Origin of the sequence: Pseudomonas sp. HMSC076A11 (assembly GCF_001810205.1) — a bacterium.
Classification (GTDB): domain Bacteria; phylum Pseudomonadota; class Gammaproteobacteria; order Pseudomonadales; family Pseudomonadaceae; genus Pseudomonas; species Pseudomonas aeruginosa.
Genome location: NZ_KV800292.1, coordinates 1 through 52752 on the forward strand (window position 1 = coordinate 1; position 52752 = coordinate 52752).

Sequence of the window (52752 nt, forward strand, 5' to 3'; positions counted from 1 at the left end):
TCAGGCTGCCGCCGTTGAGCACGGCACCGGCGGTATCGCCGCGCTTGAGACCGGAGACCTGGTAGGTCAGCGCCGGATCCAGGTCGCCGTAGACCTTGGTCTTGGCATCGGCGATCACGTTCAGTTGTGCCGGGGTGATGCGCAGGTCGTTGCCGACGTAGCTGAGGGTGTAATTGGCCGTGTTGAGGCCCAGCCCGCCCTGGAGTATCCCGTAGTTGCCGACGTTCTCCCCGGCCACCCGGCCGAGGTTGCCGCTCAGCACGCCAGCGGCGGTATCGCTGTTCTTCAGGCCACTGACCTGGTAGGTAAGGGTCGGATCGGCGTCGCCATAGACCTTGGTCTTGGCGTCGGCGCTGACGATCAATTGCGCCGGCGTGACGGTCAGCTTGCCGTCCTGGCGCACCAGTTGGTAACGCTGGCTGAAATACTCGCTGCCATTGGCGTTACCGGTGATCGCGTACTGCCCGACGTTCGACGCCTGGGTCGCCGTGGTGCTGGCGGTCGCCTGGTAGAGGTCGTTGAACTGGCTGTTGACGTAGGCGTCGATGGCGTTGATGCCGGACATCGTGGCCGTCAGAGTCGGATTCACATCACCGTAGACGCGGGTAGCGTCATTGGCGGTCAGGGTGGCGGTCTGCTGGCGGGAAAGGATGTCGCCGGCAGTGGTGGTGGTCTTGAACATCTCCACCTGGGCGCGCTCGGCGAAGCTGTTGAACGCTCCCTCGCGCATGAACAGGTCCAGGCGGGTATCGACGCGGCTGGTCTTGCCGCCGAGGCCGAAGATCAGTTCCTCGGTCAGGCCGGTGCCGACGTCGTACTGCAGCTCGTCGGTCACGCCGATCACGCCGCCGAAGCCCTTGACGCCCCAACTGGTGCCCCAGTTTCCGGTCCAGGTGGTGACGCTGCCGTTGCCGGCGGCGACGGTGAACCCGCTGGGCGCACCGCCGTTCGGGGTGGCGGTGACGTTGCTGCCGTTGACCTGGTAGCGCAGGTTGGTCACCAGATAGTCCGACGAGTCGTTGGTCGGGAAGCTGGCGGAACCGCTGACCCGCCGATAGGGCAGCGCGGTGAACACCAGGCGGTCGAACTCGCTGTTGCCGTCGGCGGTCAGCGTGTAGTTGCCGGTGGTGCCGACGCTGTTGGCCTCGAGAATCCGCGTACCGACGCTGGAGACGATGTTCTGCGCGGTGCCGGTCATGCTCTGGTTGATGAACGGATCGAACACCGTGCCGCTCGTGGTCACACCGGTGGCGTTGCTCTGCCGGTACTTGAGCGTACCGTTGAAGGTCTGCAGCGCCAGGTTGCCGGCGTAGTTGTCCCAGGAAGCCAGGTCGATGCTACCGGCGCGGCCGGCGAGGTTGGCGGCGATCAATGCGGTACCGGCCTGCTGGCTGATCTTGCCGGCGGTGCTGGTCTGCATCCACAGGGTGCCGCTGCCCAGGTCGACGATGCCGCTGGTCTGCGGCGTGCCGCCGCTGAGGAAGCTGATGTTGCCGCCGGCGCGGATTGCCAGGCTGCCGTTGCGGAACAGGATCGGCGCAGAGATATCCACCGCACCGGCAGGTCCGGTGGCGATCAGCTCCAGGCCGCGACTGGCGCCGCCCAGGTTGCTGGTGATCAGCGGCGCTTCCACCGACAGCCGGTCGCTGGCGCTGAGGGTCACCTTGCCGCCTGCCAGCGCCCCGGTAACCACCGAGGCATTCACCGTCGCGTCGCCGCTGGCGCCGTTGGCGCCCCCCCACCGAACCTGAGGTGCCGCCGGATGCGACGATGCGCAGGGTGGTCGGGTCGAGCAGCCAGGTGCCACCGTTGCCGTAGGGTGCGGCGACGCTGACGTAGGCGCTGTCGGCGATGCTCAGGTTGACCTTGCCGGAGGTCTCCACCAGGCCGCCGTTGCCGCCCTGGGCGCCGCCGCGCGCGAGGATCCGCCCGTCCATGCGGGTATTGCCGTCGGACCAGACCACCGCCAGGCCGCCATTGCCCTTGCCGGTAGCCGAGACGTCGATGCTGGCGCCCTTGGCCAGCGTAGCGTTCTTCGCTCGTGGCAGCTCGCCGCGGCCCTGGAAGTCGCCGCCGATGCGCACGCTGCCGCCCTGTGCGGCGCCGCGGGCGTCGATGCTAGCGGTGCTCGCCAGGGCCACCTGCTGCCCGCTGACCAGCACGTCGCCGCCGCTCTTCGGACCGCTGACGTCGATCTTGCCGGCGACCTGGATGTCCCCGGACTTGCTTACCAGCGCCACGCTGCCCTCGCGCACCTCGGTACCGCGGGCGAGGATCACGCCGGACAGGTTGACCGCGTTGTCGACCACCCGGGAAGCCTGCTCGGCGGTGATCAGCACGCTACCGCCGTCGGCCTGGATCGCGCCGCCGTTGCTGACCAGCGCCTGGGCATCCTGCGGCTTGCGGGTAACCGGGTCGGTCACGGCGATGGACACCAGGCCATCGCCGTAGAGGTCGATGGTCGCGGCGTTGCCGGCGGCCATCGCCACGGTGCCGAGACGGGCGTTGATCACGCCGTTGTTGGCCACGGACGGCGCGACGAAGGCCGCCAGGCCTTTCTCCGCGACGCTGATGCTGCCGTCGTTGACGATCCGCGCGTCGGGGTTTCCGGGCTGGTCGAAGATCAGCTTGCCCTGGCGGAAGTGTTCGTCGCTGATGTTCGCCGTGGTGGTGATCAGGGAGCCCACGTCGACCTTGGCCGAGCCGCTGAATACCACGCCGTTGGAGTTGTAGATGATCACCTGGCCGGGCGCGGAGATGCGCCCGGCGATCACACTTTCCTGGCCTGCGGTGACCCGGTTCAGGGTCGACGAGGTCACGCCGGGCTGGTTGAAGCGCACCGCCTCGTCGGCGGAGACGTCGAAGCCCTTCCAGTTGATGATCGCGCGCTGGGTGCTCTGGTCGATCAGCGTGGTCTTGCCCTGCTGGCTGATCTTGATCTCGTTGGGGTTGAACTGGGCACCGGTAGGTGCCGCCATGGCCGCGTTGATGCTGGCGATGGCGAACATGAGGGTGCTGCTGGCGGCAAGGACGAAACGCCCTTCCCTACCAGCTTTCGAAGAGGTGCGCTTGCCGCGCTGGCTATCCGGACGGACCATGAAAATCTCCCTATCTGCGTGGCGCACGTCAGTTTTCCAGCACTGCATTTCGTCAGTTAAATGACGAAAATCTGAGAAGCAATTCACATTGCGCCTTGTGTGCCAAAAAAATGCCTTTCAGATCAAAAATTGTCCACTTGAAAGGGCGACCGTTCGTCGGAGTGACTCAAAAATGACACTACAGAGGTTAAATATGTAATACCGTCAAAAAACCGACAATACTTTCTGGATAATCACTGTCAAGAAAACCGGAAGACCTCCCTGGCACGCGGGTTTGCTAGGCTAGGCAGCCCCCGTCCGCTGCCGCCAAGGAACCGTCCATGAGCCATGCCCTGCGCGCCGTTTTCCTCGACCATGCCTCCCTCGACCTCGGCGACCTGGACATGCGCCCCCTGCACGCCGCCTTCGACGAGCTGCAACTGCATGCCGCCAGCCAACCGCAGGAAGTCGCCGCGCGGCTGCACGGTGCGCGGGTCGCGATCAGCAACAAGGCGCCGATCGACGCGCAATGCATCGCCGCCTGCCCAGAGCTGGAACTGATCCTGGTCAGCGCTACCGGCACCAACAACATCGATCTCGCTGCCGCTCGCGAGCGCGGTATCGTCGTCGCCAACTGCCATGGCTACGGCACGCCCTCGGTAGCCCAGCACACCCTCGCGCTGCTGCTGGCCCTGGCTACGCGCCTGCCGGACTACCAGCAGGCGGTACGCGGCGGCCGCTGGCAGCAATCCAGCCAGTTCTGCCTGCTGGACTTCCCCATCGTCGAACTGGAAGGCAAGACCCTCGGCCTGCTCGGCCATGGCGAACTGGGCGGGGCGGTGGCGAGGCTGGCGGAGGCGTTCGGCATGCGCGTGCTGCTCGGTCAGTTGCCAGGACGGCCCGCCCGGGCGGACCGCCTGCCGCTTGGCGAACTCCTGCCACGGGTCGACGCCCTGACCCTGCACTGCCCGCTGACCGAGGACACCCGCGGGATGCTCGGCGCCGCCGAACTGGCGCTGATGAAGCCTGGCGCCTTCCTGGTCAATACCGCCCGTGGCGGCCTGGTCGACGAACAGGCGCTGGCCGACGCCCTGCGCGGCGGCCACCTGGGCGGCGCCGCCACCGACGTGCTCAGCGTCGAGCCGCCGAGAAACGGCAATCCGCTGCTGGCCCCCGACATCCCGCGCCTGATCGTCACCCCCCATAACGCCTGGGGCAGTCGCGAGGCGCGGCAGCGCATCGTCGGCCAACTGGCGGAAAACGCAGAGGCATGGAAGGCCGGGCGCGCCCTGCGGGTAGTCAACGCCGGCTGATACGGCGCTGCGGGCACCGCGCACGGATGAACGGCGATCCTCGCCGACAATCCATGCGGGTATGCCAGGCCCAAGCCTGTTAAGATTTCCCATTTTTTCCGGAGCCCGCATGGACCCTCGCAGTGAAGTGCTGCTGCGCCAGCGCCACCTCTTCGCGACCCCGCTGCTGCTGGCCGGCCTGCCCGCCGACGACCTGCTCGCCGAGCTACCGCAGGCCCAGGGCTGGAGCTGGCACGCCGGCGAGCAGGCGCAGTTGGACGCCCGCTTCCCCGGCCGTAGCCGTTTCGACACGCGCGCGCCGACTGGCGCCTGGACTTCGGCCGTTCTGTTCCTGCCCAAGTCCCGCGAACTGACCGACTACCTGCTGGCCAGCCTGGCCGCCCGCCTGCCCGGCGGCGAACTCTTCCTGGTCGGCGAAAAGCGCGGCGGGATCGAGCGCGCGAGCAAGCAGTTGGCCGCCTACGGCAAGCCCCGCAAACTGGATAGCGCGCGGCATTGCCAGCTCTGGCAGGTGCGTATCGAACAGGCGCCGGCCGAGCCCGACCTGCACGCCCTGGCCCAGCGCTACAGCCTGCCGCTGGCCGATGGCGAGCTGCAGGTGGTGAGCCTGCCGGGGGTGTTCAGCCATGGCCGCCTGGATCGCGGCAGCGCGCTGCTGCTGGGGCAACTGCAAGCCCTGCCCGGCGGCCATCTGCTGGACTTCGGCTGCGGTGCCGGGGTACTCGGGGCGGTCCTCAAGCGTCGCTACCCCGCCAGTCGCCTGAGCCTGCTCGACGTCGACGCCTTCGCTGTCGAGAGCAGCCGACTGACCCTCGCCGCCAACGGCCTGGACGGCGAAGTGATCGCCGCCGACGGCATCGACGGCGCGCCGCGCGAACTCGCCGCGATCGTCAGCAATCCGCCCTTCCACCAGGGCGTGCACACCGACTACCAGGCCTCCGAGCGCCTGCTGCAACGCGCCGCCGAGCACCTGGCGCCGGGCGGCGAACTGCGCCTGGTCGCCAACAGCTTCCTGAAGTACCCGCCGTTGATCGAACGCCACCTCGGCCCCTGCCGGACACTCGCCGAAGGCGACGGTTTCCGCATCTACTCCGCCCGTCGCTCCTGATTTCTGCCTGGAACCCTGTGAATGAAGCTTTTCCTCTCCCTGCCCGCACGCCCGCAGCCAGACCCTTCCGTGGCCACCCGCCGGGAGGCCGCCGATGACTGACCTGAACGCCAGCCAGGGCCAGCAATTGCGGCGGGTGCTCAAGCCGCGCCACCTGAACATGATCGCCATCGGCGGCTCCATCGGCACCGGGCTGTTCGTCGCCTCCGGGGCCACCGTGGCCACCGCCGGGCCCGGCGGTGCGCTGCTTTCCTACGCATTGATCGGGCTGATGGTGTACTTCCTCATGACCAGTCTCGGCGAGATGGCCGCCTACATGCCCGTTTCCGGCTCGTTCTGCACCTATGGCAGCCGGTTCGTCGAAGATGGCTTCGGTTTCGCCCTCGGCTGGAACTACTGGTACAACTGGGCGGTGACCATCGCCGCGGAACTGGTGGCGGCGCAACTGGTGATGAGTTTCTGGTTCCCCGAGGTGCCGGGCATCTACTGGAGCGCGATCTTCCTGGGCATCATGTTCGGCCTCAACGTGATTTCCGCGCGCGGCTTCGGCGAGAGCGAATTCTGGTTCGCCCTGATCAAGGTAGTCACGGTGGTGATCTTCATCGGCGTCGGCCTGGCGACCATCTTCGGCATCATGCATGGCGTGGAGTCGCCCGGCTTCAGCAACTTCACCATGGGCGACGCGCCCTTCGTCGGCGGCTTCCAGGCGATGGTCGGGGTGGCGATGATCGCCGGCTTCTCGTTCCAGGGCACCGAGTTGATCGGCATCGCCGCCGGTGAATCGGAAAATCCGCGGAAGAACATCCCGATCGCCATTCGCCAGGTGTTCTGGCGCATCCTGATGTTCTACATCCTGGCGATCTTCGTGATCGGCATGCTGATTCCCTACACCGACCCGAACCTGCTGAAGAACGATGCCAGCGACATCAGCGTGTCGCCCTTCACCCTGCTCTTCGAGCGCGCCGGCTTCGCCGCGGCGGCCGGGGTGATGAACGCGGTGATCCTCTCGGCGATCCTCTCCGCCGGCAACTCCGGCATGTACGCCTCGACCCGGATGCTCTACAACCTCGCCCTCGAGGGCAAGGCACCGCGCCTGTTCTCCCGTGTCTCGCGCAGCGGCGTGCCACGCAATGCGCTGTACGCCACGACCCTGGTCGGCGCCCTGTGCTTCCTCACTTCGGCCTTCGGCGACAGCACCGTCTACACATGGCTGCTGAACACCTCGGGCATGTGCGGCTTCATCGCCTGGCTGGGCATCGCCATCTCCCACTATCGCTTCCGCAAGGGCTACCTGGCCCAGGGCGGCCGCCTGGAAGACCTGCCCTACCGGGCCAAGCTGTTCCCCTTCGGCCCGCTGTTCGCCTTCGCCCTGTGCATGGTCATCACCCTCGGGCAGAACTACCAGGCGCTGGTGGGCGAACGCATCGACTGGATCGGCCTCCTCGCCACCTACATCAGCCTGCCGCTGTTCCTGGCGATCTGGCTGGGATACCGCTGGAAGAAGCGCGCGCGCTTCGTTCGCTACCACGAAATGGACGTCAGCCCGACCAATACCTGATTCACCCTGCCGCCCGGCGATTCCTCGCGGATCGCTGCGGATGCCGGCACGTTTCCTTGCGATCAGGCTCCCTCGCCGCCCTCCCGGACGAAAGTTTCCGTCCCGGGCTTGCCCAAGCCGCCCGGCTTGGGCAGAATGCGCCCCGTCCTAGGGGAGTAGTCTCCCGCGAGCGCCGCACCGGCCTCGCCCGGCACGCGTCAACACACTTGGTCCGCAGACCATGGCGCGCGCGACCCAAGCCTGCCCAGACAGGCCAAGGGTTTGACAAGACCTATGACACGCACGATCTGACCCGGGGCGGGCAGATGGCGCGTGTCATGGTGATTGGTCGACCCGCCCCTTAGGAAGCCTGATGGAATCGCTGTTCGTCCCTACCCTGATCGTTGCCCTCGCGGAAATCGGCGACAAGACCCAGTTGCTGGCACTCCTGCTCGCGGCGCGCTTCCGCAAGCCGTGGCCGATCATCGCCGGCATCGTCGCCGCCACCCTGGCCAACCATTTCGCTGCCGGCGCGGTGGGCGCCTGGGTCGCCAGCTTCTTCTCGGAAGCCACCCTCAGCTGGATCCTCGCCGCCTCCTTCATCGCCGTCGCCCTGTGGACGCTGGTACCGGACAAGCTCGACGACGAAGAGTCCGGACTGAAGAAATACGGCCCCTTCCTCACCACACTGATCGCGTTCTTCCTCGCCGAGATGGGCGACAAGACCCAGGTCGCCACGGTCATGCTGGCCGCCCAGTATCCGCATTTCTGGCTGGTGGTGATCGGCACCACCCTGGGCATGCTGATCGCCAACGTACCGGTGGTACTGATCGGCAACCTGGCCGCCGACAAGCTGCCGCTGACCCTGATCCGCCGCCTGGCCGCGGCCGCCTTCGCCGCACTTGGCCTGTACGCCGCCTGGCACGCCGCGCAATTGACCGGCTGGCTCTGAAGGACTGCGCCGCCGGGCCCGGGATGGCTGGGCGGCCAATGCAAAATGCATGGGAACGGCTACAGTTCAGGCAGGCACCGGATGCCTGCCCCACCACTCGCCCACGAGAGCCGGAGATGCCCTCACACGACCTGAAACGACTCGCCCGCCATCATATCGAGCTGTCCTGGAACAAGGGCCGCATGGCGTTGGTGGAGCAGTTGCACAGCAAGGATTTCCTCTACAAAAGCTCGTTCATCGGCCATCCCCTGGATACTGCCGGCTATATCCGCCTGCTGCAGGACATCCGCACGGCGATGCCGGACCTGGAGGTCGTGGTCGAAGACTGCATCGGCGAGGAACGCAAGGTGTTCACCTGGAGCACGCTGATCGGCACCATCGTCCGGCCGACCCTGGGCTATCCGGCCAGCGACAAGGTGCTGAGCATTTCCGCGATGGGCTTCTGGGTGTTCAACCCGCAGGGCCAGTTGCAGGAGCTGTGCACCATGTTCGACATGGAGAGCTTTCGCGCCCAGCTGGGACTGCAGACCCGACCCTTCGCGGAAAAAGCGCTGCCCTAGCCAACCGTCCTAGGCATTGAAATAGCCGTTGTCGCGGAACCAGTCGATGGCGCGCAGCAGGGTGTCGTCGAGGGCGGTGGTGGAGAAGAAGCCGAGTTCCTCGCGGGCCTTGCGTCCATCGAGGAACTGCCCGCCAGCCATCACCTCGATGGCGGTTTCGTCGAGCAGCGGCAACTGGCCGCTGACCCGGTAGCGCAAGCGGCCCAGGGTGGCCAGCGCGCGAGCCATGGCCATCGACATCGGCTGCGGCGCAGGCTGGCCGAGCAGCTCGGCGATACGCCGGGTCAGGTCGGCCATTTCCAGGTTGTGCCCGGTCAGCAGGTAGCGCTCGCCGATACGCCCGCGCTCAAGGGCCATCAGCAGGCCGCGCCCGGCTTCGGCGGCATCGATGACGTTACGCTGGCCGGCGACGTAGTGGGTCATCTCGCCATTGCCGATGGCGGTGATCACGCGCCCGGTGGTCGGGCCGATGTCCAGTTCGCCGAGTACCATGCCGGGGATCCCGATCACCACCGGCAGGCCGTTGCGCGCCTGCTCCCGGGCCTGCTCGTCGAGCGCCCATTTGCACAGCACGTAGGAACTCTTGCCGCTCGGCAGGCTGTCGTAGAACAACCCCTCGTGGCCCGGTAGTCCCTGGGGATGCCGGGGCATGGCATATGCCGAACCGACGTAGAGGATGCGCGGCACCCTGGCCTGCAGGCAGGCGGCATAGAACGGGTTGGTCTGGCCCAGCGCGCTGGCCACTTCCTCCTGCCAGCGGCGCGGCCGCGAAGGATAGTAGCCGGCGCTGAAGATCACCCCGTCGAGGCCGCGCAGAGCGCGTTCCAGGCCGGCGTGGTCGAGCATCTCGGCGACCCGGCACTCGGGCTCCAGATAGGCGAGACGCTGGATCTGCGAAGAAGGACGGTGGATCAGCACCAGATCGTGACCGGCGGCCCTGATGGCGCGCGCGGCGTGATGTCCCAGCAGGCCGGTGGCTCCGAGTACGGCGTATTTCACATGAGCTCCAGGGCGTGAGAGTGGCTGTTCGTCCACGGGTCCCGCAAGCGGGTCGGCCAGCAGTCTAGGCCGAACACCGGCGAGATACCAAACAGCAGGTTACGGAAATACACAACAGGCGTTTCCGATGGTAAGCCTGTCGGCGCGCCGGCCGCCCCCCGCGGCCGCGCGCCCTGGCCTCACTTGCCGCGCCTGGCCTGCTGGTACAGCGGCATCACCTTGGGAATCGCGGCCTGGAGATTGGCCATCCGCGAACTGTCGGAGGGGTGGGTGCTGGTGAACTCGGGCTGGCTGGCACCGCCGCTGGCCTTGCCCATCTTCTGCCAGAGGGTGATCGCCGCTTCCGGGTTGTAGCCGGCGCGGGCGGCCAGCTCGAGACCGATCAGGTCGGCTTCGTTCTCGTTGGCACGACTGTTGGGCAGGGTCATCAGGTAGTCGACGCCGGTATTGGCCAGTTGCAGGCTTTCCTGGCCGAGGCCGGCCAGGGCGCCGATCTGGCTGGCCACCTGCACGCCGTAGGCCTTGGACATGGCCTCGCGCCCATGCTCGCGCAGGGCGTGGGCGATCTCGTGGCCCATCACCGCGGCGATCTCGTCGTCGGTGAGCTTCAGCTTGTCGATCAGCCCGGTGTAGAAAATGATCTTGCCGCCGGGACCGCAGTTGGCGTTGAGTTCGTCGCTCTTCACCACGTTGACTTCCCAGTTCCAGCTGGTGGCGTCCGGGCGGAAGGCGGCGGTCTGCGGGATCAGCCGCTGGGCGATCGCCTTGACTCGCCGCGCGTCGGCGCTGCTGGTATCGAGCACGCCGGCGCTTTTCGCCTCGCCGAGAGTCTTCTGGTACGACTGGGCGTACATCTGGTCGACTTCCTGGCTGGACAACATGCTGAACATGTATTGCTTGCGGTCGACGCCGACGGCGCCGCCACTGGTGGTGTTCACTGCCTGGCAACCGGCGAGCAGCAGCGCGCCGGCGAGGGTGGCGAATCGGAAGGGATGAGCCATGGTCCTTTGTTCTCCTCTGAAGGCCGAGCGCATGGTAGGCCGCGCCTCGAACGCCGGCAACAGCCGTTGGCGAGGAAATCTCCGACGGCCGATTAAGGATTTGCCGTCCTCCTGCCGATAAGCTCCTCAGAGACAATTCCAACAAGGGTCAGAAGTCCCATCATGAAGCTCAAGTCGATCCAGTTTTCTGTCGCCGCCCTCGCCGGCGCCAGCGTTCTAAGCGTCGTCGTGGTGCTGGTGCTGTACGCCCTGTTCGCCGGCGCGCGAACGCAGGAGCTGGTGCAGCAACGCACCCAGGGCCTGCTGGAGAAGGTCATCAACGAGCGCCTGGTGGCCCTGGCCCGCGCCCAGGTCAGCCAGATCCAGCGCGAGCTGGAGTATCCGCTGACGGTGGTCCACGGCCTGGCCAACAGCACCCGCCTGCTCGGCGAGCCGGGCGCCGACGGCATGCCGCAGCTGAACGCCAGCCGCGACGAAATCTCCGCGCTGCTGCGCAGCACCGTGCAGAACAACCCCAAGCTGCTCGACACCTTCATGGCCTGGGAACCCAATGCCTTCGATACCGATGCCGCCTTCGCCGGGCAACCCGGCAAGGGCTACGGCCCGGACGGCCGCTACCTGCCCTGGTGGTATCGCGGCGCCGACGGCAAGCCGATCGTGGAGGCCATGGCCGACAGCATCGATAGCGAAAAGCTGCTGCCCACCGGGGTGCGCGAGAACGAGTTCTATGCCTGTCCGAAAGAGAACAAGCGTCCCTGCATCATCGACCCGGCCCCTTACGAAATGGGCGGCAAGACCGTGATGATGTCGTCCTTCAACGTGCCGATCATGGTCGGTGACCAGTTCCGCGGCGCAGTCGGTGCCGACCTCTCGCTGGCCTTCATCCAGGACCTGCTCAAGCGCGCCGACCAGCAGCTCTACGATGGCGCCGGGGAAATGGCGCTGATCGCCAGCAACGGCCGCCTGGTGGCCTACACCCGCGACGACAGCAAGCTCGGCGAGCCCGCCGGCAGCGTCCTCGACGGCAACGAAGTGGACAACCTGAAAAACCTCACGGTCGACCAGCCGCTCTACGACATCGACGCCGAGCACGGCCACATCGAGCTGTTCCTGCCTTTCACCATCGCCGACAGCGGCGTGCGCTGGACCCTCATGCTGCAGATTCCCCAGGCGGCGGTATTCGGCGAACTGCAGCAACTCCAGGGCGAGCTGAGCGACCAGCGCCAGCAGGATATCCTCGGCATGAGCCTGGCCGGCCTGGTGGTAGCGGCCCTCGGCCTGCTGGTGGTCTGGCTGGTCGGCTACGGCATCGCCCGGCCGCTGCGCCAATTGGTCGGCATGCTCGACGACATCGCCCAGGGCGAAGGCGACCTCACCCGCCGCCTGAGCAGCGAGCGCGCCGACGAGCTGGGCTCCATCGCCAAGGGCTTCAATACCTTCCTTGGCAAACTGCAGAACATGATCGGCCAGGTGGTGCAATCGGTGCAGAAGGTCAGCGACTCCTCGGAGCACACCGCCGACATCGCCATCCGCACCAACCAGGGCGTGCAGCAGCAACTGGCGGAGATCGAACTGGTGGCCACCGCGGTCCACGAGATGACCGCCACCGCCCAGGACGTAGCGCGCAACGCCACCCACGCCGCCGAGGCAGCCAACCACGCGGACCAGGCCGCGCACCAGGGCAAGCAGATCGTCGAAAGCAGCTCGGCGGCGATCCAGGCCCTGGCCAGCGAGATTGGCCGCGCGGTCGGCGTGGTGCAGAACCTGGCCAAGGACAGCGAAAACATCAACGCGATCCTGGTGGCGATCCGCGGTATCGCCGAGCAGACCAACCTGCTCGCCCTCAACGCCGCCATCGAGGCCGCCCGCGCCGGCGAGCAGGGTCGCGGTTTCGCGGTGGTGGCCGACGAGGTACGCAACCTGGCGCAGAAGACCCAGCAGGCCACCGAAGAAATCCAGAGCATGATCCAGCAGTTGCAGCAGGGCACCCGCGACGTGGTGAAGGTCATGCAGGACAGCCAGGAGCGCACCGACGACAGCGTGCGCCATGCGCGCCAGGCGGCCGAGGCGCTGGAGTCGATCACCCAGGCGGTATCGGTGATCAACGACATGAACACCCAGATCGCCAGCGCCGCCGAGGAGCAGAGCGCGGTGGCCGAGGACATCAACCGCAACGTCGCCAACATCGGCCAGGTCGCCAACCAGGTGGCCGGCGGCGCCGACGAGGCCTCACAGGCCAGCGCCGAGCTGACCCGCCTGGCCGAGCAGCAGCGGCGCCTGGTGAATCAGTTCAGGGTCTAGCGTCAGGCCGGGGTCAGGCACTCCGGCCCGTCGGTTTCAGGCTTGTTGACGAAGCCGGCCAGGGCCACGCTGCGCAGGTTCGGCTGGGGCTTGGCGAGCAGGCTTATCAGCGCCGGCAGCGGCGTGTCCGGAGCCAGCCAGGTATCCTGCTCGGCCTCGTCGAGCAGCAGCGGCCGGCGGAACTCGGCGGCCGCCTGGGATACCTGGGCCACGCTGAGCCAGGTTTGTCCATGCACCGGATAGGCCTCCCAGATGCCGGCGAAGAACAACAGGCGCTCGCCGGTGGAGACCCAGTACGGACGCTTGCGCACCCCGCGCCATTCATAGAAGCCGTTGGCCGGCAGCAGGCAGCGGCGCTGCTGGAACGCCTCGCGGAACATCGGTTGCTCGGCGAGGGTTTCCGCCCGCGCGTGGCTGGGCGTACGCGACAGGTCGGTGAGCCAGGCCGGGGTCAGCCCCCAGCGCGCCAGGTCGGCGCGGCGCGCACCGGCGTCCTCGCGAACCATCAGCACCTGGTTCGCCGGAGAAATGTTCCAGTGCGCCCGCCAATCCGCCGGAAAGCCCGGCAGGGCCGCCAGCGACGGATTCCAGCGGAACAGGGCGTAACGACCACTCATGCTTGGCACTGCCTGGTGAGGGAAAGCCGCACAGTGTAACCCGAAGCGCTACGCCGGCCTTGCCGAACGCAAGCTGAATGAAACCCAATCTTAACTTGACGCGCCTATCCTCCAGGCTTAAGGTGCCGCCCGCATTCTGTAACCCACACAGGAGTCCTGCATTGGACAACAGCCCTAGTCGATTGCGACAGGTCCATCCGGCGAGCTAGTCCAGCAGAACCCTCTGCCACTGCCTCGCCGAACATGGCGGACAGTGGCGATCCGCATCCCGTCCGGGATGACGCATCCCCATTTTCCCTTCGTGTCCCTTCCCTCGCGCCAACGCGCAGCGGGAAGCCGCGGTCCTGCGCAATCCATCGTCCCTTATCCGCGCGGACCGACGGCCCGCGCCAGCTCCGGCCGTCGGCCGGCAACGAGGTGAAACATGGATTGGAAAGTATTTCTCCTGCGCGTCGCGGTCGCGCTGGCCCTGGGCGCCCTGATCGGCGCCGAACGCCAGCTGCGCCAACGCCTCACCGGCCTGCGCACCAACGCGCTGGTCAGCACTGGCGCCTGCCTGTTCGTGCTGATGACTCAGGGCGTGCCCGGCCTGGCCGGCGACGCTTCACGGATCGCCGCCTATGTAGTCTCCGGGATCGGCTTCCTCGGCGGCGGCGTGATCATGCGCGACGGCCTCAACGTGCGCGGCCTGAACACCGCAGCCACCCTCTGGTGCACCGCCGCCATCGGCATCCTGTGCAGCATGGGCCTGCTGCTGGAGGCCACGCTCGGCAGCCTGGTGGTGCTCTGCGCCAACATCCTGTTGCGCGACATCGCCCAACGCCTGAACCGCCAGGACGTGTTGCCGGCCAGCGAGGCCGAGCAACGCTACGAAGTGCAGATCGTCTGCCGCGCCGAGGACGAGATCCAGGTTCGCAGCCTGATGCTGCACAGCCTCGGCAGCAGCGACCTGCGCCTGCAATCGCTGCACAGCGAGGATCTGGACAACCCGGCCAAGCTGGAAGTCCGCGCCGAACTGCTCGGCACTCCCGAGGCTCCGGCGCAGCTGGAACGCCTGGTCAGCCGGGTCAGCCTGGAGAAGGGCGTCAGCTCGGTGCGCTGGCAGGTCTTCGAACTGGCGGCCGACTGAGTGGCGGCCGCCTCAACACAACAGGCTGCCGGGGCCGCAGGGCTCCGGCGGCTCCTCGGCCAGCGGGGCGGCGGCGTTGTAGGCAAGGATCAGTTCCCGCGCCCGCTCCGTCTGCTCGTCCGCCACCAACAACGCCAGCAGTCCGCCAGGCGGCAGTTCGCCGATGGCGCCGACCAGGTGGCGGCCGCTGACATGGGCGGCGATCCCTTCGCTGGCGAGCATTCCCACCAGCATCTCGGCCTCCAGCAGGTCGGCCGGCTCATATACGCGCTGCATCAGTCATCCTCCCGGCGGACGTTCAGTGACCAGTCCTGCCCATCGGTGCGCAGGTCGAACAGGATCGGCCGGCAGCACACCGGGCAGTCCTCGTAGTACTGCTGGTCGCCGGCACTCAGGTCGAGCAGCGCCTCGGCCGGTTCCCCGCAGTAAGGGCAGCTATAGGCCTGGCTTTCGAGCATCGCTGCACCCCCTATGAGTTCCGTTTATAATCGCGCGGTTCAATTTTCGGCCACCCCCTGGGCGGCCTTCGCAGCATCCATATGGAACCAGAAAGCATGATGGGCGAGTTCGAAGCCATCCGACCCTACAGTGACGCCGAAGTCCCCGCGGTATTGCAACGCCTCCTGAGCGACGACGCCTTCCTCGGCGCCCTGGTCCGCTACCGCTTCCCGCGCCTGGCCGGTCCCCTCGGTTGGCTGCTCAAACCTCTTATAGCCCATCGGCTGGCCCGCGAGGTCACCGGCATCCGCAGCGTCGCCACGCTGCAGGACAAGTTCGAGCCCTACGTCGACCACACCATCGAGAAGGCCACCGATGGCGTCACCTACTCCGGGGTCAATCGCCTCAAGCCAGGCTGCGCCTACCTGTTCATCGCCAACCACCGCGATATCGTGATGGACCCGGCCTTCGTCAACTACGCCGTGTACCACGCCGGCCTGCCGACCCCGCGCATCGCCATCGGCGACAACCTGCTGCAGAAATCCTTCGTCAGCGACCTGATGCGCCTGAACAAGAGCTTCATCGTGCACCGTTCGCTGAGCGGCCGGCGCGAGAAGCTCGCCGCCTACCAGACGCTCTCCGCCTACATCAACCACTCGATCCGCGAGGACCGCCAGTCGGTGTGGATCGCCCAGGCCGAAGGGCGGGCCAAGGACGGCGACGACCGTACCGACTCGGCGATACTCAAGATGTTCCACATGAGCCGCAAGGACGAACCCTTCGCCGAAATGGTGCGCGCCCTGCATTTCATCCCGGTGTCGATCAGCTACGAATACGACCCCTGCGACCTGGCCAAGGCCCGCGAGTTGCACACCCGCGCCAGCACCGGCGAGTACCGCAAGGCGCCGGGCGAGGACGATGCCAGCATCGCCCTGGGCATCACCGGCTACAAGGGCCGCGTGCACATCAACTTCGGCGCCGAGCTGGAGGGCGAGTTCAGCGACGCCAAGCAGCTGGCCGCCGAACTGGACCGGCAGATCCTCGGCAACTACCGTCTGTTCCCGGTGCACTACCTGGCCTACGAGATGAGCGAGAACCGCGACCCGGGCCTCGCCGTCCCCACGGCCGAGAGCCTGTTCGGCAGCGAGGAGCTGGAGAAGGCGCGCAAGGAATGGAACCGCCGCCTGGAGCAATGCCCGGCCGAGCAGCGCCCCTGGCTGGTGCTGCAATACGCCAACCCGGTGCTCAACCAATACCGGATCAAGCAGCAATCCTGAAGACGAAAGCCCGGCGCCGCCGGGCTTCTCCATCGGGCAACGGCTTCGAACCCGCAGGCGATGGACGGATAACCGCGATACGCTTATCCGCGTGCGGTTCGGCTCGCCGAGGCAGGGCTCTCAGAGCCGCGTGCTGGCCCAGCTGACCAGCAGCGCCAGGCCCAGGCAGGCGGTGCCGAATCGGTAGAAGAACAGGTTGATCCGCAGGGTCGCCTCGTCCATCGGCAATGCCGCCTCCCCCGCCTCGCCCTCCGCGGCCCAGCGCGCCAGGGCGCGACGCTCGCGTGCGCGGGTGGCCAGCAGCAGCCAGGCGCCGGCGACACCGAAGAACAGCGCAAGGCCGTTCACGGCCTGGGCGGGATGGGCGAGGAACAGCGCCCACAAGGCTTGCAAGGACATCGATAACCTCCGCAACAGGACCACACGCCGGGGCTACCGAATAACGCCTTGGGTGAGCTGATGACAGGACGGACCGTCGGGGACGGCAGGGAAGGACTGGTCGAATTCTATCCAGAATGCATGAGCGACGGCCAGCGGCACCCGGGTTGTCGCGACGAAGCGCAGCGGTTAGCAGCAATCCGTCTAAAAAAGGCGCGGCCTCGCCAGAGTGACCGACTAGTCTGAAAGCGCTTTGCCGGTCACAGAACCCCACCCAGGCAAACGACAACACAGGAGAGTCGTCATGCTGGAAACCGCACCCCACGAACATAACTATCTGATCGACCACCTGGACGAGATCGAGGCCGTGATCGTCGATCTTTCCTTCAATGTCCAGGACGACCGCTGGCTGGTGTACTGCACCGCCTGCGGCCATGAACACCTCGACCTGCCTGAGACCGACGAACGCATCAGCATCGGCGAGCCGGACCCGTTCCACCAGGCCGCCTGAGTTTCCCGAGCGCATGAAAAAGCCCGGCATCCGCCGGGCTTTCTCGTTACCGCCGGCTCATTGCTGGCCGAGGGTCTGAGCGATGGTCGGGTCCTTGAATACGCGGGTCAGGGCGTCGCTGAGCACCTCGCTGACCAGCTTGCTGTTGGTCGCCTGGTTCGGCGCCATGCCGAAGCGCTGGTTCAGCGAGGCGCCATAGCGACCGGTGTAGCGCCGGCTGCTGTTCTGCACGTCGGCGCGGAAGGTCGCGGTGATGTCGGCCTGGGTGACGTAGACGCCGTCCTTCGGCGACTGGTACTTCAGCTCGGCCAGGGTCAGGGTCAGTTGCGGCGCGTTGTAGGCGTTGGCCGAAGGCGTGTAGCCGAGCAGGCGCACGGCCGTCTCGGCCTGGGCCTGGAGCTTGGGCACCACGTCCTCGCTACGGACGGTCAGGGTGCTGGTATCGGCGTAGAGGCCGCCGCGAGTGCCCAGGGACGGGCCGGGACGGCCATCGACCACCTTGACCACCACCGGCTGGCCATGGCCGACGGCGGTCAACGGTCCTTTAAGGACCGGTTGCGGGTCCAGTTGTTGCGGGCTCAGGGCGCAGCCGCCGAGAACCAGGGCGCTTGCGGTCATCAGGCTGAGCAACAGGCGATGCAGCATGCTCATCTCTCCATGGGTTGGGCACGAATGGCCGGCAGTATAACGGCGCCGCGAAAGCACCGCAGCATTGCCTTGGACGTTCGCCACGGGGCGCGGTTCCTCGCCTGTGGCAGGTGGCGCAGGGCACGCATGCCCGGCGTTTGGCAGATACGGCGCGGCGGATTGTCCCAGGGGGCTTTCGCCGGCGGGCACTTCGTGACCGGGAATGGGAAAAAAGTCTAAGGAGCGGGGTATTTTTTGATTTTCACCGTTATAATCGCCCCCCGATTATAAGGACGCCTCCTGATCGGGTTCCGGCCCCCGCGCCATCCCCCCACAGAGAGCCGCCAGTAGAGCGCTGCCCCATGAGGCAGACGCCCTGAAACGCCTGTAGCGAGTTTTTCGGCAAGGAATGCCGCATGACCCCGCACGATTCTGCGAAGGCATGCCCGCGACAGACGAGCCCTTCCGGCCCATGTCTCCAAAAGAGCGTGGATCGAAGGTATTTCACTACTTCACGAGAGTGTGGCGAGCAATGAAGAGTTTTGCGTCGGTAAGTGCGCCATTAGCGCTTGAAACAGCCCCCCGCAGACGCGACCGCAGCGGATACCTCATGACCAGAGCCTGACGGCCCGTTCCGTCGCGAATGTGCTTGCACGACCGGATGCCCGCATGGGCCAGCCAGGCTGCCAGATCGCCAGCCCCGCGCCCGGCATCCATAGGCGATGACGCCCGGCGTCCCGCCGTTGTTGCGAAGAATCGGACATGACGGCTCCCTCCGCCGCTGCCTGCCGGCCCGTACCGGCCTCGGCCCCGCCCCGTCTGTCGTCAATTTGGTGCTGAAGATTTTGGAGAAGCGTTAATGGCGCAAAACGATCACGAAACAGTCGACATGCTGCTGGTAGGCGCCGGCATCATGAGCGCGACCCTGGCGGTCCTGCTCAAGGAACTCGACCCCAACCTGAAGATGGAAGTCGTCGAACTCCAGGAGTCCGGCGCGATCGAAAGCTCCAACCCGTGGAACAACGCGGGCACCGGCCACGCCGGCCTGTGCGAGCTGAACTACACCCCGCAGTCGGCCGACGGCAGCATCGACATCAAGAAAGCCGTGGGCATCAACACCATGTTCGAGGTGTCGAAGCAGTTCTGGTCGCACCTGGTCGCCAAGGGCACCTTCGGCTCGCCGAAGACCTTCATCAACCCGGTACCGCACCTGAGCTTCGTGCGCGGCAGCGAAGGCATCGCCTACCTGAAGAAGCGCTTCGAATCGCTGACCAGGCACCACGCCTTCGAGACCATGGTCTACTCCGAGGACAAGGCCACCCTCGCCGAGTGGATGCCGCTGATGATGCCGGGTCGTCCGGCCGACGAAGCGATCGCCGCGACCCGCGTCGAGGGCGGTACCGACGTCAACTTCGGCGCCCTGACCAACCAGCTCCTGCAACACCTGGCGCAACAGCCGGGCGCGCAGATCCGCTACAACCAGAAGGTCACCCACCTGCGCCGCGCCGATAACGGCTGGCGGGTCACCGTCAAGGACACCCGCAACGGCGGCGACCGCGAGATCCAGGCACGCTTCGTCTTCCTCGGCGCCGGCGGCGGCGCCCTGCCGCTCCTGCAACTTTCCGGCATCCCGGAAGGCAAGGGCTTCGGTGGTTTCCCGGTGAGCGGCCAGTGGCTGCGCTGCGACAACCCGGAAATCGTCAAGCAGCACCAGGCCAAGGTCTACAGCCAGGCCGAGGTCGGCTCGCCGCCGATGTCCGTGCCGCACCTGGACACCCGCGTGGTGGACGGCAAGAAATCCCTGCTGTTCGGCCCCTATGCCGGTTTCTCCACCAAGTTCCTGCGCCAGGGCAACATCCTGCCGATGCTCTCGGTGGCCCGCGACAACATGGACCTGACCCGCTACCTGATCGGCCAGGTCATGCAGTCGCCGGAACAGCGCCTGGAAGCCCTGCGTAAGTTCTACCCCGAAGCCAGGGCCGAGGACTGGCGCCTGGAAGTCGCCGGCCAGCGCGTGCAGATCATCAAGAAAGATCCGAAGAAAGGCGGCATCCTGCAGTTCGGCACCGAGCTGGTGGCCGCCCACGACGGCTCCATCGCCGCCCTGCTGGGCGCCTCGCCGGGCGCCTCGGTGACCGTCTCGATCATGCTCGGCCTGATCGAGCGCTGCTTCCCGGAGCAGGCCCGCTCGCCGGAGTGGAGCGCCAAGCTGAAGGAAATCTTCCCGGCTCGCGAGAAAGAGCTGGAAAGCGACGCCGAGCTGTACCGCAGCGTCAGCAGCCGTTGCAGCGAGGTGCTGGAACTGACCGCGAAGAACGACGTGCAGGCCCCGGTCAACGCCGAGTGAGCCACGCGCTACGGAACAAGCCGCCTTCGGGCGGCTTTTTCATTTGCGGAGTCAGGCGCCGGCCTCGCAATTGATCATCCAGGACACCCCGAAACGGTCCACCAGGGTACCGAAACAGGGCGACCAGAAGGTCTTGCCCAACTCCAGCTCGACCCGCCCGCCGTCCTCCAGCAAGGCGTCATAGCAGCGCCGCGCCTGCTGCGGGTCGCGGGTATTCAGCGAAAGGGAAATCCCGGAGATCGGCTGCAACGCCGGCCCGTGCCCGTCCGAGGCCATGATCTGGCTGTCGCCGATCTGCAGGTTGGCGTGCATCACCTTGTCGCACCAGCCTTCCGGCACCACCACCGGACCGGGCGCCTCGTCGAAGCGGAACAGGAAACTCACCCTGGCACCGATGGCGTGTTCATAGAAACGCAGGGCCTCTTCGCAACGGCCGTTGAAGCAGACGTAGGGCTGGACGTACATGGGAACCTCGGCAGGCTGTTTTTCCTGTGAGTGTAGAAAAGCAGCAGCCGACAGGCAGCCTCTCGCAGAGTGAATAACGCAGTCCTGGCCATTCGCCCCTCCCCGCCGCCCTGGCGATCCACGACCGCGGCGGGGCCCGCGCGGCGTCTATCGACCCTTGCCACCGCCAGCCGCCATTCGGATGCTGGCGTTCTCCGACGGGCGTGACTCGGCGGACCGCGCAACGAAAAAACCCGCCGAAGGGCGGGCTTTTCGCTGCATAGCCGGCTCAGGCGCCCTTGGCCGCCTGCAGCGCTTCGATGTAGGGCACGGCTTGGCGCTGGTCGGCGACCAGGGCGACGAAGTCGTTGCCCTTGGCGTCGCGCGCGTCGAGATCGTAGCCGGCCTCGCGGAAGAAGGTGAGGAAGCGCTCGAAGTCGTCGATGCGCAGGCCGCGATAGGCCTTGATCAGCTTGTGCAGCGAGGGGGGCGTGTCGTCGGCCGGCTCGACGCCGAGGAACAGCTTGATCGACTCGTCACTGATCTCTTCGCCAATGATCTGTTTCTTGTCTTTGCGCATCGCTTTCTCTCAACGGCTCTGGGGCCGGGCTCGCCCGGCGCGGGATAAGGCCAGGCAGTTTACTCCCGGCGCGCGGCGAGGCTCAACGCGCGCGTACCGCGCCGGTGTGCAGGTCGGCCCAGACATGGCCGTTGGGATAGGCGAGGAACTGACAATAGACCGTCTGGTTGCGCAGCAGGTCGAGCAACGCCGGGTACTGCGCCAGCGGGTAGTTGAGCGTGAGGGTGCGGGTCCCGGCATCGTAGACCGGCTTCTTCAGGCTCTTGCCTTCGCTGTCGAACTGGATCAGCACCTGGGCCAGGGTCGCGCCCTTGCTCAACGGCTTGCCCTTCAGGCGCAGCAGGGTCGGCGTGGTGATCGGGATCGGCTGCTGGTTGGACTGCCGCTGGTTGCCCAGCACCACGCTGTACTCGGTGATCTGGATCAGTTGCTGCTGCTCCGGCGCCTCCTGGCGCAACTGGCCGTCGTCGGGCGGCAGGAAGCGCGCGTGCATCGGGGGATTCTCGGCGGCCAGGCCGGCCAGACTGACGAACAGGAGCAGGGAGCCGCACAGGCTACGGGCGAACATCGGGACCTCCGGACAGGGCGAGCCGGCACTCTAGCATGGCTGCCGACCCGCCGCCGAAGCGAAGCGCTCAGGCGAACTGGGCGCGCATCCAGTCCCGGTAGGCCGGCGCATCGGCGCTGCCTTCGGCAGGCGCCCAACTGGCGAACTCGCCTTCGCCGAGCGGGCGGTAAGGCCCGGCCTTGCATTCGAACAGGATGCTGTCCGGCTCCAGCACCACCAGGGCATGGAACACCCCGGGCGGCAGGTCGACACCGGGGCAGTCCCCAGCGGCGCTCAACTCGCGCTTGTCGAGGAGTTCCCCGTCCTCGGCGAAGACCAGCAGGCCGAGACGGCCCTTGAGCACGATCAGCGCCTCGGCCTTGCCCGCATCCAGGTGCCGGTGCGGCGGGATGTAGGTATTCGGCTGGAGGCCCACCGCCATGCGATGGCAGGGCTCCTCCATGCGGTGGAAGTTGTGATGCTGGCGACCACGCGGCGCGTTACCCGCCCCGCTCGCCAGTTCGGCGAACAATTGCTGGTCGAGGTAGCGCGGTCCGGCCATCTCAGAGCCCCTTGACCGCGAAGATGCCCGCGGCGTTGCGCCAGTAGCCCTTGTAGTCCATGCCGTAGCCGAACACGTAGCGGTCGGCGCAGTAGAGGCCAGTGAAGCTGGCCTTGAGGTCGGGCCGGGCCTTGCGCTCGTGTTCCTTGTCCACCAGTACGGCGGTGTGCACCGCGCGTGCGCCGGCATGCTTGCAGAAGTCGATGATCGCCGAGAGGGTGTGCCCTTCGTCGAGGATGTCGTCGATGATCAGCACATCACGGTCGATGAAGGAGATTTCCGGCTTGGCCTTCCAGAACAGTTCGCCGCCGGAGGTCTCGTTGCGGTAACGGGTCGCATGCAGGTAGGACAGTTCGAGGGGGAAGTCGAGCAGCGGGAGCAGCTTGCCGGAGAAGATCAGGCCGCCGTTCATCACGCAGAAGACCACCGGGTTGGTCTCGCCGAGATCGCGGTTGATCGCCTCGGCGACGCGACCGATGGCTGCCTCGACCTCGTCGTTGTTGAACAGGCAGTCGGCTTCCGCCCTGACTTGGCGGATGTGCGCGAGATCGACGGACATGGTGCTTCTCCCTGGCTGGGCTGAGAAAAAGTCGGCAAAGGTACTCATCCGGTCGCCATCGGGCAACCCCCGGCGGTCGAGTGCGAATCAGAATAATGGTCCAGACTGTGCGGAATGCATTACGCTAGCGCAATTTTTTTGCCCGCCCCCCGTTGGAGACAGTCGCCCATGCCCGTACATGAGATCCGCCACCCCCTCATCCGCCACAAACTGGGCCTGATGCGCCGTGCCGATATCAGCACCAAGAACTTCCGCGAACTGGCCCAGGAAGTCGGCGCCCTGCTGACCTACGAGGCGACCAAGGACCTGCCCCTGGAACAGTACGAAATCCCCGGATGGGCCGGCCCGGTGACGGTGGAGAAGATCTCCGGGAAGAAGATCACCGTGGTGCCGATCCTGCGCGCCGGCATCGGCATGCTCGACGGCGTGCTCAGCCTGATTCCCGGCGCCAAGGTCAGCGCGGTCGGCGTCGCCCGCAACGAAGAGACCCTGGAAGCACGCACCTACCTGGAAAAACTGGCGCCGGACATCGCCGAGCGACGCTCGCTGATCATCGACCCGATGCTCGCCACCGGTGGCTCGATGGTCGCCACCATCGACCTGCTGAAGAAGGCCGGCAGCAAGGAAATCCGCGCCATGGTGCTGGTCGCCGCCCCCGAGGGCATCGAGGCGGTACGCAAGGCCCACCCGGACGTGATCATCTATACCGCCTCGATCGACGAGAAGCTCGACGAGAACGGCTACATCATTCCGGGCCTGGGCGACGCCGGCGACAAGATCTTCGGTACCAAGCAGAAGGAAGCCTGAACATGGGCGATGCCTTCCAGGAGCCGCTCTGGCGCCAGGTGCTGTCAGGCGCGCAGATGCTGTTCGTCGCCTTCGGCGCGCTGGTGCTGATGCCGCTGATCACCGGTCTGGATCCCAACGTCGCGCTGTTCACCGCCGGCCTCGGGACCCTGCTGTTCCAATTGGTGACCGGGCGCCAGGTACCGGTGTTCCTCGCCTCCAGCTTCGCCTTCATCACCCCGATCATCCTCGCCAAGGGCCAGTTCGGCCTGGCCGCGACCATGGGCGGGGTGGTCGCCGCCGGCTTCGTCTACACCTTCATGGGCCTGGCGGTGAAGATCAAGGGCACCGGCTTCATCGATAAACTGCTGCCGCCGGTGGTGATCGGCCCGGTGATCATCTCGATCGGCCTGGCGATGGCGCCGATCGCGGCGAACATGGCGATGGGCAAGGCCGGCGACGGCAGCGAGTTGCTGCCGTACCGCACCGCGATGATGATCTCGATGCCGGCGCTGCTCACCACCCTGGTGGTGGCGGTATTCGGCAAGGGTATCTTCCGCCTGGTGCCAATCATCGCCGGCGTGCTGGTCGGCTTCGCCCTGTCGTTCGTCTTCGGCGTGGTCGACACCGCCGCGATCGTCGCCGCACCCTGGCTGGAACTGCCGAAATTCACCGCGCCGGAATTCAACTGGCAGGCGATCCTGTTCATCGTCCCGGTGGCCCTGGCCCCGGCCATCGAGCATATCGGCGGGGTCATCGCGGTGGGCGGCGTCACCGGCCAGGACTACCTGAAGAAGCCCGGCCTGCACCGCACCCTCCTTGGCGACGGCCTGGCCACCTCGGCCGCCGGCCTGTTCGGCGGACCGCCCAACACCACCTACGCGGAAGTCACCGGCGCAGTGATGCTGACCAAGAACTACAACCCGAAGATCATGACCTGGGCGGCGGTGATCGCCATCACCCTGGCCTTCGTCGGCAAGTTCGGCGCGATCCTGCAAAGCATCCCGGTACCGGTGATGGGCGGCATCCTCTGCCTGCTGTTCGGCACCATCGCCTCGGTCGGCATGAACACCCTGATCCGGCACAAGGTCGATCTCTCGGAAGCGCGCAACCTGGTGATCGTCTCGGTGACCCTGGTGTTCGGCATCGGCGGCGTGCTGATCGGCAGCGGTACCGGTCCCGACGACATCGGCCTGAAGGGCATCGCCCTGTGCGCCATCGTCGCCATCGTCCTCAACCTGTTGCTGCCGGGCAACGACGGCTGGCAGAACAAGGCGCTCGACCAACAACACAAGGATTCACACTGAAACCAACGGGCGGAACACTTCGCTGTTCCGTCCGTATTCCACCCGCCTCGTTATTTTCAAATCATGTAGTCAATCGCTTACTACTTTGTAATTAAACTTCCTTGCATTTCCCAAATAACCACGCCATCTAACTGGCAGAGATCTACTCGCGCTGCTATATAGCCAGTCAAGCATGACTGGCGACCGCTCTGTGCCGCGCCATCCATGAACTTAGAGTTTTGCGGATATATAAGGCCGATCATTTAAAGTCGTGGGAACTTTCTTTATCCGCCAACATCGTCCTGCGCCACCGACATTCATTATCGACAGGAAGTTAGAGATGAATAAACGCATTCCGGCAGTCTTGTTGTTCTGTGCCTGCGCCAGCCTGCTGGGCACCGCCCAGGCCGCCGGTACGCTGATCGGCCAGGTCGGCGTGCAGATGGTCATCGGTGCCGGCTGCACCATCATCAACGGCAGCGTCAGCGGCGGTATCAACCAGTGGGGAACCCTGGACTTCGGCAGCCATTCCGACCTCACCAACGTGGTCGACGCGCAGACCGTCGGCACCAGCGGCAATATCCAGATCCAGTGCAGCACCGGCCTGACCCCGAGCCTGACGGTGAACGCAGGCCTGCACGCCAGCGGCGGCCAGCGCTACATGCAGAACACCACCACCACCAGCAGCACCATCGCCTACAACATCTATTCGGACGCCGCGCGCAGCGCGCTGATCCAGGCCAACACACCGGTGGACATCTCCTCGGTCTCCACCGGCACCGCGGTCAACATCCCCCTCTATGGCCGCGTGGTGCCCACCGGACAAAGCACACCCACGCCGACGGCGGGGACCTACACCGACACCCTGCTGGTCACCATCGCCTGGTAAGACGCGCCGCCAGGCGCGGCGCCAGGCAGCATGGTCCTGGGGGGACCGATGAGCCTGAACCGCTACTTCACCGGAGGACTGCTCTGCCTGCTCGGCTGCAACCCGGCAAACGCGCAGACCGCCACCATCGTCCTGAGCGCCACGCTGCTCCCGGCCTGCGAAGCGGGTAGCGTCGGCAGCGGCGGCGCGATCACCTTCGGCACCCTCGACTTCGGCCAGTACGCCTCCCTGAACAACGCCATCAGCGCCACCAGCCAGCAAGGCGCAGGCTCCATCCGGGTCAGGTGCGTCAGCGGCCAGACCTATGCGATCACGCTCGACGGCGGGCTCTACGGCAGCGTCGCCACGCGGCGCATGGCGAACATCGCCAACACCGCCCTCACCCTGACCTACAACCTGTACAGCGACCGCCCCGGCGGCATCGTCTGGGACAACACCACCGGCGTTGCCGCCACCGGCAACGGCAACGACCAGTGGTACCCCATCTACGGCCTGGTGCCGGCACAGACCACGCCGGTCGCCGGGACCTACCGCGACACCGTCAACGTGACCATCAGTTGGTGATGCCGATGTCCAGCCGGCGTCTATTCCTGTCGCTTCTCCTGCTCCCGCTGCCGAACCTGGTCGCGCATGCCGATCCATCGCCGATCAGCCGCGCCTTCCAGGTCCAGGCGGTGGTCGCCAACGGCTGCGCCTTCGGCACCGCCATCAGCAACAACGCCTATGACCTCGGCACCCTGAGCTTCGGCACCCTCGGCAACCTGGCCAGTCCGGTTAACGTCGCCAGCAGCTCCGGGGCCGGCTCCATCGTCCTGACCTGCACTCCGGGAATGACCGTCTCCGTCGCCCTCGACTACGGGGTCAATGGCGGCAGCAGCAGCCAGCGCTACCTGAAGCGGGTGAGCGGTAACGAGACCCTCGCCTACCAGCTCTACCAGGATGCCGCCTACTCCCAGGTCTGGGGCAACGGGGCACTCGCGCGGACCATCGCCAACTTTCCCGCCAGCACCCAGACCTACACGGTATACGCGCGCCTGTTCGCGGTCGGCAGCCTGCCGTCCGCCGGCAACTACCGCGATACCGTCACCGTCACCCTTTCGTTCTGAGCCGTCATGGAGGATCACATGCCCAGTCCACACCTACCTCTCCGCCCCGGCCGCTGGCTTGCGGCGCTGCTGGCGCTGTTCCTGGGCGGCCCGGCACAAGCCGCCAGTGCGGTGCTGATCTGGCCGATCAACCCGGCCATCGAAGCCGACCAACCGGCCACCGCGCTGTGGCTGGAGAATCGCGGCAAGCAACCGGTGACCCTGCAGGTGCGCGTGCTCGGCTGGTCCCAGGCGGATTTCCAGGACGTCTATCGCAACCAGCAGGCAGTGATTCCCAGCCCGCCCTTCGTCAAGGTCGAGCCGGGCCGCCGGCAGCTGGTCCGGCTGATCCGCCAGGGCGGCCAGCCCAGCACGCCGGAGGACGCCTATCGGGTGCTGATCGACGAAGTGCCCGACGGCAGCGCGGGGCAGACGCAACGAAGCCCCGGTCTCGCCCTGCAGTTCCAGATGCGCTATTCGGTGCCGCTGTTCGTCAGCGCCGACGGCGTCTGGACCCAGCCGCGCAGCGATGTCGAGCGCGACCCGGCCGACGCGACCCGGCCGAAGCTGGCCTGGCGGCTGGTCGAGGAACAGGGCAAGCGTTACCTGCAGGTGCGCAACGAGGGTAGCGTGCACGCCCGCCTGAGCCATGTCCGCTGGGAGGGCAACGGCCGCAGCCTGGCGCTGCTGGACGGCCTGCTCGGCTACGTGCTGCCCGGCCGGCAGATGCGCTGGCCGCTGCCGCCGGGGCTGCTGCCGGACGCCGGCATGACCCTGAAACTGCAACTGGCGGACAACGACGCGCCGATCAGCGTTCCCGGCTACTGAGGCGGACGTCGGTCCCGTGCCTCGCCCGTGTCAGCGGCGCTCTCGCCACCACCGCTCGCTACTGATCGGCCTGGCGCTGCTCTCCCCTGTCCATGCGGCGGACTACCTGGCCGGACTGCCGCCGCCGCAACCCGCTCCGTCCGGCGGCAGCAACGTCCTCTACTACCTGGAACTGGTGATCAACGGCCGCGACAGCGGCCAGGTGGTGCCGGTCAACGCCGCCGATGGCCATTACCTGCTCGACGCCGCGGCCCTGCGCGAAGCCGGCGTGCGCCTGCCTGGCAACCCCGCCGGACAGGTCGCGGTGGACGCCCTGCCCGAGGTCCGGGCGGACTATGACAGCGCCAGCCAGCAACTGCACCTGCAAGTGCCGCCGGACTGGCTGCCGGAGCAGCGCTTCGACGATCCCGGACTGGTCGCCCGCGCCCCGGCGCGCAGCAGCCTCGGCGCGCTGTTCAACTACGACCTGTACTACTCGGACCCCGCCGACGGCGCCACGCCCTGGCTTTCCGCGCTGCTCGAGCAACGCCTGTTCGACGGCTTCGGGGTGATCTCCAACCCCGGCGTCTACACCCGCTATTTCGGCGACGCCGACAACCTCGACAGCCGCTACCTGCGCTACGACACCTACTGGCTGTACAACGACGAACGCAACATGCACAGCTACCAACTGGGCGACTACGTCAACGGCGCGCTGAACTGGACCACCCCGGTACGCATGGGCGGCTTTCGCTTCGCCCGCAACTTCGGCGTACGTCCGGACCTGGTCACCTATCCGCTGCTGCGCTTCGACGGCCAGGCCGCCGTACCCAGCACCGTCGACCTTTTCATCAACGGCTACAAGGCCAGCAGCGCCGACCTGCAACCCGGTCCCTTCGCCATCAGCAACGTGCCATACATCAACGGAGCCGGCGAAGCCACGGTGGTGACCACCGACGCCCAGGGCCGACAAGTGGTGACCAGCCTGCCGTTCTACGTATCCAACACCCTGCTGGCGCGCGGCCTGAGCGATTTCGACCTGTCCGTCGGGCGTCTGCGCGACGACTACGGCCTGCGCAACTTCTCCTATGCCGACAATGCCGCCAGCGGCATCTACCGCTACGGCGTCAGCGACCGCCTGACCCTCTCCACCCACGCCGAGGCCGCCAGCGACCTGCGCCTGCTCGGCATCGGCGGCGACATCGCCGTGGCCACCTTCGGCACCCTCAGCCTGGCGGCCAGCGGCAGCGACGGCCAGGGCGACAGCGGCCAGCAATACCTGCTCGGCTACTCCTACTATTCGCGACGGCTCGGCCTCAGCCTGCAACACATCGAGCGCAGCGCCGGTTATGGCGACCTCGGCACCCTGGACGGCGAGTACCAGTTGAGCCGGCGCACCGACCAGGCTACCGCCAGCCTGACCTTCGACGAGCAGGGCACCATCGGTACCGGCTACTTCGACATCCGCGCCCGCGACGGCAGCCGCACGCGCCTGGCCAACCTCTCCTACAGCCGCCCGATCGGCAGCCGTAGCAGCTTCTACCTGGCGCTGAACAAAGATCTCGACGGCGACGGCTACAGCGCGCTGATGCAACTGGTGATTCCCTTCGACATCAACGGCCTGCTGAACATCGGCGTCACCCGCGACAGCGACCGGCGCTACAGCGAGCGGGTGATCTGGAGCCGCTCCACGCCGAGCCAGGGCGGCCTCGGCTGGAACCTCGGCTATGGCGGCGGCGCCAGCCGCTATCAGCAGGCCGACCTGACCTGGCGCATGCAGAACGTGCAACTGCAGGGCGGCCTCTATGGCGAGACCGGCAACTACACTCGCTGGGCCGATCTCAGCGGCTCGCTGGTATGGATGGACAACGCCGTGTTCGCCAGCAACCGGATCAACGACGCCTTCGTCCTGGTCAGCACCAAGGGTTATCCACAGGTGCCGATCCGCTACGAGAACCAACTGATGGGCAGCACCGACGACAACGGCCACCTGCTGGTGCCCTGGGTCGCGGCCTACTACCCGGCGAAGTTCCAGATCGAGCCGCTGGACCTTCCGGCCAACGTCAGCGCGCCCGAAGTCGAGCAGCGCGTGGCGGTACGCCAGGGCAGCGGCCTGCTGCTGGATTTCCCGATCCGTGCCGTGGTCGCCGCCAGCATCAGCCTGGTGGACGAGCGCGGCGAACCGCTGCCGCTGGGCAGCCAGGCCAAAGAAACCGGCAGCGGCCAGCGCGCCAGCGTCGGCTGGGACGGCCAGGTCTATTTCGAAGGATTGCAAAGCGACAACCAGCTACGCGTGGTCCGCCCCGACGGCCGGGCCTGCCAGGCACGCTTCCGCCTGGACACGCGCAAACCCACCGTCAGCCAGGTCGGCCCGCTGACCTGCTCGGCCCCCATCGGAGATACGCCATGAGCCGCCACTCCACGTCCGCCTGCCTGCTCGGCTTCGCTACGCTCTGCGCCAGCCCGTTGCTGCTCGCCGCCTGCACCACCAGCTCCGGCACCGGCAATTTCGGCAGCCTGAGCTCGTTCACCGTGGTCAGCACCGCACAGACCATCACCGGCACCACCGGCTTCAAGTGCACCGGCAGCCTGTTGTCGATCCTCAGCACCAACACCATCGACGCGACCATCGCCAGCACCGCCAATCCGCTGGGCACCACGCCGCGGCTGTACAACGCCGCCAGCGGCACCTACCTGCCCTACAGTATCTGCAAGGACAACGGCTGCGGCACCGTCTACAACGTCGGCTCGACGGTACGCTGGAGCAGCACCACCTTCCTCGGCATCCTCGGCCTGTTCAACGCCACCGACGGCAGCCTGCCGCTGTACCTGCGCACCGCCACCGGGGTGACCCTGCCGGCCGGCACCTATACCGATACCATCGGCCTGAACTGGGCCTGGCACCTGTGCGCGGCGGGCATCGGCCCAGTCTGCATATACGACGACGGCACCGCCAGCAGCAGCGTCAACGTTACCCTGACGGTGCTCAAGGACTGCTTCATCGACAGCGCTCCGGACCTCAGCTTCGGCAGCGCCGCGCTGGTCTCGGCCTTCACCGCGGTGAACCAGAACATTGGCGTGCGCTGCACCCTGAACGCCACCTATACCATCGGCTTCGACAACGGCAACAACTTCAGCGGCGGCTGGCGGCGAATGCTCAGCGGCGCCAACGCGATCCAGTACAACCTCTACAAACCGGGAGACTCGACGGTCTGGACCACCAGCAACACCCAGGCAGGCACCGGTAGCGGCGCCGCGCAGAACGTGCCGTACCGGGCCATCGTCAACCCGGCCCAGGGCAACGTCCCCGCCGGTACCTACAGCGATACCGTGCGGGTGATCCTCACCTACTGAGTCAGGCCGGCTGCCGGGACGCCTTCCAATCCTCGCCGCCCTCGCCTTCCCGTCGCAGGCTCCAGTCCTTCAGATGCTCCAGGCTGGCGCGATAGGGCTTGAGGCCGATCCCCAGCAGGACCACCGCACCAAGCACCGCGGCCAGGGTCACCAGCAGCAGCGAGTAGCGCAGCGCCATGTCGTCGGCGAAGACGAAATCGGTGACCAGCGCCACCGCCGTCGGGCCCACGCCGAGACCGAACAGGGTGACCACGAACAGGTAGATCGCCGAGGCCTGGCCGCGCATCGAGTTGGGCATGATCTCCTGGATCGCCGCCGGGGCCACGCCGAACGGCATGCTCAGGAAGAACACCGTCGGCGCCATCAGCGCCGCCGCCCAATTGGCGTTGTCCAGCAGCGGATAGACCAGGGTGAAGGGAATCACCGCCCAGGCGGCGAGCAGCCCGACGCGCATGTTCGCGTCGCTGCGCCCGCGCTTCGCCCAGTAGTCGGCCAGGCGCCCGCCGAAGACGATGCCGAGACAGCCGAACACCGCGACGATGCTGCCGTAGACCACCCCGACATGACCGGCGTCCCAGCCGTGGGTGCGGACGAAGAAGGTCGGCACCCAGGCGCCGCTGCCGTAGCCGGCGAAGGACAGGCAGGCGAAACCGAAGTTGTGGCAGAGCACGGTCTTGCGGTTGGCCCGCAGGTAGGCGCCGACCTCGCCCAGCGGCACCGCCACGCCTGCGCCGACTCCGCGCCGGGCCGGCTCGCGGATAGCCAGCAGCAACAGGCAGAAGAGCACGCCGGCGGCGCCGAGGATGAGGAAGATCAGTTGCCACGGGCGCACCTCGCCGAACAGCGGCAGATGCACGTCGCCCTGGGCCGAGGCGAACTTGATCACCAGCCCGCCGAGCAGGAAGGCCAGCCCCGAGCCCAGGTAGATGCCCATCGAGTAGACGCTGATCGCCGTCGCCCGACGCTCGCGCGGGAAGCTGTCGGCGATCAGCGAATAGGCCGCTGGCGACAGCGCCGCCTCGCCGACCCCGACGCCGACCCGGAAGGTGAGGAATTGCCAATAGCTGCGCGCCAGACCGCAGGCCGCGGTCATCGCGCTCCACACCAGCACGCCGAACAGGATCAGGCCGCGCCGGCTGCGGTTGTCGGCCATGCGTCCGAGCGGGATACCGCAAAGGGTGTAGAACAGGGCGAAGGACAAGCCCATCAGCAGGCTCATTTCCGTATCGCTGATGGCCAGGTCGCGGCGGATCGGGCCGACCAGCAGGTTGAGGATCTGCCGGTCGATGAAGGACAGCACATAGGCGACCATGAGGATCGCCACCGTGGTCCAGGCCGCAAGGTTGGAGGGATAGCCGTTATTGTTGTTATGCATGCCGAACTCCTGGACGCCGCCGAAGCGGCGGATGCGAAGGGAGGGTCGACAGGCAGGATAAGCCGGCAACATCCGGGCTTATACCCAGGGCAAGGGACTATAGAACTGCTGAATGCGGGAAGCGGGTTCCGGCGAATGACCGCCAGGTCATTCGCCGCCGCATGCGCTCAGAGCCTGTCCAGCATCTCGCGAGCTGGGCGGGGAAGCGGAGCTGACGAGCGGCAAATGAGCACTTCAAAGCCGTCATACCGCGCCGCGCAGCGGATCATGAACAGGCTCTCAGAGCGGCCTGGCCAAGCGCCCGCTCATCTCGGCCAGGGCGCCGACCCAGGCGGGGTGGTCGTTGAGGCAGGGAATCAGCACCAGGTCCTCGCCGCCGGCACTGATGAACTGCTCGCGGCCGCGCATGCCGATTTCCTCCAGGGTCTCGATGCAGTCGGCAACGAACGCCGGACACATCACCAGCAGGCGCTTCACCCCGCGCTGCACCAGTTCGTCGAGCTTGGCGTCGGTATAGGGCTCGATCCACTTGGCGCGCCCCAGGCGCGACTGGAACGACACCGACCAGCGCCCCTGCTCCAGGCCGGCGCGCTCGGCGAAGGCCTCGGCGGTGCGCAGGCACTGGCTGCGGTAGCAGAGGGCGAGGGCTTCGGGGCTGACGTTGCGGCTGTTCTCGGCCAGCAGGTCGTGGGCAGGATCCTTCACCAGCTTGCGGATGTGCCGCTCGGGCAAGCCATGGAAGCTCAGCAACAGATGGTCGTGGGGCTGCTGCAGGTACGGACGCACGCTTTCCACCAGGGCATCGAGGTAGACCGGCTGGTCGTAGAACGGCGGCAGCGTGCTGACCTCCAGGCCCAGGCGATGGGCGGCGATCACCCGGCGCACCTCCTGTTCGGCGGTGGTCGTGGTGCTGTCGGCGAACTGCGGATACAGCGGCGCCAGGGTCACCCGCCGGATACCGCGGCGCGCCAGGTCGAGCAGGACCTTCTCGATGGCCGGCTGGCCGTAGCGCATCGCCAGTTCCACCGGTCCATGCGGCCAGTGCGGCTTCATCGCTTCCTGCAGGCGACGACTGAGGACGATCAGTGGCGACCCTTCGTCCCACCAGATCGAGCTGTAGGCGTGCGCCGATTCGGCCGGACGCTTGATCAGGATCAGCGACACCAGCAGGCGCCGCAGCGGCCAGGGCAGGTCGACCACGTAGGGATCCATGAGGAACTGGTCGAGATAGCGGCGGACATCCTCCACCCGGGTCGAATCCGGGGAGCCCAGGTTGAGCAACAGCAGGGCATTCTCGGTCATGCCTGATCCTTTCGTCGGGCGTCCAGGACATCGGCCAGCGCCACGTCCAGGTCGGTGAATTGAAAACGGTAGCCGGCGTCCTGCAAGCGTTGCGGCAAGGCTCGCTGGCCGCCGAGCAGCAATCCGGACATTTCTCCCAGCCCGAGGCGCAGGACGAACCCGGGGGTCGGTATCCGCGCCGGCTTGTGCAGCGCCCGGCCCAGGGCCTTGGCGAAATCGCGGTTGCGCACCGGGTTGGGAGCGCACGCATTATAGGGACCGCTGGCATCGGGCCGCCGCAAAAGAAAATCGATCAGCTCGATTTGATCCTCGATATGAATCCACGGCATCCATTGCCGGCCGTCACCCAGCGGTCCGCCCAGGCCGAGCCGGTAGAGCGGCAACAGGCGCCCGAGGAAGCCGCCCTCGGGGGCCAGCACCAGGCCGGTGCGCAACAGCACGACACGGGTGCCGAGCTTCTCCGCCTCGCGGGCGATCTGCTCCCAGGCTAGGCATAGCTCGCTGGCGAAATCCTCGCCGGCCGCCGCCCCCTCCTCGGTCACCGGGCGCTCGCCGCTGTCGCCATACCAACCCACCGCAGAACCCGATAACAGAAGGTCCGGGCGCTGCTCGCGAGCGTCCAGCCATTCCACCAGGCGCTCGGTAAGGCGTACCCGGCTTTCCCACAGCAGCGCCTTGCGCTTGTGACTCCAGGGTTTGTCCGCGATCGGCTCGCCGGCCAGGTTGACCACCGCGTCGAGCGGCTGGTCGCCGTACTCGTCGAAACGATCGATGCCGCGCACGCCGACGCCGCACAGCGATTCCACCTGCTGCGGCCGCCGGCTGAACACGGTCAGCCGGTGCCCGGCCTGTCGCCAGCGGGCGCACAGGCGGCGCCCCATCAGGCCGGTACCGCCGGTCAAGAGAATGTGCATGGCTGTCTCCTCGTTTTGCCTGCGTGCCCTTTCAGTCTGGACCCTGGACATCGATCTGCCCGATGACCGTGCATCCTTCCCCCATTCCGGCGTTATCCTGTGGATGGAAGATCCGTCGGCTCCGGCCGGGGAACCCTGGCGTCGTTTTCGACTCAGCCAAGGAACAGGGCTTGCATCGCACTGGTGCCTTAGTGAACGGCGCCAGCCGTCTATTCTTCAGATAACTCGGTTGATACTTCCGAACGGAACGTCTGAAGGTTCGACAGGCCAGGAAGCGAGCCGTGCGCCGCAAGCGCGCCATCGGCGCGATGCAAGGTGCGCCTCGAAGCACGCGCAATACTGTACATTAAATCAAGCTTGTACAAGAAACCTGATTCGCCTGTCCAGACGCTACACAACCAGAGAGGCATGTCATGAGCGTCCCCATCGCCATCATCGGTACTGGCATCGCCGGGCTTTCCGCCGCCCACGCATTGAGATCCGCCGGCCAGACCGTACAACTGTTCGACAAGGGCCACGGCAGCGGCGGCCGCATGGCCAGCAAGCGCAGCGAGGCCGGCACGCTGGACCTCGGCGCGCAATACTTCACCGCCCGCGACCGGCGCTTCCTCGACGCCTTGCAACACTGGCGCGAGGAAGGCTGGGTGGACGAGTGGAAACCCGCTCTCTACCAATACCGCGACGGCCAGCTGAGCCCCTCCCCGGACGAGCAGCCACGCTGGGTCGGCATCCCGCGGATGAGTGCGATCACCCGCGCCCTGCTCACCGATCTGCAAGTGGTCTTCTCCTGCCGCATCACCGAGGTCTTCCGCGGCAAGCAGCACTGGCACCTGCAGGACGCCGAGGGACAGAACCACGGTCCGTTCAACCAGGTCCTGATCGCCATCCCCGCTCCCCAGGCCACGCCGCTGCTGGCCAGCGTGCCGAAACTGGCGGCCACCGCCGCGAGCGTGGTCATGGAGCCGACCTGGGCGGTGGCGCTGGGCTTCCGCGAGGTACTCGACACCCCGGTGCAGGGCTGCTTCGTGCACGACAGTCCGATCGCCTGGCTGGCCTGCAATCGCAGCAAGCCGGGGCGCGACACCACCCTCGACACCTGGGTGCTGCACGCCACCAGCCAGTGGAGCCGGCAGCACATCGACATGGCCAAGGAGGACGTGGTCGAGCACCTGCGCTGCGCCTTCGCCGAGGTGATCGGCTGCGCCGTACCGGAAGCCGCCTTCAGCATCGCCCACCGCTGGCTCTATGCACGCCCGGCGGAGGCCCACCAGTGGGGCGCCCTCGGCGATCCCGACCTGGGCATCTACGCCTGCGGCGACTGGTGCTCCAGCGGCCGCGTCGAAGGCGCCTGGCTCAGCGGCCAGGAAGCCGCGCGGCGCCTGCTGGAACATCTCTGAGGGGATCGGGCCGTCGCCTGGCGGCCCGATGTGACAAGAAAATACCTATACAAATACATTGACCTGTACAAGATAAGTTCTAGGATGTGTCGTATGACCGCCTGACTGTCGAGCTGCGCGCGAACCTCCTTTCCCCTCGGGAGACGACACCGATGCACGAATCTCACCCTTCCCTGACGCCCCGACTCGGCATCAGCGCCTGCCTGCTCGGCGAACCGGTGCGCTTCAACGGCGGCCACAAGCGATCCGCGCTTTGCGAGGAACTGGCGCGACACGTCGAGTTCGTCTCCTTCTGCCCGGAACAGGCCATCGGCCTGGGCACGCCGCGCCCGGCGATTCGCCTGGAAGGCACTCCGGAAGCCGCCGAGGCGCGGAGCCGCGACGGCCTGGCGGTCGGCGGAGCGCTCGCCGAATATGCGCGGAGGGTGGCGCAACGGGCGGATACGCTGGACGGTTTCATCTTCATGCAACGCTCGCCGTCCTGCGGGCTGCAACGGGTCAAGGTCTATCCAGAAGGCGGCGGCGCGCCGCGCGCCGAAGGCCGTGGACGCTTCGCCGCAGCCCTTTGCGAAGCCTTGCCGGAGCTACCGGTGGAAGAAGAAGGCCGGCTGCACGATCCGGTCCTGCGGGAGAACTTCCTCACCCGCGTGTATGCCCATGCCCACTGGCAGGCCCTGCGCCAGCGCGGCCTCAGCCATTCGGCCATCGTCGCCTTCCATAGCCGCTACAAGTACCAGTTGCTGGCCCATTCGCCGGAGCACTACCGCAGCCTCGGCCGCCTGCTCGGCGAAGCCGGCCACTACCAGCCGGAAGCCCTCGGCACTCGCTACTTCGGCGAGCTGATGCAGGGCTTGCGCCGCTGCGCGACCCGCGGCAGCCATGGCAACGTGTTGCTGCACCTGAGCGGCTACCTGAAACGCGACCTCGCAACCGAAGACAGGCGTGAATTGCGCGAGCTGATCGAGCAATACCGGCATGGCAGCGTGCCGCTGGTGGTACCGCTGACCCTGCTAAAGCACCACTTCCGTCGCCACCCGCATGCATACATCGCCCAGCAGGCCTACCTGCAACCGCACCCGACCGAACTCGGCCTGCGCAACGCGCTCTAGGATTTCCCGATGAACTCGCCCCACCTCGAACGCGGCGGCCTGCCGATCCGCGAAGTCACTCGTCTGACCGGCGTCCATCCGGTCACCCTGCGCGCCTGGGAGCGCCGCTATGGCCTGGTGGTGCCGCAACGCACCGGCAAGGGGCACCGGCTCTACAGCGAAGAGCAGGTCGAGCGCATCCGCCGGATACTCGTCTGGCTCGAGCGTGGCGTCGCCATCAGCCAGGTGCGCGCGCTGCTGGAGCGTCCGGAGGAAACCCCGGCGGCGGATGTCGAATCCCCCTGGGAACGCCTGCACGAACAGCTGCTGGACGCCATCGCCGCGCTGGCCGAGCGACGCCTCGACGATCTGTTCAACCAGGCCGCGTCGCTCTATCCGGTAGCGACCCTCTGCGAAAAGCTTCTGCAACCCTTGCTGCAGCACCTCGAACGACGCTGGCAGGGACAGTTCGGCGCGCGCATGGAGCGGGCCTTCTTCTTCTCCTGGTTGCGCAGCAAGCTGGGCGCCCGCCTTTATCACCAGCAACGGCTGCAACAGGGCGCGCCGCTGCTGCTGGTCAACCAGTCCGAGCTGTCGCTGGAACCGAACCTCTGGCTGTGCAGTTGGTTGCTCGGCAGCGGCGAGGTGCCGCTGCAGGTCTTCGACTGGCCGCTGCCACCGGCCGAACTGGCCCTGGCCTGCGAACGCCTGGAAGCTCGCGGCGTGTTGCTGTACGCCAGTCATCGCCTCAATCCGGAGCACCTGCCGCGCCTGCTGGCAGGGGTGAGCTGCCCGGTGGTGCTGGTCGGACCGGCCGTGGAGATCCAGCGCGAAGCCTTCGAAACCTTGGCGCTAACTGGCCTGCTGCTGGCGAGCACGCCCCTGGAAGCCCGCCGCCTGCTCGGCGAACAAGGTCTGTTGAACCCATGAACGGACTTCCGATGAACCTGATCTGGTTTCGCTGCGACCTGCGAACCACCGATAACAGCGCGCTCCTCGCCGCCGCCGATGGGCGCCCTTGCGTGGCTCTCTACCTGCTCAGCCCGGCGCAGTGGCGGGAACACGACGATGCGCCCTGCAAGGTCGACTTCTGGCTGCGCAACCTGGGCGAGCTGCAACGCCAGCTCGCCGCGCTGAACATCCCGCTGCTGGTGCGCGACTGCGGCCACTGGCGGCAAGCCCCGGAAGTCATCGGCCGGCTCTGTCGGGAGCTGGGAGTCGGCGCGGTACACGTCAACCAGGAATACGGGGTGAACGAGGAACGCCGCGACCAGGCCGTCGGCCAACGCCTGCGTGAACAGGGCGTGGCCTTCCACAGCCACCTCGACCAGCTGTTCTTCGCCCCCGGCTCGGTGCTGACCCGAACTGGCGGCTATTTCCAGGTGTTCAGCCAGTTCCGCAAGGTCTGCCACGAACGGCTGTACCAGGCCCTGCCGGGTGTCCGCCCGCGTCCGCAGCCCCAGCCACCGCACGCGCTGGCCAGCGACCCGCTGCCGGATGCCGTGCCCGCCTTCCCGCGGCCGGCCGATAGCTTGCGCCGCCTCTGGCCGGCAGGCGAAGAGGTAGCGCAGGAACGCCTGCGCGACTTCGCCGACCAGCACCTGGCCGACTACCATGAACGGCGCGACTTCCCGGCGCTTCCCGGCACCAGCCAACTGTCGCCCTACCTGGCCGCCGGCGTACTCTCACCCAGGCAATGCCTGGACGCCGCGCTGGTTGCCAACCGCGGCGAGTTCAGCGGCGGCCAGCAAGGCGCCGCGACCTGGATCAACGAGCTGCTCTGGCGCGAGTTCTACAAGCACATCCTGGTCGGCTACCCCCGGGTCTCCCGGCACCGCCCCTTCCGCGAGGAGACCGAAGCCCTGCGCTGGCGCCAGGCCCCGGCGGAACTCGAAGCCTGGCAACAGGGGCGCACCGGCATACCGATCATCGACGCGGCAATGCGCCAGTTGCTCGCCACCGGCTGGATGCACAATCGCCTGCGGATGGTGGTAGCGATGTTCCTCAGCAAGAACCTGCTGATCGACTGGCGCGAAGGCGAACGCTGGTTCATGCGCCACCTCATCGACGGTGACCTGGCGGCGAACAACGGCGGCTGGCAGTGGAGCGCATCCACCGGCACCGACGCGGTCCCCTACTTCCGCCTGTTCAATCCGCTCTCGCAGTCCGAACGCTTCGACCCACGCGGCGAGTTCATCCGCCACTGGCTGCCGGAACTGGCCGGCCTGGAGCGCAAGGCGATCCACGATCCGTCCAGCCTGGGGCTGTTCGCCGGGGTCGACTATCCACGGCCGATGGTCGACCTGAAGGCCAGCCGCGAACGGGCGCTGGCGGCTTTCCGCAACCTGCCGCCGCGCGATGGTCGCGCGTAGGGCGCGTCAGCGAGCTATCGCCTCCCGCCAAATGGCTCGCTCTTTCCATAGGGCGGTGCGGCGTGGCGGAAGAATCGCAGGCATGAAAAAGCCGGGATGAACCCGGCTTTTTTCGCCCGTGCCGACTAGATCGGGATCTTGTAGAACAGGCTGTAGGACTCGATACCGTCGTTCGGCTGTTTCAGGCCGGCGTTGGAATAGTGGATCGCCCGAACGCCGACCGACTGGCCGTTGGCGAACTTCAGGCCGGCGCCGATGCGGTCTTCGAAGTTCAGGGAGGAACCCAGGTTCTGGTCGCCGACACGGGTGCCGGAGAACGCCGCCACGCCGATACCGGCCTCGATGAATGGCTTGATCGAGTCGCCGGCGAACTCGTAGACGAATACCGGAGCGAACGACAGCGAATGCTTGCCGGCGCCTTCATCGCCACCTTCCCAATAGGTGTAGCCCGCATCCCAGTAGCCGGTCAGGCGCCCGGTGGAGGTCTGCCACCAGCTCTTGTCCCAATCCCAGCTCAGGCCCAGGCGATAGGTCATGCCCGACTGGCCGGTCGCACCGACGGCGGCCGAGACGTCCGCCGCCTGGGCGGAGGCCACGTGGACGGAGGAAAGTGCGGCCAGAACGGCCAGCGGAAGTAGTTTCTTCATTGAAACGTCCTTTTCGAAAGTTGCATGAAAGCCCCCGCATTCAAGCTGCGCATTATAAGAGCGCACTTACTAAAGCAGATACTAGACCAAACGCTTTAGTTCAAAAAATCGCTGACACGTCTGCCAGGAACGACTAAACGACTAATTTTCCTACGCTTTCCGGGCTTCCCCAGAGGATCGGCAGGATCCTTTCCATCTCCTCCTGCAGCGCGCTGGTCCAGAAACGCGGCGTCGCGGCCTGGCCAGAGGCCAGTAGCGCCCGCGCCGACAATACGCGCTCCAGCTGCCGGGCGACAGCCGCTCCCGTATCGATCACCGCCATCTCCGCCGGGATCAGCTCGGCCAGCAGGGGTTTGACGAAGGGATAATGAGTACAGCCGAGGATCAGCGTATCGCAGCCCTGTTCGAGGATGGGCGCCAGCAGGCGTTCCAGCAGTGCCCGGGTTTGCGGCCCATAGAGATCGCCGGCTTCGATGCGCTCGACCAGCCCCGGGCAGGGCTGGGTGAAGACCTGTACGTCGCTGGCGAAGCGGTCGAGCAAGGCGGCGAAACGCGCGCTCTTCAGAGTTCCGGTGGTGGCCAGGACGCCGACCCGACCGTTGCGGGTGGCCGCCGCGGCCGGCTTCACCGCAGGCTCCATGGCCACCAGCGGCACCTGCGGATAACGTTCGCGCAATTCCGCCGCAGCCGCAGCCGTCGCGGTATTGCAGGCCAGTACCAGAGCCTTGGCGCCCTGCTCCAGAAGGAAATCACCGATCCGCTCGCAGCGTTCGCGGATGTACTCCGCGCTCTTCTCGCCGTAGGGCACATGGGCGTTGTCGGCGACGTAGAGCAACGATTCGGATGGCAGGCGCGCGCGAATCTCACGCAATACGCTGAGCCCGCCGACCCCGGAATCGAAAACGCCGACCGCGGCCGACTCAACCGCCATGGCGTTGCCCGCAGACGGCACAGGAAGGATCGCGACGCACCCGCAATTCGCGGAAGCGCGTGCCGAGGGCGTCCACCAGCAGCAGGCGGCCCACCAGCGGTTCGCCGAAACCGGCCAGCAGCTTGAGCGCCTCCAGCGCCTGCAGGCTACCGACCAGCCCCACCAGCGGACCGATCACGCCGGCCTCGCTGCAGGTCAGCTCGGCCTCGCTGCCGTGCCCGTAGAGGCATTGGTAGCAGGGGCTTTCGTCGCGGCGGGTATCGAATACCGAAAGCTGGCCCTCGAGACGGATCGCCGCGCCGCTGACCAGGGGCTTGCCGGCGCGCACGCAGGCGACGTTGACCGCCTCGCGGGTGGCGAAGTTGTCGGTGCAGTCGAGCACCAGGTCGACCGCCGCCACGGCGGCATCGAGGGAGTCCTTGTCCAGCGCGGCGCTATGGCTGACCAGGCGGATCTGCGGATTCAGCGCGCCCAGCCGGCGCATCGCCGACTCCACCTTGCCGACACCGACGCTGGTGCCATCGTGGATGATCTGCCGTTGCAGGTTGGTCAGGTCGACCGTATCGAAATCCGCCAGGTGCAGCTCGCCGACCCCGGCCGCGGCCAGGTACAGCGCCACCGGCGAACCCAGGCCGCCAAGACCGACGATCAGTGCGCGGCTGCGCTTCAGGCGCAGCTGGCCCTCGACGTCGACCTGCGCCAGCAGGATCTGGCGACTGTAGCGCAGCAGTTCCTCGTCGCTCAGCATACCCATTGTCCGAGAGTGATCCGCTCGTTGCCGCCGAGGTCGCGCAACGTATGTACCCCGGCGAAGCCGCGGGCGCCGAGCAGTTCGCGCACAGCCGCCCCTTGATCATAGCCGTGCTCGAGCAGCAACCAGCCTTCGTCCAGCAAATGCTGCGGCGCCTGGGCGACGATCTGGCGGATATCGTCGAGGCCATCGCTACCCGCGACCAGCGCGCTCTTCGGCTCGAAGCGCACGTCGCCCTCGCTCAGGTGCGGATCGCTGGCAGGGATATACGGCGGATTGCCGACGATCATCCGGAAGCGTCGGCCATCGAGAGCGGAGAACCAGTGGCTGCGGCGCACCTCGACGTTCTCCAGGAGCAGCCGCTGGCGATTGCGCTCGGCCAGCGCCACGGCCTCTTCCACGCGGTCCACCGCAGTCACCGTCCACAGCGGCCGTTCGCTGGCCAGGGCCAGGGCGATGGCGCCGGTGCCGGTGCCCAGGTCGAGCACGGTAGCGGTGTCCGCCGCGAGGGTCGCCAGCGCGGTTTCCACCAGCAGTTCGGTGTCCGGGCGCGGGATCAGGGTGTGTGGCGCGACCTCCAGGTCCAGGCTCCAGAAGCCCTGGTGGCCAAGTATGTAGGCCACCGGCTCGCCGTTGCGCCGACGGGCGATCCAGTCGTCGAACCGCTCGTTGGCCTCGCGCGGCACGATGCGCTCCGGCCAGGTACGCAGGAAGCTGCGCGGCTTGCCCATCGCCGCCGCCAGCAGCAACTCGGTGTCGAGCCGGGCGCTGGGCGAATCGGGCAGTTGGGAATCCTTGAGAAGGGTACAGATAGTGGTCATGTCAGTCGCCCAGGGCCGCCAGTTGATCGGCCTGGTATTCCTGCAGCAGCGGCTCGATCACCTGTTCCACCGCGCCCTCCATCACCTCGCCCAGGGAGTACAGGGTGAGGTTGATGCGATGGTCGGTGACCCGCCCTTGCGGGAAGTTGTAGGTACGGATGCGCTCCGAGCGGTCGCCCGAGCCCACCAGCAGCTTGCGCGTGCTGGCGATCGCCTGCTGCGCCGCGGCCTGCTGCTGGTCGTTGAGCTTGGCCGCCAGCCAGGCCATGGCCTTGGCGCGGTTCTTGTGCTGCGAGCGCTCTTCCTGGCACTCGACCACGATGCCGCTGGGAATGTGGGTGATGCGCACCGCCGAGTCGGTCTTGTTGACGTGCTGGCCGCCGGCGCCGGAGGAACGGTAGGTGTCCACCCGCAGGTCGGCCGGGTTGATCTCGATCGCTGCCTGCTCGTCCGGCTCCGGCAGCACCGCGACAGTGCAGGCGGAAGTGTGGATCCGGCCCTGGGATTCGGTTTCCGGCACCCGCTGCACGCGGTGCGCGCCGGACTCGAACTTGAGCTTGGCGTAGACGTTGTCGCCCTCGACCCGGGCAATCACTTCCTTGTAGCCACCGTGCTCGCCCTCGTTCTCCGACAGCGTCTCGACCCGCCAGCCCTGGCGCTCGGCGTAGCGCGAATACATGCGGAACAGGTCGCCGGAGAAGATCGCCGCCTCGTCGCCACCGGTGCCGGCACGGATCTCCAGGAACACGTTGCGGCTGTCGTTGGGATCCTTCGGCAGCAGCATGCGCTGCAGGCTGTCGCCGAGGGCGGCGAGGCGGCCGCGCGCTTCGGCGACCTCCTCCTCGGCGAGGTCGCGCAACTCCGGGTCGCTGTCCTTGAGCAACGCCTGGGCGCCCTCGAGGTCGGCCTGCACCTTGCGGTAGTCGCGGAACGCCAGGATCACCGGTTCGACCTCGGCGTACTCGCGGGAATAGGCGCGGAAGCGGGTCTGGTCACTGATCACCTCGGCGTCGCCGAGCAGCGCCGTCAGTTCTTCGTAGCGATCGCTGAGGACATCCAGCTTTTTCAGCAGAGAAGCTTTCATGCAGGCATAGGTACCGGTCAGTGGCGCGGCGCGCCCTCGTCGAGGGCGAACAGCTCCTGGGCCAGGGCCAGCGCGTCGATGCGGCCCTCGGCGGACATTTTCTTCATCTGCACGCTGGGCGCGTGCAGCAGTTTGTTGGTCAGGCCGCGGGCCAGCTGGGCCATCACCTCGGCGGGGTCGGCACCGTTGGCCAGTTGCCGCTGGGCCTTGCCCAGCTCCTCATCGCGCAGGCGCTCGGCCTGCTGCCGATAGGCGCGCAGCACGTCCACCGCGGCCAGTTCGCGCAGGCGCTGCATGAACTCGGCGACGCCGCTGCCGACCAGTTCCTCGGCGGCCTGGGCAGCGCCCTGGCGGCTCTTGAGATTCTCCGCCACTACTTCGTGGAGGTCGTCGACGCTATAGAGGTAGACGTCGTCCAGTTCGCCGACTTCCGGCTCGATGTCGCGCGGCACGGCGATGTCGACCATGAACATCGGCTTGTGCTTGCGCTGCTTCAGCGCGCGCTCCACGGCGCCCTTGCCGAGGATCGGCAACTGGCTGGCAGTGGAGCTGATGACGATATCGCTGTTGGCCAACTCCTCGGGTATCTCCGAAAGCAGCACCGCATGGGCGCCGAACTGCTCGGCGAGCAGGCTGGCGCGCTCCAGGGTGCGGTTGGCCACCACGATGCGCTTCACGCCTTGCTCGAACAGGTGGCGCGCGACCAGGGTGATGGTCTCGCCGGCGCCGATCAGCAGCGCCTGGCTGCGGTGCAGGTCGCTGAAGATCTGCTTGGCCAGGCTCACCGCGGCGAACGCCACGGACACCGGGTTCTCGCCGATGGCGGTATCGGTGCGGACGGTCTTCGCCGTACTGAAGGTGGCCTGGAACAGGCGGCCGAGCAGCGGACCGACGGTGCCGGCCTCGCGCGCGACGGCGTAGGCCGACTTCATCTGGCCGAGGATCTGCGGCTCGCCGAGGACCATCGAGTCGAGGCCGGAGGCCACGCGCATCATGTGGCGCACCGCGTCTTCGTCCTGGTGCACATAGGCGCAGGCGCGCAACTCGTCGAGGGTCAGGCGATGGTAGTCCGCCAGCCAGGCGAGCACGTCGTCCGCGGTCGGATGGTCGATCTCCAGGTAGAGTTCGCTCCGGTTGCAGGTCGACAGGATGGCCGCCTCGCGGCTGGTGGTCAGGCGGCAGAGCTGCTGCAGCGCCTCGACCATCTGTTCCGGAGTGAAAGCCACGCGCTCGCGGACAGCCACCGAGGCGGTCTTGTGATTGATGCCGAGGGCAATGAAGGCCATGCAGGATCGCTGAGCTAATCGGGGAAACGCGCAATTCTCCTACTTCGCCAAGGGCAGGACAACCATTGCCGATGTATTGACCCCATAGACAGCTTCGTCGACGCCCGTCCCGGCCCCCTTGGGCTTGCCGGACGGCTTATGTCATGATGGCGCCACCCTCGCAGGTTCAAGGCCGGCTTTCTTCCTCTATGAACAAATCCCTTGCGCTGCTGACCGTCACGCTGCTGCTCGGCGGCTGCCAGTCACTTATCCACAAGACTCCCGATGGCACCCCGCCGGTGGAAGACACCGCGGTCGAGACCAAGGCCAAGCCGGAAAAGTACGCCTCCTTCAGCGAGGACAGCCTGTATTCGCTGCTGGTGGCCGAACTGGCCGGGCAGCGCAACCGCTTCGACATCGCCCTGAGCAACTATGTGGTGCAGGCGCAGAAAACCCGCGACCCCGGGGTTTCCGAGCGCGCCTTCCGCATCGCCGAATACCTCGGCGCCGACCAGGAAGCCCTCGACACTTCCCTGCTCTGGGCACACAGCGCGCCGGACAACCTCGATGCCCAACGCGCCGCCGCGATCCAGTTGGCCCGCGCCGGGCGCTACGAGGAGTCCATGGTGTACATGGAGAAGGTCCTCAACGGCCAGGGCGACACGCACTTCGACTTCCTCGCCCTGTCTGCCGCGGAGACCGACCCGGATACCCGCGCCGGCCTGCTGCAGAGCTTCGACCACCTGTTGAAGAAATACCCGAACAACGGCCAGTTGCTGTTCGGCAAGGCCCTGCTGCTGCAACAGGACGGCCGCCCGGATGAAGCCCTGACCCTGCTCGAGGACAACTCCGCAAGCCGCCACGAAGTCGCCCCGCTGCTGCTCCGCTCGCGCCTGTTGCAGAGCATGAAGCGCAGCGACGAGGCCCTGCCGCTGCTCAAGGCCGGGATCAAGGAACACCCGGACGACAAACGCGTGCGCCTCGCCTACGCGCGCCTGCTGGTGGAGCAGAATCGCCTGGACGACGCCAAGGCCGAGTTCGCCGGACTGGTCCAGCAATTCCCCGACGACGACGACCTGCGTTTCTCCCTGGCGCTGGTCTGCCTGGAAGCCCAGGCCTGGGACGAAGCCAGGATCTACCTGGAAGAACTGGTCGAGCGCGACAGCCACGTCGACGCCGCCCACTTCAACCTCGGACGCCTCGCCGAGGAACAGAAGGACACCGCGCGTGCCCTCGACGAGTACGGCCAGGTCGGTCCGGGCAATGACTTCCTCCCGGCGCAACTGCGCCAGACCGACGTCCTGCTCAAGGCCGGTCGCGTCGACGAAGCTGCCCAGCGCCTGGACAAGGCGCGCAGCGAGCAACCCGACTACGCCATCCAGCTGTACCTGATCGAAGCCGAGGCGCTGTCCAACAACGACCAGCAGGAAAAGGCCTGGCAGGCCATCCAGGAGGGTCTGAAGCAGTACCCGGAGGACCTCAACCTGCTCTACACCCGCTCGATGCTGGCGGAGAAGCGCAACGACCTGGCGCAGATGGAAAAGGACCTGCGCTTCGTCATCGCCCGCGAGCCGGACAACGCCATGGCCCTCAACGCCCTCGGCTACACCCTGGCCGACCGCACCACCCGCTACGGCGAGGCCCGCGAGCTGATCCTCAAGGCGCACAAGCTGAACCCGGACGACCCGGCGATCCTCGACAGCATGGGCTGGATCAACTATCGCCAGGGCAAGCTGGCGGACGCCGAGCGCTACCTGCGCCAGGCGCTGCAGCGCTACCCCGACCACGAGGTCGCCGCGCACCTGGGCGAAGTCCTCTGGGCCCAGGGGCGCCAAGACGACGCCCGGGCCATCTGGCGCGAATACCTCGACAAGCAGCCCGACAGCGACGTGCTGCGCCGCACCATCAAGCGCCTGACCGGCGCCGAGACTCCTTGAAACCATGCGTCTACGTCTTTTCCTCGCCGCCTCCGCGCTGGCCCTGCTCAGCGGCTGCGCCGGCCTGACCTCCCACGAAGCCCTGGAAGGCCAGGGCGATGCGCAGACCTGGAAAACCCACAAGCAGCAACTCAGCGAGCTGGATGCCTGGCAGATCGACGGCAAGGTCGGCATCCGCGCCCCGCGCGACTCCGGCAGCGGCACCCTGTTCTGGCTGCAGCGCCAGGGCTACTACGACATCCGCCTGTCCGGCCCGCTCGGCCGCGGCGCAGCACGCCTGACCGGGCGTGAAGGCGCGGTGAGCCTGGAGGTCGCCGGGCAGGGCCGCTACCAGGCGGAGTCCCCGGAAGCACTGCTGGAAGAACAACTAGGCTGGCGCCTGCCGGTCTCGCACCTGCTCTGGTGGGTACGCGGCCTCCCGGCGCCGGACAGCAAGAGCCGCCTGACCCTCGACGCCGACAGCCGCCTGGCGCGCCTGGAACAGGACGGCTGGCAGATCGAATACACCCGCTACGCCGAACAGAACGGCTACTGGCTACCCGAGCGCCTGAAACTGCACGGCCAGGACCTCGACGTCACCCTAGTGATCAAGGACTGGCAGCCGCGCCAGCTCGGCCGCTGACATGAGCGTGCGCCTCAGCCTGCCAGCCCCGGCCAAGCTCAATCTGTTCCTGCATATCCTCGGCCGCCGCGACGATGGCTATCACGAGTTGCAGACCCTGTTCCAATTCCTCGACCACGGCGACGAGCTGCATTTCGAAGCCCGCCAGGACGGCCAGGTACGCCTGCACACGGAAATCGCCGGGGTGCCGCACGACAGCAACCTGATCGTGCGCGCCGCGCGCGGGCTGCAGGAAGCCTCCGGCAGCCCGCAAGGCGCCGACATCTGGCTGGACAAGCGCTTGCCCATGGGGGGCGGCATCGGCGGCGGCAGCTCCGACGCCGCCACGACGCTCCTGGCCTTGAACCATCTCTGGCAACTCGGCTGGGACGAGGACCGCATCGCCGCCCTGGGCCTGCGCCTGGGCGCCGACGTGCCGGTCTTCACCCGCGGACGCGCGGCTTTCGCCGAGGGCGTGGGCGAAAAGCTCACCCCGGTGGACATCCCGGAGCCCTGGTATCTCGTCGTGGTTCCGCAAGTACTTGTCAGCACAGCAGAAATTTTTTCAGATCCACTGTTGACACGCGATTCTCCCGCCATTAAAGTGCGCACCGTTCTCGAGGGGGACAGCCGAAACGACTGTCAGCCGGTAGTCGAGAGGCGTTACCCAGAAGTTCGTAACGCTTTGATCTTGCTAAACAAATTTGTTTCAGCTAGATTAACCGGCACTGGAGGTTGTGTGTTTGGGAGCTTCCCAAACAAAGCTGAAGCTGATAAAGTCTCGGCCCTTCTTCCAGACCACCTTCAGAGGTTCGTCGCCAAAGGAAGCAACATCTCGATGTTGCACCGGAAGCTGGAAACTCTGGTCTGAGAAAGGAATGCCGAAACGGCATTCGAGCAATACCACAGGGGCGTCGCCAAGCGGTAAGGCAGCAGGTTTTGATCCTGCCATGCGTTGGTTCGAATCCAGCCGCCCCTGCCATTTTCCTCTTCTGTATTTCATCCGGATCCCTTCGGTCGACACAGGTACCTGTAGCGTGTCCAAGATGATGGTCTTCACGGGGAACGCTAACCCCGATCTTGCACGACGCGTCGTGCGTCAGCTGCACATTCCTCTTGGCGATGTTTCAGTTGGCAAATTCTCCGATGGCGAAATCAGCGTCGAAATCAACGAAAACGTCCGCGGCAAGGACGTATTCCTGATTCAGCCGACCTGCGCGCCGACCAACGACAACCTGATGGAACTGGTGGTGATGGCCGATGCCTTCCGCCGCTCCTCGGCCACTCGTATCACCGCTGTCATCCCCTACTTCGGCTATGCCCGCCAGGATCGCCGTCCGCGTTCCGCCCGCGTGGCCATCAGCGCCAAGGTAGTGGCCGACATGCTGACCGTCGTCGGGGTCAACCGTGTCCTCACGGTCGACCTGCACGCGGATCAGATCCAGGGCTTCTTCGATATCCCGGTAGACAACATCTACGGTTCCCCCGTGCTGGTGGACGATATCGAAGACCAGCGCTTCGAGAACCTGATGATCGTCTCCCCGGACATCGGCGGCGTGGTGCGCGCGCGCGCCGTGGCCAAGTCCCTGGGCGTTGACCTTGCGATCATCGACAAGCGTCGTCCCAAGGCCAACCAGTCCGAAGTGATGCACATCATCGGTGACGTCGAAGGCCGTACCTGCGTACTGGTAGACGACATGGTCGATACCGCCGGCACCCTCGGTCACGCCGCCAAGGCCCTGAAAGAGCACGGCGCCGCCAAGGTCATCGCCTACTGCACCCACCCGGTGCTGTCCGGCCGTGCCATCGAGAACATCGAGAAATCCGTACTGGACGAGCTGGTGGTGACCAACACCATCCCGCTGTCCGCCGCTGCCCAGGCCTGTGGCCGCATCCGCCAGCTGGACATCGCTCCGGTCGTTGCGGAAGCCATGCGCCGGATCAGCAACGAAGAATCGATCAGCGCGATGTTCCGCTGAGGCCCAGCCTCGGCGAACGCGCCTGAACGAAAACGCCCCGCTCCGGCGGGGCCTTTGAAATCGCCCGAACGCTGGTCGCAAGCGTTCGGGCGCATTGTTATTTTTGGAGATACACAATGGTCGACTTTATTCTGAATGCCCAAGTGCGTTCCGATCTGGGGAAAGGTGCGAGCCGCCGCCTGCGTCGTAACGCCGGTCTGGTTCCTGCTGTCGTTTACGGCGGCGACAAAGAGCCCCAGTCCGTAACCCTGGAACTGCGCGAAATCGCCAAGCTCCTGGAAAACGAGGCTGCCTTCAGCCACGTGATCGCCCTGAACGTTGGCGGCGCCAAGGAAACCGTACTGATCAAGGCCCTGCAGCGCCATCCGGCGAAAGGCTTCGTGATGCACGCCGACTTCCTGCGCGTGGTCGCCGACCACAAGCTGACCGCCCACGTACCGCTGCACTTCATCAACGAAGAAGTAGCCGTTGGCGTCAAGCAAGCCGGTGGCGAGATCTCCCACACCATCTCCGAAGTCGAAGTTTCCTGCCTGCCGAAAGACCTGCCGGAATTCATCGAAGTCGACATGGCCAAGGTCGAGCTGGGCCAGATCGTTCACCTGTCGGACCTCAAGGCTCCGAAAGGCGTCGAGCTGGTACAACTGGCCCACGGCAACGACCTGGCCGTTGCCAACATCCACGCTTCCCGCGTGGTGAAGGAAGAAGGTAGCGAAGAAGGCGCCGCCGAGTAATTCATTACTCGATCGCCTTTTTATAGAGAGGGGCTCCCGTCGTGACTGCCGTACAACTGATCGTTGGCCTGGGAAACCCGGGTCCTGAATACGACCAGACCCGGCATAACGCGGGGGCCCTTTTCGTTGAGCGCCTGGCGCATGCCCAGGGCGTCAGCCTCGTGGCTGACCGCAAGTATTTCGGCCTGGTCGGCAAGTTCAGCCACCAGGGCAAGGACGTTCGTTTGTTGATCCCGACCACCTACATGAACCGCAGCGGCCAGTCCGTAGCGGCGCTGGCGGGATTCTTCCGGATCGCCCCGGACGCCATCCTGGTGGCCCACGACGAACTCGACATGCCCCCTGGCGTCGCCAAGCTCAAGACCGGCGGCGGACACGGCGGGCACAACGGGTTGCGCGACATCATCGCCCAGCTCGGCAATCAGAATTCTTTCCATCGCCTGCGGCTTGGCATCGGCCATCCGGGGCACAGCAGCCTGGTTTCCGGTTACGTGCTCGGCCGCGCCCCGCGCAGCGAGCAGGAACTGCTCGACACCAGCATCGACTTCGCCCTCGGCGTGCTGCCGGAAATGCTCGCCGGGGACTGGACCCGGGCGATGCAGAAGCTGCACAGCCAGAAGGCCTGAACCACTTTTCTAGCGCCTGTCTGAGCGCGAGGGACATAGCATGGGATTCAACTGCGGCATCGTCGGCCTGCCCAACGTCGGCAAGTCCACCCTGTTCAACGCCCTGACCAAATCCGGTATCGCGGCGGAAAACTTCCCGTTCTGCACCATCGAGCCGAACAGCGGCATCGTGCCGATGCCCGACGCGCGCCTGAACGCCCTGGCCGAGATCGTCAAGCCCGAGCGCGTACTGCCGACCACCATGGAATTCGTCGACATCGCCGGCCTGGTGGCGGGCGCCTCCAAGGGTGAGGGCCTGGGCAACAAGTTCCTCGCCAACATCCGCGAGACCGACGCCATCGCCCACGTGGTGCGCTGCTTCGAAGACGACAACGTGATCCACGTGTCCAACAGCGTCGACCCCAAGCGCGACATCGAGATCATCGACCTCGAACTGATCTTCGCCGACCTCGACAGCTGCGAGAAGCAACTGCAGAAAGTCGCCCGCAACGCCAAGGGCGGCGACAAGGAAGCCCTGGCCCAGAAGGCCCTGCTGGAAAAGCTCATCCCCCACTTCACCGAGGGCAAGCCGGCGCGTTCGCTGCTGAAGAACCTCGGTGACGAGGAGAAGCGCCTGGTGCGCAGCTTCCACCTGCTGACCAGCAAGCCGGTGATGTACATCGCCAACGTCGCCGAGGACGGCTTCGAGAACAACCCGCACCTGGATGTGGTGAAGGCCATCGCCGAGGAAGAAGGCGCGGTGGTGGTGCCGGTGTGCAACAAGATCGAAGCCGAGATCGCCGAGCTGGAAGACGGCGAAGAGAAGGACATGTTCCTCGAGTCCCTCGGTCTCGAGGAACCCGGCCTGAACCGTGTGATCCGTGCCGGCTACGGCCTGCTCAACCTGCAGACCTACTTCACCGCCGGGGTGAAGGAAGTCCGCGCCTGGACCGTCCGCGTCGGCGCCACCGCCCCGCAGGCCGCCGGCGTGATCCACACCGACTTCGAGAAAGGCTTCATCCGCGCCGAAGTGGTCGCCTACGACGACTTCATCCAGTTCAAGGGCGAACAGGGCGCCAAGGAAGCCGGCAAATGGCGCCTGGAAGGCAAGGACTACATCGTCAAGGACGGCGACGTGATGCATTTCCGCTTCAACGTGTAATCCCCTTCCCGTCCCAGGAAAGCCCCGGCCAAGCGCCGGGGCTTTTCGCTCCTACCCCTCCCCATCGCCCTCTCTCCGGCGATCCGACCCCTTCCGTCTAAACGATTGAAAGATCAGAAAATTATCTAGCCCCAGGGGTTGACAGCCCCGCCCGAGATACGGAAAATGCGCGCCACTCGGCTACATAGCTCAGTCGGTTAGAGCGCAGCATTCATAATGCTGATGTCCCAGGTTCAAGTCCCGGTGTAGCCACCATATTTTTCAAGGGGTTAGCGCAAGCTAACCCCTTTTCTTTTGCCTGTGGTGACTACAAAGTGACTACAGCGTGCCTACCTCTTCCCTCACCCCTGCCTCTGCCCTACCCTTCGGTCATCAGCCAGTAGAGACAAGGGACATGTTCAGCGAACTCGGCTTTTCTATGTTTGACGTGCTTCTTCCCATTGCCTGCACTATCGGTGCGATCTTTGGGAGCCTGGCACAGTCAATGGTCGCGAATTACAACCTCACTCACCTTCCCCGCAAGGAAGGAGATATGAAACTCGCCTCGACTCAACTACGAGAACTTCGCTCCGCATGGCTATTCATGCGGCTTTTTGTTGGAGGCGTATTAGGCTTCGTTGTTGGGCTGTACTTCATTGGAGCACTACAAGAGACACCAGCAGTCTTTGCAAAGATATGGGCTCTATGTAGTGGTCTACTGATCCCGGACACCGATTTAG

51 protein-coding genes, 2 tRNA genes, 1 pseudogene and 1 riboswitch are annotated in these 52752 nt (G+C 66.3%); of the genes and pseudogenes, 32 read left to right on the top strand and 22 right to left on the bottom strand.

Annotated features, from left to right (window positions below):
• Nucleotides 1-3098, bottom strand: a pseudogene (gene cdrA / locus HMPREF2716_RS10655) (two-partner secretion system adhesin CdrA); the annotation flags it as partial.
• Nucleotides 3099-3418: 320 nt separating this feature from the next.
• On the opposite strand from cdrA, the gene HMPREF2716_RS10660 reads away from it, so the two are divergent.
• The 5 genes from HMPREF2716_RS10660 (at nt 3419) to HMPREF2716_RS10680 (ending at nt 8547) form a co-directional block, all read left to right on the top strand.
• Nucleotides 3419-4390 carry a 2-hydroxyacid dehydrogenase gene (locus HMPREF2716_RS10660; protein ID WP_003146034.1) on the top strand — a complete coding sequence of 324 codons (972 nt, stop codon included), beginning with the start codon at nt 3419-3421 and terminating at the stop codon, nt 4388-4390.
• 109 nt (nt 4391-4499) lie between these two features.
• A complete protein-coding gene (locus tag HMPREF2716_RS10665) occupies nt 4500-5498 on the top strand; it encodes a class I SAM-dependent methyltransferase (RefSeq protein WP_003099371.1) in 999 nt (332 codons plus the stop codon).
• Between the two features lie 94 nt (nt 5499-5592).
• The gene (locus HMPREF2716_RS10670; protein ID WP_003094922.1) at nt 5593-7056 is read left to right on the top strand and encodes an amino acid permease; all 1464 of its coding nucleotides are present in this window, start codon (nt 5593-5595) and stop codon (nt 7054-7056) included.
• A 138-nt stretch (nt 7057-7194) separates the two neighbouring features.
• Nucleotides 7195-7318: riboswitch (yybP-ykoY riboswitch) on the top strand.
• 90 nt (nt 7319-7408) lie between these two features.
• Entirely contained in the window at nt 7409-7987 is a 579-nt protein-coding gene (locus HMPREF2716_RS10675; RefSeq protein ID WP_003094926.1) for a TMEM165/GDT1 family protein, read from the top strand.
• Between the two features lie 116 nt (nt 7988-8103).
• Nucleotides 8104-8547 carry a nuclear transport factor 2 family protein gene (locus HMPREF2716_RS10680; RefSeq protein ID WP_003094928.1) on the top strand — a complete coding sequence of 148 codons (444 nt, stop codon included), beginning with the start codon at nt 8104-8106 and terminating at the stop codon, nt 8545-8547.
• Between the two features lie 9 nt (nt 8548-8556).
• Here HMPREF2716_RS10680 and HMPREF2716_RS10685 read toward each other — a convergent pair whose 3' ends face one another.
• Complete coding sequence (locus HMPREF2716_RS10685; protein WP_003121034.1) at nt 8557-9582, bottom strand: NAD-dependent epimerase/dehydratase family protein; 1026 nt, start codon at nt 9580-9582, stop codon at nt 8557-8559.
• Nucleotides 9583-9725: 143 nt separating this feature from the next.
• Entirely contained in the window at nt 9726-10547 is an 822-nt protein-coding gene (locus tag HMPREF2716_RS10690; RefSeq protein ID WP_003094932.1) for a M48 family metallopeptidase, read from the bottom strand.
• A gap of 162 nt (nt 10548-10709) precedes the next feature.
• On the opposite strand from HMPREF2716_RS10690, the gene HMPREF2716_RS10695 reads away from it, so the two are divergent.
• A complete protein-coding gene (locus tag HMPREF2716_RS10695; protein WP_003099358.1) occupies nt 10710-12848 on the top strand; it encodes a methyl-accepting chemotaxis protein in 2139 nt (712 codons plus the stop codon).
• 2 nt (nt 12849-12850) lie between these two features.
• On the opposite strand, the gene HMPREF2716_RS10700 is transcribed toward HMPREF2716_RS10695, so the two are convergent.
• Nucleotides 12851-13465, bottom strand: coding sequence for an SOS response-associated peptidase (locus tag HMPREF2716_RS10700; protein WP_003094938.1), 615 nt, complete (start codon nt 13463-13465; stop codon nt 12851-12853).
• A gap of 424 nt (nt 13466-13889) precedes the next feature.
• Here HMPREF2716_RS10700 and HMPREF2716_RS10705 point away from each other — a divergent pair, with 424 nt between their 5' ends.
• Nucleotides 13890-14594, top strand: a complete 705-nt coding sequence (locus HMPREF2716_RS10705; RefSeq protein ID WP_043491138.1) for an MgtC/SapB family protein — start codon at nt 13890-13892, stop codon at nt 14592-14594.
• Nucleotides 14595-14606: 12 nt separating this feature from the next.
• On the opposite strand, the gene HMPREF2716_RS10710 is transcribed toward HMPREF2716_RS10705, so the two are convergent.
• Nucleotides 14607-14870, bottom strand: a complete 264-nt coding sequence (locus HMPREF2716_RS10710) for a putative signal transducing protein (protein ID WP_003094943.1) — start codon at nt 14868-14870, stop codon at nt 14607-14609.
• Nucleotides 14870-15052 carry a CPXCG motif-containing cysteine-rich protein gene (locus tag HMPREF2716_RS10715; RefSeq protein WP_003094945.1) on the bottom strand — a complete coding sequence of 61 codons (183 nt, stop codon included), beginning with the start codon at nt 15050-15052 and terminating at the stop codon, nt 14870-14872. The genes HMPREF2716_RS10710 and HMPREF2716_RS10715 overlap by 1 nt, the downstream gene beginning before the upstream one ends.
• 96 nt (nt 15053-15148) lie before the next feature.
• Between HMPREF2716_RS10715 and HMPREF2716_RS10720 the strand changes: the two genes are divergently transcribed.
• Complete coding sequence (locus HMPREF2716_RS10720) at nt 15149-16309, top strand: 1-acyl-sn-glycerol-3-phosphate acyltransferase (RefSeq protein ID WP_003099351.1); 1161 nt, start codon at nt 15149-15151, stop codon at nt 16307-16309.
• Between the two features lie 120 nt (nt 16310-16429).
• Here HMPREF2716_RS10720 and HMPREF2716_RS10725 read toward each other — a convergent pair whose 3' ends face one another.
• Nucleotides 16430-16708: a hypothetical protein gene (locus HMPREF2716_RS10725; RefSeq protein ID WP_003114705.1), complete on the bottom strand. Its 279-nt coding sequence runs from the start codon at nt 16706-16708 to the stop codon at nt 16430-16432.
• 283 nt (nt 16709-16991) lie between these two features.
• Between HMPREF2716_RS10725 and HMPREF2716_RS29960 the strand changes: the two genes are divergently transcribed.
• Nucleotides 16992-17198 (top strand): hypothetical protein, encoded by a 207-nt coding sequence (locus HMPREF2716_RS29960; protein WP_003094951.1) that lies wholly within the window; start codon nt 16992-16994, stop codon nt 17196-17198.
• Between the two features lie 57 nt (nt 17199-17255).
• Here HMPREF2716_RS29960 and HMPREF2716_RS10735 read toward each other — a convergent pair whose 3' ends face one another.
• A complete protein-coding gene (locus tag HMPREF2716_RS10735; RefSeq protein WP_003094953.1) occupies nt 17256-17843 on the bottom strand; it encodes a YajG family lipoprotein in 588 nt (195 codons plus the stop codon).
• A gap of 841 nt (nt 17844-18684) precedes the next feature.
• On the opposite strand from HMPREF2716_RS10735, the gene mqo reads away from it, so the two are divergent.
• A complete protein-coding gene (gene mqo, locus HMPREF2716_RS10740) occupies nt 18685-20172 on the top strand; it encodes a malate dehydrogenase (quinone) (protein WP_070621888.1) in 1488 nt (495 codons plus the stop codon).
• A gap of 51 nt (nt 20173-20223) precedes the next feature.
• On the opposite strand, the gene HMPREF2716_RS10745 is transcribed toward mqo, so the two are convergent.
• The 5 genes from HMPREF2716_RS10745 to HMPREF2716_RS10765 all read right to left on the bottom strand — a co-directional run bounded on the left by HMPREF2716_RS10745 (nt 20224) and on the right by HMPREF2716_RS10765 (nt 22864).
• Nucleotides 20224-20637 (bottom strand): VOC family protein, encoded by a 414-nt coding sequence (locus HMPREF2716_RS10745; RefSeq protein WP_003094957.1) that lies wholly within the window; start codon nt 20635-20637, stop codon nt 20224-20226.
• Nucleotides 20638-20905: 268 nt separating this feature from the next.
• Nucleotides 20906-21196, bottom strand: a complete 291-nt coding sequence (locus tag HMPREF2716_RS10750; RefSeq protein ID WP_003099343.1) for a PA4642 family protein — start codon at nt 21194-21196, stop codon at nt 20906-20908.
• Between the two features lie 82 nt (nt 21197-21278).
• Nucleotides 21279-21764, bottom strand: a complete 486-nt coding sequence (locus HMPREF2716_RS10755) for a hypothetical protein (RefSeq protein ID WP_003094962.1) — start codon at nt 21762-21764, stop codon at nt 21279-21281.
• A gap of 67 nt (nt 21765-21831) precedes the next feature.
• The gene (locus tag HMPREF2716_RS10760) at nt 21832-22305 is read right to left on the bottom strand and encodes a WbuC family cupin fold metalloprotein (RefSeq protein ID WP_003094965.1); all 474 of its coding nucleotides are present in this window, start codon (nt 22303-22305) and stop codon (nt 21832-21834) included.
• Between the two features lies 1 nt (nt 22306).
• On the bottom strand, nt 22307-22864 hold the full coding sequence (locus tag HMPREF2716_RS10765) for a hypoxanthine-guanine phosphoribosyltransferase (protein WP_003099341.1): 558 nt from the start codon (nt 22862-22864) through the stop codon (nt 22307-22309).
• A gap of 168 nt (nt 22865-23032) precedes the next feature.
• Between HMPREF2716_RS10765 and upp the strand changes: the two genes are divergently transcribed.
• The 8 genes from upp (at nt 23033) to HMPREF2716_RS10805 (ending at nt 31071) form a co-directional block, all read left to right on the top strand.
• On the top strand, nt 23033-23671 hold the full coding sequence (upp, locus tag HMPREF2716_RS10770) for a uracil phosphoribosyltransferase (RefSeq protein WP_003094968.1): 639 nt from the start codon (nt 23033-23035) through the stop codon (nt 23669-23671).
• Between the two features lie 2 nt (nt 23672-23673).
• Nucleotides 23674-24957 carry a uracil-xanthine permease family protein gene (locus HMPREF2716_RS10775; RefSeq protein ID WP_003146044.1) on the top strand — a complete coding sequence of 428 codons (1284 nt, stop codon included), beginning with the start codon at nt 23674-23676 and terminating at the stop codon, nt 24955-24957.
• 319 nt (nt 24958-25276) lie between these two features.
• Complete coding sequence (locus tag HMPREF2716_RS10780) at nt 25277-25825, top strand: Csu type fimbrial protein (RefSeq protein ID WP_003099340.1); 549 nt, start codon at nt 25277-25279, stop codon at nt 25823-25825.
• 30 nt (nt 25826-25855) lie between these two features.
• The gene (locus tag HMPREF2716_RS10785) at nt 25856-26389 is read left to right on the top strand and encodes a Csu type fimbrial protein (protein ID WP_003146046.1); all 534 of its coding nucleotides are present in this window, start codon (nt 25856-25858) and stop codon (nt 26387-26389) included.
• A complete protein-coding gene (locus HMPREF2716_RS10790) occupies nt 26389-26931 on the top strand; it encodes a Csu type fimbrial protein (protein WP_003099337.1) in 543 nt (180 codons plus the stop codon). Before HMPREF2716_RS10785 ends, HMPREF2716_RS10790 begins: the two co-directional genes overlap by 1 nt.
• A gap of 18 nt (nt 26932-26949) precedes the next feature.
• A complete protein-coding gene (locus tag HMPREF2716_RS10795) occupies nt 26950-27738 on the top strand; it encodes a fimbrial biogenesis chaperone (RefSeq protein WP_003099335.1) in 789 nt (262 codons plus the stop codon).
• Nucleotides 27739-27754: 16 nt separating this feature from the next.
• The gene (locus tag HMPREF2716_RS10800; protein WP_070621889.1) at nt 27755-30127 is read left to right on the top strand and encodes a fimbria/pilus outer membrane usher protein; all 2373 of its coding nucleotides are present in this window, start codon (nt 27755-27757) and stop codon (nt 30125-30127) included.
• Nucleotides 30124-31071, top strand: a complete 948-nt coding sequence (locus tag HMPREF2716_RS10805; protein ID WP_003146050.1) for a Csu type fimbrial protein — start codon at nt 30124-30126, stop codon at nt 31069-31071. The genes HMPREF2716_RS10800 and HMPREF2716_RS10805 overlap by 4 nt, the downstream gene beginning before the upstream one ends.
• Before the next feature lies 1 nt (nt 31072).
• Here HMPREF2716_RS10805 and HMPREF2716_RS10810 read toward each other — a convergent pair whose 3' ends face one another.
• The 3 genes from HMPREF2716_RS10810 to HMPREF2716_RS10820 all read right to left on the bottom strand — a co-directional run bounded on the left by HMPREF2716_RS10810 (nt 31073) and on the right by HMPREF2716_RS10820 (nt 34662).
• A complete protein-coding gene (locus tag HMPREF2716_RS10810; RefSeq protein WP_003099328.1) occupies nt 31073-32446 on the bottom strand; it encodes a spinster family MFS transporter in 1374 nt (457 codons plus the stop codon).
• A 279-nt stretch (nt 32447-32725) separates the two neighbouring features.
• Nucleotides 32726-33748 (bottom strand): ferrochelatase, encoded by a 1023-nt coding sequence (hemH, locus tag HMPREF2716_RS10815; RefSeq protein ID WP_003099324.1) that lies wholly within the window; start codon nt 33746-33748, stop codon nt 32726-32728.
• On the bottom strand, nt 33745-34662 hold the full coding sequence (locus HMPREF2716_RS10820; protein ID WP_003114699.1) for a TIGR01777 family oxidoreductase: 918 nt from the start codon (nt 34660-34662) through the stop codon (nt 33745-33747). The genes hemH and HMPREF2716_RS10820 overlap by 4 nt, the downstream gene beginning before the upstream one ends.
• 413 nt (nt 34663-35075) lie before the next feature.
• Here HMPREF2716_RS10820 and HMPREF2716_RS10825 point away from each other — a divergent pair, with 413 nt between their 5' ends.
• The 4 genes from HMPREF2716_RS10825 to phrB all read left to right on the top strand — a co-directional run bounded on the left by HMPREF2716_RS10825 (nt 35076) and on the right by phrB (nt 39519).
• A complete protein-coding gene (locus tag HMPREF2716_RS10825) occupies nt 35076-36059 on the top strand; it encodes an NAD(P)/FAD-dependent oxidoreductase (RefSeq protein ID WP_003099318.1) in 984 nt (327 codons plus the stop codon).
• Between the two features lie 152 nt (nt 36060-36211).
• Nucleotides 36212-37168 (top strand): DUF523 and DUF1722 domain-containing protein, encoded by a 957-nt coding sequence (locus tag HMPREF2716_RS10830; RefSeq protein ID WP_003099314.1) that lies wholly within the window; start codon nt 36212-36214, stop codon nt 37166-37168.
• Nucleotides 37169-37177: 9 nt separating this feature from the next.
• On the top strand, nt 37178-38077 hold the full coding sequence (locus HMPREF2716_RS10835) for a MerR family transcriptional regulator (protein WP_003117433.1): 900 nt from the start codon (nt 37178-37180) through the stop codon (nt 38075-38077).
• On the top strand, nt 38074-39519 hold the full coding sequence (gene phrB / locus HMPREF2716_RS10840) for a deoxyribodipyrimidine photo-lyase (RefSeq protein WP_003121048.1): 1446 nt from the start codon (nt 38074-38076) through the stop codon (nt 39517-39519). Before HMPREF2716_RS10835 ends, phrB begins: the two co-directional genes overlap by 4 nt.
• A 125-nt stretch (nt 39520-39644) precedes the next feature.
• On the opposite strand, the gene pagL is transcribed toward phrB, so the two are convergent.
• The 6 genes from pagL to hemA form a co-directional block, all read right to left on the bottom strand.
• A complete protein-coding gene (pagL, locus tag HMPREF2716_RS10845) occupies nt 39645-40166 on the bottom strand; it encodes a lipid A 3-O-deacylase (RefSeq protein ID WP_003099307.1) in 522 nt (173 codons plus the stop codon).
• 133 nt (nt 40167-40299) lie between these two features.
• The gene (gene murI / locus HMPREF2716_RS10850; protein ID WP_003117431.1) at nt 40300-41097 is read right to left on the bottom strand and encodes a glutamate racemase; all 798 of its coding nucleotides are present in this window, start codon (nt 41095-41097) and stop codon (nt 40300-40302) included.
• On the bottom strand, nt 41087-41845 hold the full coding sequence (locus HMPREF2716_RS10855) for a molybdopterin-synthase adenylyltransferase MoeB (protein ID WP_003146054.1): 759 nt from the start codon (nt 41843-41845) through the stop codon (nt 41087-41089). Before HMPREF2716_RS10855 ends, murI begins: the two co-directional genes overlap by 11 nt.
• The gene (prmC, locus tag HMPREF2716_RS10860; RefSeq protein WP_003117429.1) at nt 41839-42669 is read right to left on the bottom strand and encodes a peptide chain release factor N(5)-glutamine methyltransferase; all 831 of its coding nucleotides are present in this window, start codon (nt 42667-42669) and stop codon (nt 41839-41841) included. The genes HMPREF2716_RS10855 and prmC overlap by 7 nt, the downstream gene beginning before the upstream one ends.
• Nucleotide 42670: 1 nt before the next feature.
• The gene (gene prfA, locus HMPREF2716_RS10865) at nt 42671-43753 is read right to left on the bottom strand and encodes a peptide chain release factor 1 (RefSeq protein ID WP_003099290.1); all 1083 of its coding nucleotides are present in this window, start codon (nt 43751-43753) and stop codon (nt 42671-42673) included.
• Nucleotides 43754-43770: 17 nt separating this feature from the next.
• Entirely contained in the window at nt 43771-45039 is a 1269-nt protein-coding gene (gene hemA / locus HMPREF2716_RS10870) for a glutamyl-tRNA reductase (RefSeq protein WP_003095001.1), read from the bottom strand.
• Nucleotides 45040-45182: 143 nt separating this feature from the next.
• Between hemA and lbcA the strand changes: the two genes are divergently transcribed.
• The 10 genes from lbcA to HMPREF2716_RS29395 form a co-directional block, all read left to right on the top strand.
• Nucleotides 45183-46955 (top strand): proteolytic complex protein LbcA, encoded by a 1773-nt coding sequence (gene lbcA, locus HMPREF2716_RS10875; protein WP_003146056.1) that lies wholly within the window; start codon nt 45183-45185, stop codon nt 46953-46955.
• Between the two features lie 4 nt (nt 46956-46959).
• Complete coding sequence (gene lolB / locus HMPREF2716_RS10880) at nt 46960-47577, top strand: lipoprotein insertase outer membrane protein LolB (RefSeq protein WP_003095005.1); 618 nt, start codon at nt 46960-46962, stop codon at nt 47575-47577.
• Nucleotide 47578: 1 nt separating this feature from the next.
• Nucleotides 47579-48427 carry a 4-(cytidine 5'-diphospho)-2-C-methyl-D-erythritol kinase gene (gene ispE, locus HMPREF2716_RS10885; protein WP_003146058.1) on the top strand — a complete coding sequence of 283 codons (849 nt, stop codon included), beginning with the start codon at nt 47579-47581 and terminating at the stop codon, nt 48425-48427.
• A 36-nt stretch (nt 48428-48463) separates the two neighbouring features.
• Nucleotides 48464-48538, top strand: a tRNA-Gln gene (locus HMPREF2716_RS10890).
• Nucleotides 48539-48593: 55 nt separating this feature from the next.
• On the top strand, nt 48594-49535 hold the full coding sequence (locus HMPREF2716_RS10895; RefSeq protein ID WP_003099281.1) for a ribose-phosphate pyrophosphokinase: 942 nt from the start codon (nt 48594-48596) through the stop codon (nt 49533-49535).
• Nucleotides 49536-49651: 116 nt separating this feature from the next.
• Entirely contained in the window at nt 49652-50266 is a 615-nt protein-coding gene (locus HMPREF2716_RS10900; RefSeq protein WP_003099279.1) for a 50S ribosomal protein L25/general stress protein Ctc, read from the top strand.
• 41 nt (nt 50267-50307) lie between these two features.
• Complete coding sequence (gene pth / locus HMPREF2716_RS10905) at nt 50308-50892, top strand: aminoacyl-tRNA hydrolase (protein ID WP_003099278.1); 585 nt, start codon at nt 50308-50310, stop codon at nt 50890-50892.
• Nucleotides 50893-50932: 40 nt separating this feature from the next.
• Nucleotides 50933-52033, top strand: coding sequence for a redox-regulated ATPase YchF (gene ychF, locus HMPREF2716_RS10910; RefSeq protein ID WP_003099270.1), 1101 nt, complete (start codon nt 50933-50935; stop codon nt 52031-52033).
• A 178-nt stretch (nt 52034-52211) separates the two neighbouring features.
• A tRNA-Met gene (locus HMPREF2716_RS10915) sits at nt 52212-52288 on the top strand.
• Nucleotides 52289-52427: 139 nt separating this feature from the next.
• Nucleotides 52428-52752: hypothetical protein (locus HMPREF2716_RS29395; RefSeq protein WP_141762308.1), on the top strand; the 325-nt coding region annotated here is incomplete at its 3' end.

Coding starts and splice junctions, on each gene's coding strand:
- HMPREF2716_RS10660 (WP_003146034.1), top strand. CDS start 3,419: ATGAGCCATGCCCTGCGCGCCGTTTTCCTCGACCATGCCTCCCTCGAC.
- HMPREF2716_RS10665 (WP_003099371.1), top strand. CDS start 4,500: ATGGACCCTCGCAGTGAAGTGCTGCTGCGCCAGCGCCACCTCTTCGCG.
- HMPREF2716_RS10670 (WP_003094922.1), top strand. CDS start 5,593: ATGACTGACCTGAACGCCAGCCAGGGCCAGCAATTGCGGCGGGTGCTC.
- HMPREF2716_RS10675 (WP_003094926.1), top strand. CDS start 7,409: ATGGAATCGCTGTTCGTCCCTACCCTGATCGTTGCCCTCGCGGAAATC.
- HMPREF2716_RS10680 (WP_003094928.1), top strand. CDS start 8,104: ATGCCCTCACACGACCTGAAACGACTCGCCCGCCATCATATCGAGCTG.
- HMPREF2716_RS10690 (WP_003094932.1), bottom strand. CDS start 10,547: ATGGCTCATCCCTTCCGATTCGCCACCCTCGCCGGCGCGCTGCTGCTC.
- HMPREF2716_RS10695 (WP_003099358.1), top strand. CDS start 10,710: ATGAAGCTCAAGTCGATCCAGTTTTCTGTCGCCGCCCTCGCCGGCGCC.
- HMPREF2716_RS10700 (WP_003094938.1), bottom strand. CDS start 13,465: ATGAGTGGTCGTTACGCCCTGTTCCGCTGGAATCCGTCGCTGGCGGCC.
- HMPREF2716_RS10705 (WP_043491138.1), top strand. CDS start 13,890: ATGGATTGGAAAGTATTTCTCCTGCGCGTCGCGGTCGCGCTGGCCCTG.
- HMPREF2716_RS10710 (WP_003094943.1), bottom strand. CDS start 14,870: ATGCAGCGCGTATATGAGCCGGCCGACCTGCTGGAGGCCGAGATGCTG.
- HMPREF2716_RS10715 (WP_003094945.1), bottom strand. CDS start 15,052: ATGCTCGAAAGCCAGGCCTATAGCTGCCCTTACTGCGGGGAACCGGCC.
- HMPREF2716_RS10720 (WP_003099351.1), top strand. CDS start 15,149: ATGATGGGCGAGTTCGAAGCCATCCGACCCTACAGTGACGCCGAAGTC.
- HMPREF2716_RS10725 (WP_003114705.1), bottom strand. CDS start 16,708: ATGTCCTTGCAAGCCTTGTGGGCGCTGTTCCTCGCCCATCCCGCCCAG.
- HMPREF2716_RS29960 (WP_003094951.1), top strand. CDS start 16,992: ATGCTGGAAACCGCACCCCACGAACATAACTATCTGATCGACCACCTG.
- HMPREF2716_RS10735 (WP_003094953.1), bottom strand. CDS start 17,843: ATGCTGCATCGCCTGTTGCTCAGCCTGATGACCGCAAGCGCCCTGGTT.
- mqo (WP_070621888.1), top strand. CDS start 18,685: ATGGCGCAAAACGATCACGAAACAGTCGACATGCTGCTGGTAGGCGCC.
- HMPREF2716_RS10745 (WP_003094957.1), bottom strand. CDS start 20,637: ATGTACGTCCAGCCCTACGTCTGCTTCAACGGCCGTTGCGAAGAGGCC.
- HMPREF2716_RS10750 (WP_003099343.1), bottom strand. CDS start 21,196: ATGCGCAAAGACAAGAAACAGATCATTGGCGAAGAGATCAGTGACGAG.
- HMPREF2716_RS10755 (WP_003094962.1), bottom strand. CDS start 21,764: ATGTTCGCCCGTAGCCTGTGCGGCTCCCTGCTCCTGTTCGTCAGTCTG.
- HMPREF2716_RS10760 (WP_003094965.1), bottom strand. CDS start 22,305: ATGGCCGGACCGCGCTACCTCGACCAGCAATTGTTCGCCGAACTGGCG.
- HMPREF2716_RS10765 (WP_003099341.1), bottom strand. CDS start 22,864: ATGTCCGTCGATCTCGCGCACATCCGCCAAGTCAGGGCGGAAGCCGAC.
- upp (WP_003094968.1), top strand. CDS start 23,033: ATGCCCGTACATGAGATCCGCCACCCCCTCATCCGCCACAAACTGGGC.
- HMPREF2716_RS10775 (WP_003146044.1), top strand. CDS start 23,674: ATGGGCGATGCCTTCCAGGAGCCGCTCTGGCGCCAGGTGCTGTCAGGC.
- HMPREF2716_RS10780 (WP_003099340.1), top strand. CDS start 25,277: ATGAATAAACGCATTCCGGCAGTCTTGTTGTTCTGTGCCTGCGCCAGC.
- HMPREF2716_RS10785 (WP_003146046.1), top strand. CDS start 25,856: ATGGTCCTGGGGGGACCGATGAGCCTGAACCGCTACTTCACCGGAGGA.
- HMPREF2716_RS10790 (WP_003099337.1), top strand. CDS start 26,389: ATGCCGATGTCCAGCCGGCGTCTATTCCTGTCGCTTCTCCTGCTCCCG.
- HMPREF2716_RS10795 (WP_003099335.1), top strand. CDS start 26,950: ATGCCCAGTCCACACCTACCTCTCCGCCCCGGCCGCTGGCTTGCGGCG.
- HMPREF2716_RS10805 (WP_003146050.1), top strand. CDS start 30,124: ATGAGCCGCCACTCCACGTCCGCCTGCCTGCTCGGCTTCGCTACGCTC.
- HMPREF2716_RS10810 (WP_003099328.1), bottom strand. CDS start 32,446: ATGCATAACAACAATAACGGCTATCCCTCCAACCTTGCGGCCTGGACC.
- hemH (WP_003099324.1), bottom strand. CDS start 33,748: ATGACCGAGAATGCCCTGCTGTTGCTCAACCTGGGCTCCCCGGATTCG.
- HMPREF2716_RS10820 (WP_003114699.1), bottom strand. CDS start 34,662: ATGCACATTCTCTTGACCGGCGGTACCGGCCTGATGGGGCGCCGCCTG.
- HMPREF2716_RS10825 (WP_003099318.1), top strand. CDS start 35,076: ATGAGCGTCCCCATCGCCATCATCGGTACTGGCATCGCCGGGCTTTCC.
- HMPREF2716_RS10830 (WP_003099314.1), top strand. CDS start 36,212: ATGCACGAATCTCACCCTTCCCTGACGCCCCGACTCGGCATCAGCGCC.
- HMPREF2716_RS10835 (WP_003117433.1), top strand. CDS start 37,178: ATGAACTCGCCCCACCTCGAACGCGGCGGCCTGCCGATCCGCGAAGTC.
- phrB (WP_003121048.1), top strand. CDS start 38,074: ATGAACGGACTTCCGATGAACCTGATCTGGTTTCGCTGCGACCTGCGA.
- pagL (WP_003099307.1), bottom strand. CDS start 40,166: ATGAAGAAACTACTTCCGCTGGCCGTTCTGGCCGCACTTTCCTCCGTC.
- murI (WP_003117431.1), bottom strand. CDS start 41,097: ATGGCGGTTGAGTCGGCCGCGGTCGGCGTTTTCGATTCCGGGGTCGGC.
- HMPREF2716_RS10855 (WP_003146054.1), bottom strand. CDS start 41,845: ATGCTGAGCGACGAGGAACTGCTGCGCTACAGTCGCCAGATCCTGCTG.
- prmC (WP_003117429.1), bottom strand. CDS start 42,669: ATGACCACTATCTGTACCCTTCTCAAGGATTCCCAACTGCCCGATTCG.
- prfA (WP_003099290.1), bottom strand. CDS start 43,753: ATGAAAGCTTCTCTGCTGAAAAAGCTGGATGTCCTCAGCGATCGCTAC.
- hemA (WP_003095001.1), bottom strand. CDS start 45,039: ATGGCCTTCATTGCCCTCGGCATCAATCACAAGACCGCCTCGGTGGCT.
- lbcA (WP_003146056.1), top strand. CDS start 45,183: ATGATGGCGCCACCCTCGCAGGTTCAAGGCCGGCTTTCTTCCTCTATG.
- lolB (WP_003095005.1), top strand. CDS start 46,960: ATGCGTCTACGTCTTTTCCTCGCCGCCTCCGCGCTGGCCCTGCTCAGC.
- ispE (WP_003146058.1), top strand. CDS start 47,579: ATGAGCGTGCGCCTCAGCCTGCCAGCCCCGGCCAAGCTCAATCTGTTC.
- HMPREF2716_RS10900 (WP_003099279.1), top strand. CDS start 49,652: ATGGTCGACTTTATTCTGAATGCCCAAGTGCGTTCCGATCTGGGGAAA.
- ychF (WP_003099270.1), top strand. CDS start 50,933: ATGGGATTCAACTGCGGCATCGTCGGCCTGCCCAACGTCGGCAAGTCC.